Below are 54,682 nucleotides of genomic sequence, written 5' to 3'. Positions count from 1 at the left end.
AGGGATCCCCTCATCTCTTTTTGAGACGTCGTGAGAAAGCGCAACGCCGCGTAAATAAATTAGAAACCATAATTCGTCATCCTTGCGAAACAGTCGGATGTCGCGGGTGGTCTAAATTCGGCCCATTTGCGCCATTACCGGCCCCGGCGAAGTGTAGTCAGTCAGTGCCGCCGGCCTGCGTAGCGAGTTTGAAAGACGAGTGTAGTATGGCGTTTGCGGTCGGGACGTTCGATGACGTCACCCCTCTTGGCGGATTTGCTGTTCGTTTGCGCAGATCTCGCGGTTTCCTTTACGGCGTTGTCGGCGCCGGATTTCTAACCTCCACATGGCTGATCGCCACCTTGGCGACGATGCATTCCATCGGCGCACCGGTTTCTCGGCCCGAAAAATTCACGCAGGTCGTATCCGCGCCGAAGCCCAAGCCGGCGGCGCACGAACGACTGATCCATGTCGGCAAAGCCGATCGGCTGGCGGCCTTCGATGCCAAACCGGTCATCGCCCTTACCGCCGACCTCGTCCAATCGCATGCGCAGAAGACCAATGCAGCCGCAATGGCATTGGCGGCGCTGACAAAACACAATCGGCTTGTCATGGCTGCCGAGCAGCCTGCGGTTGCCGCGATTTCCGACAGCGCCAAATTCCGCAAGGATGATGTGGTCACAGCGCCACCCGTCGAGGTCGCCTCGGCAGAGACTGTAGAAGACGACGGCGACCGGATCATCGTTCCTTCAAAGGAGGCCGTCGCCGCTGCCGAACTCCCGGCCCTGCTGGCGCTTGCCGATGCGGGGTCCCGGCAGATCGCGCCGCCGCCGGTCGAGCCACCCGCAACTCCTGTCAGAACGGCGTCAATTCCCGCCTCGCAACCCGCACCGGTGGTCGTTGCCGCGGCCGATGACGCGCCGCCTTTCGATCTCGTGCTGACGCCGGAAGAAGATTCCGTGCCGCTGCCGATGGCGCGTCCCGACGGCCTTATCGGCAAACCGGCGCCGACCGCCAAGGGTTCGCAGCGCGCCGAGCCTGCCCTTGCCTACGCCCAGCCGAACTCGCCGATTCAGGACGACGAGGACGATGCGGTGCCACGCTACGACAAGCCGGTCTTCTCGCCGAAGCTGCGCGCCGGCGTGGCGATCTACGACATCGAGAACAGCACGGTCTATCTGCCGAACGGCGAGAGGCTGGAAGCCCATTCCGGTCTCGGCAAGATGCGCGACAATCCGCGTTTCGCGAACAAGAAGATGCGCGGACCGACGCCGCCGCACACCTACGCGCTGACCATGCGGGAAAGCCTCTTCCATGGCGTCGAAGCGCTGCGGCTGACGCCGCTCGAAGGCTCGGATGCCATCTATGACCGCGTCGGCCTGCTTGCCCACACCTACATGCTCGGCAAGAACGGCGATTCCAACGGCTGCGTTTCCTTCAAGGATTACAAACGCTTCCTCGCCGCCTACAAGCGCGGCGATATCAAGCAGCTCGTGGTCGTGCCGCGGCTGAACAACAAGCCGTCCTCGACGCTCGCCTCGCTGTTTTCGTCGCGCAGCTAAGCGATAGGAGAGCGAGCGCCGCCGGCGCGTTATTTCAACCAGGCTGCGATTCGCTCCACCGCCTCGCCGATCTCGGCTTGCGAGCCCGCATAGGACAGACGCAGGGTTCGATGTCCCTCCAGCGGATCGAAATCGAGACCGGGTGTTGCCGCGACATCGATTTCCGCGAGCATGCGTTTGGCAAAATCCATGCTGTCATTGGTGAAGCGGGTGACGTCGAGATAGGCATAGAAGGCGCCGTCCATCGGCGAGGCGATCGAAAGGCCGATTTGCGGCAGGCGCTTCATCAGCAAATCGCGGTTGGCGGCATAACTCGCCTTGTAGCGATCGAGCTCTTCGCCGGCGCCGAGCGCGGCCGTGGCGGCGATCTGGGAGAGTTCGGGCGGGGAGATATAGAGGCTCTGCGCCACCCGCTCGATCGGCCGCACCAGGCGTTCGGGCAGCACCATCCAGCCGATTCGCCAGCCGGTCATGCAATAATATTTGGAGAAGGAGTTGATAACGATCGCCTCGTCAGTCAGCTCGAGCGCGCTCGCCTCCTCGCCGGCGAAGGTCAGCCCGTGATAGATTTCATCGGAAATGAAGGCGATGGAATGGGCCGCGCAGTAATCTGCAAGCGCCTTCAGCCCGTCGCGGCCGGTCACCGTGCCGGTCGGGTTGGCGGGGCTTGCCAGCAGCACACCCTTCAGCGTCACGCCGCTTTCCTTCTGCACCGCCTCGAGGCTTTCAGGGGTGAGCGTGAAGTGCGTCTCCGCTGTTACCGGCACTTCGACAACCCTCAGGCCCAGCGCGCCGAGAATATTGCGATAGGCCGGATAACCGGGTCTTGCGATTGCCACCGCATCGCCGGCATCGAAGAGCGACAGGAAGGCGAGATTGAAGCCGGCCGAGGAACCGGTGGTGACGGCGATCCGTCTGGGATCGATCTCCAGGCCGTGGCGATCCCTGTAGTGCCCGGCAAGTGCCGATTTCAGCCGCGCCGTGCCCAGCGCATCGGTATAACCGATCCGGCCTTCGGCGAGGGCTTGGCGCGCCGCATCGAGGGCCGCCTGAGGGGCTGGATGCGAGGGCTGGCCGACCGCCATCGAGATGACCGGATGGCCGGCCGCGCGCCGCTTCGTCGCCTCCGCCAGGACGTCCATGGCATGAAATGGCTCGACTTCGCTGCGTTTCGATATGGAAAACAAGATCGCTTCTCGCTCGGCTTCTTCGATGATGGCCAGACAATTGCCGCATTAATCGGCTCATCACAATCCCGCGAGGGCGGCGCAAGGGTGAAAATTCCTGTTTGAACAGAACTCGGCGCACCGTACCTTGACGCGACGCATTCAAGTCCATAACCCGGCGACGGTCTTCCCGACCAAGACCACATCGCCGATGACGAGGATATCATGGCCTTCTTCTCGAAAAGCTTCACCGCACTGGCGCTTGCCGCATCGATCGCCCTTCCGTTTCCCGCGGCAGCGCTCGACGACCAGCAGAAGAAGGAGTTCGGCGAATTCATCAAGCAATATCTGATCGAGAATCCCGAGATCATGCTCGACGTCCAGGATGCACTGCAGAAGAAGCAGGAAGCCCAGCGGCTGGTGAAGGCCAATATGGCGATCGATGAAAATACCGCCGACATCTTCGATTCGAAGAACGACGTCACGCTCGGCAACCCCAAGGGCGATGTCACTGTCGTCGAATTCTTCGATTATAATTGCAGCTACTGCCGTCACGCGCTTCCCGACATGCAGGCAATGCTGAAGAAGGACAAGAACGTCCGCTTCGTGCTCAAGGAATTTCCGATCCTCGGGCCGGATTCGGTCGCCGCCCACAAGGTAGCCGACGCCTTCCGCAAGCTGGCGCCGGAGAAATACGCCGAATTCCACGTCGCCCTGCTCGGCACCGAAGGCCGCGCCTCGGACGAAACGGCGATCGCGGTTGCCGCTTCGCTCGGCGTCAGCGAGGACAAGATCCGCGCCGAAATGGCCAAGAGTCCGAATGACGGCATCGTCCAGGCGACCTACCAGCTTGCTTCCAGCCTCGGCATCAGCGGCACGCCGTCCTATGTAATCGGCAACGAACTGGTGCCGGGCGCCGTCGGTCTCGACGATCTCGAAGCCAAGGTCAAGAATATGCGCAGTTGCGGCAAGACCGCCTGCTGAGCAGGTCAGCCGCCCGGCGGCCGCCCATCAAATCGCCAAAATCGAAGCGTTTCAACCATGTGGACAAATGTGGCGCGATTCCTGTCGGCCAATCCGTAAGGGCTTTCATTCAGCCTTCGCGGAGTCTATAGGTTGCCGTCGTACATTTTACGGAACATTCGATGACGCAAACGATTTTTGTCCTGAACGGCCCCAACCTGAACATGCTGGGCAAACGAGAGCCCGGCATTTATGGCGGCAAGACGCTGAAGGACATCGAGGCGGACTGCAAAGCTGCCGGCCGCGAACTGGGCTTCGACGTCGATTTCCGCCAGAGCAACCACGAAGGTACGCTCGTCGACTGGTTCCATGAGGCCGACGACAAAGCCGCCGGTGTCGCCATCAATGCGGGCGCCTATACGCATACGTCGGTTGCGCTGCATGATGCGATCCGCGCTATTTCCATTCCCGTCATCGAGCTCCACATATCGAACGTCCATGCGCGGGAAGAATTCCGCCACAAATCGATGATCGCGCCGGCATGCAAGGGTGTGATCTGCGGTTTCGGGCCCCACAGCTACATCCTGGCGCTCCACGCGCTGAAGAACATCACGGCATAAGAAGAAGACAGGGCAACACCATGGTTGAAAAGAAATCGGGTATCGATCAGGCACTGATCCGCGATCTCGCCAATATCCTCAACGAGACCGATCTGACCGAAATCGAGGTTGAGCAGGACGACCTGCGCATCCGCGTCTCGCGCGCCGGCACCCAGCAATATGTCCAGGCGCCGATCGCAGCACCGGCCTATGCAGCGCCGGCCGCCGCACCGGCAGCAGCGGGTGCAGCCCCCGCCGCAGCCCCCGCCCGCAACCCCGCCAATACAGTCAATGCACCGATGGTCGGCACCGTCTACATGGCGCCGGCTCCGGGCGCCCGTCCGTTCATCGAAATCGGCGCGACCGTCAAGGAAGGCCAGACGCTGATCATCATCGAAGCGATGAAGACGATGAACCAGATCCCTTCGCCGAAATCGGGCAAGGTGACCGAAATCCTCGTCGATGACGGACATCCCGTCGAATACGGCCAAGCCCTCGTCGTCATCGAATAGGCCCATGCCCATGATTTCGAAAATCCTCATCGCCAATCGCGGGGAAATCGCCCTTCGCGTGCTTCGGGCCTGCAAGGAGCTCGGCATTGCCTGCGTCGTGGTTCATTCCACCGCCGACGCCGATGCCATGCATGTGCGCCTTGCCGACGAAAGTGTCTGCATCGGCCCGCCATCTTCGCGCGAGAGCTATCTCAATATCCATCAGATCGTCGCCGCCTGCGAGATCACCGGCGCCGATGCCGTGCATCCGGGCTACGGCTTTCTGTCTGAGAATGCCAAATTTGCCGATATTCTCGAAGCTCACGGCATCACCTTCATCGGGCCGACGGCGGACCATATCCGCATCATGGGTGACAAGATCACCGCCAAGACGACGGCGCTGGAACTCGGCATCCCGGTTGTTCCGGGTTCGGACGGCGAAGTAAAGACCGAAGAGGACGCGCTGAAGACAGCCGCCGAAATCGGCTATCCCGTGCTGATCAAGGCAACCGCCGGCGGTGGCGGACGCGGCATGAAGGTCGCCAAGAGCGAGGCCGACCTGATCGAGGCCTGGTCGACGGCGCGCACCGAAGCAGCAGCCGCCTTCGGCAACGATGCCGTCTATATGGAAAAATATCTCGGCAAGCCGCGGCACATCGAAATCCAGGTATTCGGCGACGGCGAAGGCAATGCCATCCATCTCGGCGAGCGCGACTGCTCGCTGCAGCGCCGCCACCAGAAGGTCTGGGAAGAGGCGAATTCGCCGGCGCTCAACGTCGAGCAGCGCATGAAGATCGGCCAGGTCTGTGCCGACGCCATGAAGAAGCTGAAATATCGCGGCGCCGGCACGATCGAATTCCTCTACGAGAATGGCGAGTTCTATTTCATCGAAATGAACACCCGCCTGCAGGTGGAGCACCCGATCACGGAAGCGATCACCGGCATCGACCTGGTGCACGAGCAGATCCGCGTTGCCTCCGGCGGCGGTCTCTCGGTGACGCAGGACGAGGTGCATTTTTCCGGCCACGCCATCGAATGCCGCATCAATGCCGAGCACCCGCGCACCTTCGTGCCGTCGCCCGGCACGATCACGCATTTCCACGCCCCGGGCGGCCTCGGCGTGCGCATCGATTCCGGCGCCTATCAGGGCTACAAGATCCCGCCCTATTACGACAGCCTGATCGGCAAGCTGATCGTGCACGGCCGGACCCGCGTCGAATGCATGATGCGGCTGCGCCGGGCGCTCGATGAATTCGTCGTCGACGGCATCAATACGACGCTGCCGCTGTTCCAGGATCTCGTCTCCAACCAGGATATCGCCAACGGCGATTACGACATCCACTGGCTGGAACACTACCTCGCCAACACACCGGCGGCATAGGGCGGGAATGGCAGGATCGCGCAGGAAGTCACCAGGCATTACCCCTGAAATTCTCCTGCGCGCCTATTCCATCGGCCTCTTCCCGATGGCCGAATCCGCGGACGACCCGGAGATTTTCTGGGTCGAGCCGGAGCTGCGCGGCGTACTGCCGTTCGACCATTTCCATGTGTCGAAGAGCCTTGCCAAGACGGTTCGCAGGAACCCTTTCGAGATCCGTTTCGATCACGCTTTCGATCAAGTGATCGCGGCTTGCGCGGAAGAAACATCCGGGCGCCCGAGCACCTGGATCAACCGGACGATCCGATCGCTCTATTCGACGCTCTTCGACATGGGCCATGCCCATACCGTCGAAGCCTGGGACGGCGATGAACTGGTCGGCGGCCTCTACGGAGTCTCGCTGGGCTCGGCGTTCTTCGGCGAAAGCATGTTTTCGCGCCGGACGGATGCCTCGAAGATCTGCCTCGTGCATCTGGTCGGGCGGCTCAGGGAAAAGGGCTTCACCCTGCTCGACACCCAGTTTACCACCGAGCACTTGAAGACGTTCGGAGCGATCGACGTTCCCAAGGCCGATTATGCCGGGATGCTTGCCGCGGCGATGGAGTCGCCACACCTTAAGTTTTAAGCGGGATCATTTCACCCAGGCGTTGATTTTCGAACCGATTTCATTAGGTTCGCGAACGCAACGGGGGATAGAATTTTGAAACGATATATTGCAGCCGCGATCCTTTTCACCTTGTTTACAGCTCAGGGCAGCGCACGTCCCTACCAGGACATGTTCGCCAACAGGTCCGATTTCACCGACGCAGAAAAGCCATTGCTGGAGAAGCTCGATTTTCAGCAGGGTGTCATTAAGCTGCCTGAAGCCAAGGCAACGCTGAACGTGCCTGCCGACTTCTATTACCTCAGCCCCGCCGACGCGAAGATAGTACTGGTCGATATTTGGGGAAACCCTCCGGCAGCGGCCGAGGGAACGATGGGCATGATCTTCCCGGCGAAATACGCGCCGACTGATATCGAGGCCTGGGGTTCGACCGTGGAATACAGCGACGACGGCTATGTCTCTGACGCCGATGCCGCCACGACGAATTACGACGAATTGCTGCAAAACATCAAAGATTCCATCCGGGAAAATAATGTCGAGCGCGAAAAGCAGGGTTTTCCGAAGATCACGCTCGTCGGCTGGGCTTCCGCGCCACACTACGACACATTGGCGCATGCGCTGCACTGGGCGCGCGATCTCATGTTCGGCGATGACAAGCAACCCCAGCACACGCTGAACTATTCCGTGCGTGTGCTCGGCCGCGAGGGCGTGTTTCAATTCAACTTCATCGCCGGTCTCGATCAATTGAAGGAGATCGAGGGCGTCATTCCGACCGTCACCAAGCTCGTGCAGTTCGACAAGGGAAAGGCCTACACCGACTATGTGGAAGGCGACAAGATCGCTGCCTATGGAATGGCAGGAATGATCGCTGCGGGTGCGGGCGCCAAGATTGCCGCAAAGGTGGGATTGCTGGCACTCGCTCTCGCCTTCTTCAAAAAGGCCGGCATTCTCGTCGTCGTCCTGCTTGGCGGCGCGCTTCGCTTCGCCAAGGGCCTTTTCAACCGGAACAAAACACCGGCCGCATAGGCGCACAATTCGTAAACTCAAAGAGTATGACCTGCTTCGCGCGTCTGAAGAGACTCGCGGCGTCGACCAGGCGCCAGGCCCGCGCTTCAAATCGCTGTTGTTGAATACGTCGCTGACACCGCGACGTTGGCCGAAACGTGTTAGCGCGCTGTCGCCTTGGCGCCGTCCGGGGCGGGCACGTCCGAGCTGGTCTTGCAGTCCTTCAGCCAGACGTCGTAGATCGGGTGCTCGACGGCGTTGAGGCCGGGGCTGGCGGCAAACATCCAGCCGGTGAAGATGCGGCGGATCTTGCGGTCGAGGGTGATTTCGTCGACTTCGACGAAACCGTCGATCTTCTGCGCTTCGGCCTGGTCGCGCGAATAACAGGCCTTCGGCGTCACCTGCAGCGCGCCGAACTGCACCGTCTCGTTGACATAAACGTCGAAGGTGGTGATGCGGCCGGTGATCTTGTCGAGGCCGGAGAAGACGGCAACCGGATTTTCGATGCGTGCGGCATTTGCCGCAACCGGCGGAAGCAGGGCCGAAAGCGTCAGCAGCGACCCGGCGGCACGCAGCGCCATGTTCCGCGTGAAGAGCTTCATGTGTACCCGTCTCCAGACATTTTCAGTTCAAGACCGCGGTCAAGCGCGGCCAACCTGCGGGTAAAGGTCAATTGTGGCCAAAAGCCGGGTTTTGGATTACCCCGGTCGAGCCGCCTCAGTTGCCCGGCGTCCAGGCGTCGTAATCGCCGGTGACGCGCGGACGCTCGCCCGGAACGGCGATGGAGCCCGGCGGACGATAGGCCTGCGCAGACCCGGTGAAGTTCGGGCGGTGCGCCTTCTGCCATTCCTTGGCGATGTAGTTTTCCTTGGACGGCGGAACATCGGTGCGATGATGCATCCAGCCATGCCAGCCCGGCGGGATAGCGGAGGCATCGGCATAGCCCTTGTAGATCACCCAGCGCTTGGGCAGACCGTAGGACGACATGCCGCCTTCATAATAGACGTTGCCGAATTCATCCTCGCCGACGCGCTTGCCGAAACGCCAGGTCGCAAAACGCGTGCCCATCGTCTGACTGTTCCACCAGGTAAAGGTCTGAACCAGAAGATTCCACATGTCTTTTCCTTGTGCCCGCCAGATGCGAGCCAAACCAGAACTCATTTCCTCGCTTATGCCGTCGCCAAGCCGAATTGTCCAGCGATTCCGCGAGAGCCACGGGTCATTTCAAGGTCATCTTGAAGCCCATATGCGAGGGCTTGAACCCCAGTCTCTCACAGAACCGATGGGCATCTGTGCGGATCGCATTCGAGGTCAACGCGACCCGCTTGATCCCGCGGCCTTTTGCCTCTGATATGGCGAACTCGATCATCCCGGCGCCGATCCCCCAAGATTGACTCGAGGGCGGGAAGATCCTCCCGGCGGGCCTGGCGAATGCGAATGTCGGGTAGATCGGCCGCCATGCCTCAATGCCCTTCGAGAGGTTTTTCGAAGATGAGCGAGGGGATGCCGGATTGACCGGGTGCACTATTCTCGTTGCGGCCAACTTCGGTGAAGCCGTGGGCCTGATAAAAGGCGAGTGCCGCCGCATTCTGCGGCTCGACTTCGAGGCGCATGATTTCCGCATCCGGAAAGCAGGTTTCGAGCTCGGCGAAGAGATCGCGGCCGATGCCCTGGCGCTGTAGCGCCGGGCTGACATAGAGGAGATGCAGCATAACCGTCTTCGTCAGTTCCTGCGACATCGCCGCATACCCCATGCCGCCGATCTTGCGGCCGTCGTCGGCAACGAGGAATTCCGCATCCTTTCGCGTCAGCCGCGCCTTCAGCGCTGCCGGCGTAAAGAGATGGCCGATCAGCTCGTCCACCTTGGCTTTGCCATGCAGGCCGTCATAGGTGGCGTGAAAGCTCTCCACCAGCAGGGCGCGGACCTTCTCCAGATCACGCTCACCGGCGGTGCGGACGAAATACACCGCTTATTCCTCGATGCCGAGCTTCGCCTTGACGAGCGCCTGGACGGCCTGCGGATTGGCTTTCCCGCCGGTCGCCTTCATCACTTGGCCAACGAACCATGCCGCCAAGGTCGGCTTCGCCTTGACCTTTTCCACCTGATCGGGATTGGCGGCAATGATCTCGTCCACGGCCTTCTCGATCGCGCCGGTATCCGTCACCTGCTTCATGCCACGCGCTTCGACGATTTCGGCGGGATCGCCGCCTTCGGTCAGCACGATCTCGAAGAGATCCTTGGCGATCTTGCCGGAAATGGTTCCAGCCTTGATGAGATCGATGATGACGCCGAGCTGGGCCGGCGAGACCGGCGTCTGCTCGATGTCCTTGCCGGTGCGGTTCAGCGCGCCGAGCAGGTCGTTGATCACCCAGTTTGCCGCCATCTTGCCGTCACGGCCGGCAGCTACCGCCTCGAAATAATCGGCGATCGCCTTTTCGGAGACGAGCACTGAGGCGTCGTAGATCGACAGGCCGAGTTCGCGCACGAAGCGCTCCTTCTTGTCGTCAGGCAGTTCCGGCAGATCGGCTGCGAGCGCCGTGACGAAGGCATCATCGAATTCGAGCGGCAATAGATCCGGATCGGGGAAATAACGATAGTCGTGCGCGTCCTCCTTGGAGCGCATCGAACGCGTCTCGCCCTTGTTCGGGTCGAAGAGGCGCGTCTCCTGCTCGATCGCGCCGCCATCCTCCAGAATGCCGATCTGACGGCGGGCTTCGTATTCGATCGCCTGGCCGATGAAGCGGATGGAGTTGACATTCTTGATCTCGCAGCGCGTGCCGAAACCTTCGCCCGGGCGGCGGACGGAGACGTTGACGTCGGCGCGCATCGAGCCTTCGTCCATGTTGCCGTCGCAGGTGCCGAGATAACGCACGATCGAACGCAGCTTGGTCATATAGGCCTTGGCCTCATCGGACGAGCGCATGTCGGGCTTGGAGACGATCTCCATCAGCGCCACGCCCGAACGGTTGAGGTCGACATAGGACATGGTGGCGTGCTGGTCGTGCAGCGACTTGCCGGCATCCTGCTCCAGGTGCAGGCGCTCGATGCCGATCTCGATATCCTCGAACTGGCCTTGGCGGTCGGGCCCGAGCGAAATGACGATCTTGCCCTCGCCAACGATCGGATCCTTGAACTGCGAGATCTGATAGCCCTGCGGCAGGTCGGGATAGAAATAGTTCTTGCGGTCGAAGAGCGAGCGCTTGTTGATCCGGGCCTTGAGGCCGAGACCGGTGCGCACGGCCTGCCTGACACATTCCTCGTTGATGACGGGCAGCATTCCGGGCATGGCCGCATCGACCAGCGAGACATTCGAATTCTGCGGCTTGCCGAATTCCGTCGATGCGCCGGAGAAGAGCTTCGAATTGGACAGCACCTGGGCATGGACTTCCATGCCGACGATGACTTCCCAGTCGCCGGTGGCGCCGGGGATGAAGCGTTTCGGATCAGGCGTGCGGACGTCGACAAGGGTCATCTGATACTCTTTGCAGGCTGTTCTTTTCCATTGGTGAGGTAAAGGAAATGGCGTGCCGGTGCAAGGCTTTCGCCACAGCGCGCAGCGTGGTTTGACCCCGGCGGCGACATTTGCCGCGGGTTAACCGAGGCACGATAGAGTTGCCGCATGACGATGATCTATATCACCCAATTGGCCGCATTGTTTCTGGCGCTGAACCTCCTCGTCTTCTTTATTTATTTTCTCGACAAGAAGGCGGCGCGCAATGGCGGGTGGCGCATCAGCGAGCGTACTCTGCTTACCCTCGCGCTGATCGGCGGCAGCCTCGGCGCGGTGGCGGCGCAGCAGCTGCTGCGGCACAAGACGAGAAAAGAGCCATTCCGGTCAATCCTGGCAGCGATCCTGATCCTGCACGGCACATTGGCGGGTGCGCTGGCCTTTGCGCCGCTATGGGCCCCTCGCCTTCTTCAGAATTTTTGAAACGTCAAAATTCCTGCCCGTATCCCTGGCCGTCCGAGGCGAGCTGCTTCGTCAGCCCAACCGAGGGCACGTCGCGGTCGAGCTTCGGGTTATAGGCAACCGAGAGCCAGTGGATGCTGTAGCCATGCTTGCGGAAGAAACCGATCGCTTCGTTGTTGCCGGAATGGGTCTGCATCGCCGCCGTCTCGAAGCCTCGGTCGGCGATCTCCTTTTCGATGCGCTCGAGAAGGGCGGAGCCCAGACCCTGGCGGGTGAAGGCGGGATCGATCCAGAAATCCGAGATGGTTTCGTCCAATCCCTCACGCGCCGCCCAGCCTGCGACCTGGCCGTTCTGCTCGACGACGGTGATGGTCAGCCAGTCGTTTTCCACGAAGTTGCGAAAGGCGTTGCGGGCTGCATCGATCATCGCGTCCGATTCGCCGATCGACGCCATCGCCTTTTGCCAGGCCCTCAGCCCGATTTCGCTCAACAGCTCCGCTTCGCCGTCGCGGGCATTGCGAATGTGGATCAACGACACCTCCGCGTTATCCCGCAACTAGACCATTGAGTCGCGGAATTTACCAGTGCCCGCGGCGGGATGATGGCTGGCAACTGCGGTTTTCGACCGGTTTGATCGGCAAGCACGACTTGACCGCCTTTTGCGCGCTGAATACAAAAACGTATCGAGGTGTTTTATGTTGAGCCTGTCACAGACCCGGTAAAGGCCCTGCCCGCAAGTCCGCTTGCGCGCATGGGCCCGAAAAACGAAGCCCTGACGTTCGAAAGAGCGCCGGATCGTTTTTGCGCGCGCCTCTGGGCGCGATACCGGATCTTAACATGGACATTTCCCGCACGGAGCAGCGCATCCTGCATCTGATGGCCCAAGGCGGCCGCATCGAAATTTCTCGCGACGACAACAGGAAGATCGAGAACGTGAGTTGCTTCACTCGCGACGGCTGGCTCTATCCCGGCGTCGACCTCGATCTCTTCCGCAAGCTGAAGCGGCTGAGAGCAATCAAGTCCTCCAGCGGCCAGCCCTACCGGATCACCGAAAGAGGGCTGAAACTGGTCAGGTCGCAGTTGAACAACAGGTAACTATCATCCGTCCTGACCGCGCCTCGAACCGGCGCGGTCAGGGTGCCGCCTCAAATCTTTGCAGAGAGTTCCATGCGCATCGCCGACCATTCTTCGGCCATCGTGCCCGTGCCGCGTCTCTTACCGGCGCGGCGATACCAGTAATCGGCATTCCAGTCGTCGCCCTCGATGCGGTGGCAGAGCGCATGGCCCCAGTCGAAGGGCTGTTCGCCTTCGTGGCGCTGGCAGATGTCGTGCATTGCCTGCCAATCCGCGTCCATGGTGAAGCCGCCGGCAGCAAGGCGATCAGCGGCCTCGATCAATCGCGCAAGATCCTGTTTCGACATGATACCCTCCCCACCGGCAAAGCCTTCGACAGCAATATCATCGTCGCCGATCTCGGCGTAGGCAGAATTAGATAAGAATCAGCGGTCCGCGTGGAACGTAACGACCGAGGCGAAGTTCACCCGTTATGAGGACGCCAATGCAAGATCATGATCGACCCGGTTTTACGGACGCGGAACTGCTTGATAACATGCCTGCTCTCCGATGTTTCGCCAGGCGCTTCCACAGCTCGACCAGCGATATCGACGACCTTGTTCAGGAAACGATTGCCAAAGCCATCGCGCACTCCGGGAATTTTCGGCCTGGCACGCGGCTGCGCTCCTGGCTGTTCACAATCATGCGCAATACGTTCTGCACGAAATTCAAAATGTCCAAACGAGAATATGTCGGTGAGATCGAAGATTCCGCCGATTGGGCTTCCTCGCCGCCATCGCAAATCTGGGAGGTGCGCGGACACGAGCTGGAGGTGGCGATTTCAGCCTTGCCGGACAATTATCGAACGGCCGTTGACCTGGTATTTCTTCAAGGCGTCAGCTACGAGGCCGCGGCGGACCGGTGCGGCGTTCCGATCGGGACAATCAAAAGCCGGGTTAACCGAGCCCGCCATCAGCTGACAAAGGCGCTCGACACCGAGTGACAAAGCGTGGCGCAAAAAGTGCGCTGCAGATGTGCGACAACGACATGCGCGGAATGGAAAACCTGGGCGCGACAGGTGAATCGCGACTCGGCTTAATGGTATTCCGCGGCCCTCCCGCCGAACAAAGCTTCCGCGATCTTTCCCAATTCGGTCGGCTTCTCGCATAGCGAGAAGCCTGTGAACTTCACCGGAATGATCGCCGGGTCGAACGCAGTTGCGAATACAAAAGGAATATTGCGCCGTTCAAGCTCCTCGGCGACCGGAAATACAAATTCGCCCTCCAGGTGTACATCGAGGATTGCTGCGTCGATCTTTTCATTCTCGACAAGTTCCAGCGCGGCGGTCACGCCGGCGACAGGGCCGACCACGGTAGCACCGGCTTTCTCAAGCTTCCGCCGGGTCTCATCCGCGAGGAAATATTCGTCCTCGACGATCAGTACGCGTTTTCCTGCAAAGAGCTCGATGGCGGAATTTTCCAAAGCCTCGCACCTCTGTTCTCGTTGTGACGGACCGTAGTGGATGATTTGCCGGGAGGCGAGCGCTGAAAGCGATCAGGTCAGAAACGTCTTCAGTACGTCGACAAGCCGTTTCAGGTCCGTCGGTTTTCCGATATTGGCGACACCGGCAAGCACCGGGTGGACGGCAAGTTCCGCGGGATGCACCGCGCTGGCAAGGACGAACGGAACACCCAACGCTTTCAACTGAAGCGCGACGGGCGTGACTTTTTCGCCAACGAGATTGAAATCCAAGACTGCGGCATGAGGGCATTCCTCGCTGACCAGATCAAGAGCGTGATCGACCGATGCTGCCGGCCCCAACACCCGGAACCCTCCAGCGATCAAGGCTTCCTTGAGCTCCATTGCAATCAATAGTTCGTCTTCAACCACGAGGACCGATCTCCTGCCTTCAACATCGATTTCCGCAGGGTCGTCCATCTGTCCTCACACCGGGATTTTAATCATGGCTGCCAAACCACCCGGATCGTATTTAAGTTCCACCTTTCCGCCGAGATGAGCGGAAGTGCCCTCGATCAACTCCGTTCCATAACCGCGGCGCTTTGGCGGTGTGACAGGCAGCCCGTTCTTCTCCCGCCAGTTGCAGACAAGATATGTCCGGTCCCTCGCACCGGCTTCGAGTGCCCAGGTCACATGGATTTCACCATCGGGAACGGACAAGGCGCCATACTTCGCCGCGTTGGTACCTAGTTCGTGGAATATCATGCTGATGGCAAGAACCTTGGAACTGGCAAGGGTCACCGTCGGACCGTCGCAATGAAGACGCTGGGCGCCGGGCTCGCTGACCGACTGCCGCAACAATACTTCAAAATCGGTGGCCTCGCCGGTAGCGGCGAGTTCCTGCGCGCGAAGCGTAACTTCGAGCCGCCCGAGCAGGATGTCGCGATATTCGGTGGCAGTGCGATCCTCAGTTTCCGTCTGCATGGCAATCGCGCGTATCACCGCCAACAGGTTCCTCAGACGATGCCGGGTTTCCGCAATGATGAAATCCCTCTCGGCGTCGTGGCGCCGGCGCTCCGTGACATCATCGAAGAGGATAAGGATATTGGTGCTGTTATTGTCGGGATGAATCAGACGGCGCGCATCGACAAGAAACGTTCGCTGCCCGATCGCTGGAAAATTATGCACCACTTCGAAGCCGATGACGGCGGCGGCTTTCGGGATAACCGACCCGATCAGATGCCGGAGCTCGGCTATGTCCCATTGACCGTTACCGAGATCAAAGAAGTTTTGCCCGAGGATATCATCCCGCTCGACCTCAAAGGTCCGGACGAAAGCGTTGTTGGCGGTCGTCACGCAGAGATTATGATCGAGGACGATAGTCGGCTGGGTCATCGTATCGACGATGCCCTGAGCCAGCACATGTCCGCTTTTCAGCAGACGGTAAAGGTCTTCCAAAATCATCTCTGCGCCGGCCCCTTCGGCAGAAAGGTTGCAGTCGAGTGTGCTCGCTTTCGCGGGTTTGACAACAGAAATTAGGGTGATAACCCTATTATAAAAGGGGGTAGTCACGCTCGTGGAGTGAGCCCTCCTGCACTCCTGTCATCCTCCCTCCAGCATCCCGTTATCGGTCAGCCAACCGCTTCTCCAGATGCACCTTCGCGTTCGATGCCCATGCTCTTGGAAAACTCACGGCCGCGCAAGACGCTGGTGAATCCGCAACGTTCGTAGAGCCTGATCCGCCGGTATTCCAGCATGCGTGTCGAGGCTGCCGTCGCCAGCCCTTCCGTTGTCATCAATTTGTTCAAATATAACAGGAGCGCCCGACCAACGCCCTTGCCCATGCGGCGAAGCCGACGGCGCCGACCGCTTCGTGGTCGGCGGGCGTTCTCTCTAGGATCGTAAGATCCGTTACCACCACTTGGCCGGCGTAAACCGGCCGGCCGCCTGCTCGATGACGTGAGCGGTCTTGAACAGCGTTTCCTCGTCGAAGGGCTTGCCGATCAGTTGCAGGCCGAGCGGCAGGCCCTTCTGGTCGAGACCGGCCGGCACGGCGATGCCCGGCAGGCCCGCCATGTTGACCGTCACCGTGAAGATGTCGTTCAGATACATCTTCACCGGATCGGAAGCGAGGTCCTCATCGGCGACGCCAAAGGCCGACGACGGCGTCGCCGGCGTCAGGATGGCGTCGACACCGGCATCGAAGGCAAGTTCGAAATCGCGCTTGATCAGCGTGCGGACCTTCTGGGCGCGAATATAATAGGCATCGTAATAACCGGCCGACAGCACATAGGTGCCGATCATGATGCGGCGCTTGACTTCCTGGCCGAAGCCGGCGGCGCGCGTCTTCTCGTACATGTCGACGATGTCCTTGCCGTCGACACGCAGGCCGTAGCGCACGCCGTCGTAACGGGCGAGGTTCGAGGATGCCTCGGCCGGAGCGACGATATAATAGGCCGGAAGTGCGTATTTCGTGTGCGGCAGCGAGATGTCGACGATTTCGGCACCGGCGTCCTTCAGCCAGGCGATGCCCTGGCGCCAAAGGGTCTCGATCTCCTCCGGCATGCCATCGACACGGTATTCGCTTGGAATGCCGATCTTCATGCCCTTCAGCGATTGGCCAAGGGCGGCCTCATAATCCGGCACGGGCAGATCGACCGAAGTCGTGTCCTTGGCGTCGACACTTGCCATCGATTTCAAAAGGATCGCGGCATCGCGCACGTCGCGGGCGATGGGTCCTGCCTGGTCGAGCGAAGAGGCGAAGGCAACGGTGCCCCAGCGCGAGCAGCGGCCATAGGTCGGCTTGATGCCGACGGTGCCAGTGAAGGCCGCCGGCTGGCGGATCGAGCCGCCGGTATCGGTGGCAGTGGCCCCGGCGCAAAGATGCGCGGCGACGGCCGCCGCCGAGCCGCCGGAGGAGCCGCCTGGAACGAGTTGCTGGTTGGAGCCTGACGCACGCCAGGGATTGATCACCGGGCCGTAATAGGACGTCTCGTTGGAAGAGCCCATGGCGAACTCGTCCATATTAAGCTTGCCGAGCATGACGGCGCCGTCATCCCAGAGGTTCTGCGTCACGGTCGATTCATAACGCGGCTCGAAACCATCGAGAATGTGGCTGCAGGCCTGGGTATGCACGCCGACGGTGGCAAAGAGATCCTTGATGCCGAGCGGAATGCCTTCGAGTTCGCCGGCCTTGCCGGCGGCGATGCGCTCGTCGGAATTCTTGGCCATGAGGCGGGCGAGATCCGGCGTGACCTTGATATAGGCATTCAGCCGGCCATTGGCCGCATCGATCGCCGAGATATAGGCTTCGGTCAGTTCGAGTGCGGTGATTTCCTTGGCGCGCAGCTTCTGGCGGGCTTCGGCAATGGTCAGGCTGGTGAGTTCGCTCATGGTGTTTTCGCTTCAGGTCTTTAAATTGGCAACAGGGTCGGAAGGAGGCTACGAAGCCTTATTCGACGACTTTCGGCACCAGGAAGAAATTGTGATCGGTGACGGGCGCGTTGGCGACGATATCGGCGGCCTTGCTACCGTCGGTCACCTCATCCGTCCGCTTCTTCATCGCCATCGGCGTGACTGACGTCATCGCCTCGACGCCTTCGACATTGACTTCGGAGAGCTGCTCGACGAAGCCCAAGATGCCGTTCAGCTCGCCGACCATGCGATTTGCCTCGTCCTCGGAGACGGCAATACGGGCAAGGTGGGCGACGCGCTTTACGGTGGCAAGATCGACGGACATGGCATTCTCCGGATGGGATTTTTCCTACCCGCTATAAAGGCCATGTCCGCCCGGTGCAACGGGATTTCGTCAGATCGACAGGCTCTCCGCGGGCTTCAGCGCCTTCACTTCCGTCCTCGATCCCTCCATGCCCGCAACGAATTTATCGGCCGTCTGCTCGATGATCGGGAAGGTGCCGTAATGGCAGGGGATCGCGGTCTTGAAGTTGAAATAGCGCCGGCAGGCAAGGGCTGCCACGGCGCCGCCCATGGTGAAGCGGTCGCCGATCGGCACGAGGCCTATATCGGGCTGGTGCAATTCATTGATCAGCGCCATGTCGGCGAAGATGTCGGTGTCGCCCATGGCGAGGATCGAGGCTTCATCATCGAAATGCAGCATCAGGCCGTTGGCATTGCCGAGCGCATGCGAAACACCGTCTTCGGTGATCTGGGCAGAGGAGTGCAGCGCATTGGTGAAGGTCGCCGAGAAACTGCCGAGCGCGATCGTGCCGCCGGTATTGCCCATCTCGATCTTGCCGACGCCCTTGGAGCCGAGCCAGGCGGCGAGATCGGCATTGGCGAGAACGACGGCGCCGGTTTCCTTGGCAAGCGCCACGGTATCGCCGACATGGTCGCCATGGCCATGAGTCAGCAGGATATGGGTAACGCCTGAAGAGACATCCTTGATATCCTGGCCGGAAAAGGAAGCGTTATGGCTGAGGAACGGATCGAGCAGGATCGTCGCCTTTCCGGTCTCGATGCGGAAGGCGGAATGGCCGAGCCAGGTGATCTTCATGAAATCTCTCCTTTATTATGTGATGCAAAAACCAGTTTGGGGAGATCCGGATGACTTCAGGCAGGATCTGCCCCAAATTCTGAATCCGCATCTCAATCAAAGAATTGGAGCATGATGTCGACCGAAAACCGCTCACACTTTTCGGCATCATGCTCTATGGACATATCTCATGCGGCCGCAAAGAAAAGCGGCGGCGACTTCAATTTCTTTTGACGGGATGAAATGGCGATGACGGTGCTCACGATCGAGGAAATGGCCGAGACGCTTGCCCCGCGGCAGGCAATTGCCGGCCTCGATCTCGGCACCAAGACGATAGGGCTTTCGATGTCGGATCTCGGGCGGCGCTTCGCCACACCCCGCCCGGTAATCCGGCGCATCAAATTCACCATCGATGCGCAGGCGCTCATGGATTTTGCGATAGCGGAAAAGGTCGCAGGCTTCGTGATCGGCTTGCCGATGAATATGGATGGATCGGCGGGTCCCCGGGTACAGGCGACGCGCGCCTTCGTGCGCAACATGGAGCAGAAGACCGCGCTGCCCTTCGTCTATTGGGACGAACGGCTTTCGACGGTGGCCGCCGAACGGACGCTGCTCGAGATGGACGTCTCGCGCGCCAAGCGCGCCGAACGGATCGATTCGGCCGCGGCAAGCTTCATCCTTCAGGGCGCGCTCGACAGGCTTTCCTTGCTGGCAAGATCGGCAGGAGACGAATTCAGCGCCTGACGCGCCGTCCACCAGGCGATGATCGACTTGCGCTTTCTGAAGCCGAGGATGGCGAAGACGATGAGGCTATCCACCGCGATCGCACGGGCAACCAGCGGCGGAATGGTCTCCGGCGGAATACCGAGCGCCTCGCCGTACAGCTGGAACGTCAAGTCATGAACCTGCCGCGACAGCATGAAGATGCCGAAATTCATGTCGTAATAGGAGAGCCAGTACCATCCGCCGAGAAAGACGATGGGGCCGGCCCAGAAGATCAGAAACCACTTCATGCGGCTTCTCCTCCTTGCTTGCGCGTTACGGGCAGATCGAGGGAGACCAACCAGGTCGACAATGCCATGATGCAAAGCACCAGGGTGGGAATTGCGATATCCAGCGCCAGAACTGCGAAAAACATCATCGCCGTTACGAAAAACGTGGCTCTGCCGATCTTGGGTCCCATGGATGTCAACTCGGAGACTCTCACTCATTCCATCTCTGCTGACCGCCACACTGTCGGGTTAACTGCGGCCAGGCAACGTAAACCATTCATTAAGGTTAATGCAGCAGCCGCTCCCTGTGGATGAGTGAGGTATCAGCCGTAGACGCCGCGCACGATGCGCTTCAGCGCCGTCGCCGTCTTCTCCCAGTCCTTTGATGTCTTCAGCGACAGACCGGCGCACTGCCCGCCGCTTGCTGCGGCAAGCACGAGATGCTGGATCGCGGCGATGATGACGGCATTGACGGCCGCCGCATCCACACCCTTCGGCGGCGCCAGCGAGCCGCGCATGCGCTCCAGCCAGAGCGCGAGCGCCTTCGAACGCGCTTCGGAGAGCCGCCTCACCTGCTCGGTGTTCTCAGATATCTCCCAGGCGAGGATGCGGCGCATCAGCGGATCGTTCCTCAAGGCGTCGAGGAGGAGAAGCGACAGCCGCTCCATCAGGTCGCCATAGGTGAGCAGGAACATGCCGCCGGTGTCCTCAGGAATGCGATCCTTCACCCATGTGCCGAGATCGGCGCCGATCGCCTCGACCAGACCGTCGAGACCGCCATAATAACGGTAGATCAGCTGCTTGTCGCAACCGGCACGGCGGGCAACCGCATTGATGCCGAAATTCTGGAAACCTTCCTCGGCCAGCAATCCCTTGGCGGCGGCAAGGATGGCGCGCTCGGTGGCGCCGCGATCGCGCACGCGCCGTTCCGGCTCGCCGCCGGCCTCAGGCAAACTTTCAAGTTTTACCGCTTCATCAAGCACGAACGCCCCTTTCCCGCTGTCACCAATCGGTGAGTAGCGGGGAGGTTTCCTGCAATCAATCCTATCCTCTTGGGAAGATTGTGGATATTTCATCCGTTACAGATGATTGGACCCCGCAGGGGTGTGGAGGACTGCATGCCGGGCCGATCGGATCGGCTCAGAAATCTCGTCCGGGCGGTTGATCGCGATGGACGAACCCGGCATAGCTGCATTATGAACAATTCTAATATTCTCCACTAAGGCCCTGCAATGGTGAACTATATCGAAGCCTCTTCCGCGCCCTCGAAGAATACGGGCGCCATTCGGCTTTATGACGCACAAGCATTCGAGGGCATGCGCAGGGCGTGCCAGCTGACGGCGCGCTGCCTCGATGCGCTGGCCGATATTGTCAAGCCGGGGCTGGTAACCGATGACATTGACCGGTTCGTCTTCGATTTCGGCATGGATCACGGCGCCCACCCTGCGACGCTGAACTATCGCGGCTACACCAAATCGACCTGCACCTCGATCAACCACGTCGTCTGCCACGGCATTCCAAACGACAAGCCGCTGCGCGAAGGCGATATCGTCAATATCGACGTCACTTTCGTGCTCGACGGCTGGCACGGCGATTCCAGCCGGATGTATCCGGTGGGAACGATCAAGCGCGCCGCCGAGCGACTGCTCGAGGTTACCTATGAATCGCTGATGCGCGGCATTTCCGCCGTCAGGCCCGGCGCCCGCACCGGCGCGATCGGCGAGGCGATCCAGACCTTTGCCGAGGCCGAACGCTGCTCGGTGGTGCGCGATTTCTGCGGCCACGGCGTCGGCCGGCTGTTCCACGATTCGCCGAACATTCTGCATTACGGCCGCGCCAACGAGGGGCCGGAGCTGCGCGAAGGCATGATCTTCACCATCGAGCCGATGATCAATCTCGGCCGGCCGCATGTGAAGGTATTGGCCGACGGCTGGACGGCGGTGACCCGCGACCGGTCGCTCTCGGCGCAGTACGAACACACCGTTGGCGTCACCTCCGACGGCTGCGAGATCTTCACCCTGTCGCCAGGCGGACTCGACCGCCCCGGTCTGCCGTCGCATAACGGCTGACAATCCGATGGCGAAGGGCCCTGTTTCGACATCTTCCGACGACGAGCTGCCTTTCGCAACGCAGGAGCCCATTGCCGCCGACGAACGCTCGTTCTTCGGCGGACAGCCGCAAAAACCGGCCGGGCCGAATGCCAAGAGCGCCCTGCCCGCCTCGCTCGCCGCTCAGGAGCATTATCATGGCCATCGCGAGCGACTGCGTGACCGCTTCCGCGAACAGGGCGACATCGCCCTTGCCGACTATGAAATCCTCGAACTCCTGCTTTTTCGTCTGATCCCGCGGCGCGATACCAAGCCGATCGCCAAAGCGCTGATCGAACGCTTCGGCTCGCTCTCCGGCGTCTTCGGCGCGCCGGCGGCGCTGCTGACGGAGGTAAAAGGTGTCGGTGAGGCCGTGGCGCTCGACCTGAAGCTGATCTCGACCGTCGCCCACAGGACCCTCAAAAGCGAACTCAGAGCCAAGCAGGTGCTCTCCTCATGGTCGTCGGTCATCCAGTATTGTCATGCCGCCATGGCGCATGAGACCCGCGAACAATTCCGCATCCTCTTCCTCGACAAGCGCAACGTACTGATCGCCGACGAGGTGCAGGGCCGCGGCACGGTCGACCATACGCCGGTCTATCCGCGTGAGGTGGTCAAACGTGCGCTCGAGCTTTCGGCAACGGCGATGATCCTGGTGCACAACCACCCCTCCGGCGACCCAACGCCGTCGCGCGCAGACATCGATATGACGAAGGTGATCATCGATGCGGCCAAGGCGCTTGATATTACTGTCCACGACCATGTGATTATCGGCAAGGACGGCCATGTCAGCCTGAAGGGGCTGAAGCTGATCTGAAAAGCACAGGCAGGCTCGAATCGGCGGTCGTAAAACAATCTGTAACATTGACCGGCTACCGATAGACGGGCGACATTTTTGCGTCGCAAATGATTCCATTTCCAATCCGGGGCCAGATAATGCTTCAGTACGATCTCGTTGTGGTGGGCAGCGGTCCCGCAGGGCGCCGCGGAGCGATCCAGGCTGCCAAACTCGGCAAGAAAGTACTTGTCATCGAGCAGGGAAAACGCGTCGGCGGCGTCTCCGTGCATACCGGCACCATCCCCTCCAAAACGCTGCGCGAGACCGCGCTCAATCTTTCTGGCTGGCGTGAACGCGGCTTTTACGGCCGGTCTTACCGCGTCAAGGAAGAGATCAGTGCCGACGACCTGCGCCGCCGCCTGCTGATCACCCTCAACCACGAAGTCGAGGTGCTCGAGCACCAGTTCGCCCGCAACCGCGTGCAGCATATTCGCGGCAAGGCGAGCTTCATCGATGCCTCGACGCTGCAGGTGATCAAGGATGACGGCGAGATCACCCAGGTTACCGGCGCCAGCGTGCTGCTTGCCGTCGGCACAAAGCCGTTCCGCCCCGATTACATACCCTTCGACGGCAAGACTGTTCTCGACAGCGACGAATTGCTCGATATCCAGGAGTTGCCGCGTTCGATGGTCGTCATCGGCGCCGGCGTCATCGGCATCGAATATGCGACGATCTTCAGCGCGCTCGACACGGCCGTCACCGTCATCGACCCGAAGACGACGATGCTCGACTTCATCGACAAAGAAATCGTCGAGGATTTCACCTACCAGCTGCGCGACCGCAACATGAAGCTGCTGCTCGGCCAGAAGGCTGACAAGGTGGAGACGCTCGACGGCGGCAAGGTCGAGCTGACGCTCGACAGCGGCAGGCGCCTGACCACCGACATGGTGCTTTTCGCCGCCGGTCGCATGGGGGCGACCGACGCGCTGAACCTTCCGGCCATCGGCCTCGAAGCCGACAGCCGCGGCCGCCTCAAGGTCAATCCGGAAACCTTCCAGACATCGGTTGCCAACGTCTATGCCGCCGGCGACGTCGTCGGCTTTCCAAGCCTTGCCTCGACCTCGATGGAACAGGGCCGCATCGCCGCCCGCGTCGCGATCGGCGCGGTTGCCAAGGAGCCGCCGAAATATTTCCCGTACGGCATTTATGCCGTGCCGGAAATTTCCACCTGCGGCCTGACCGAAGAGGAGATGAAGGAGCGCGGTATTCCCTATGAATGCGGCATCGCCCGTTTCCGCGAGACCTCGCGCGGTCATATCATGGGCCTCGACACCGGGCTTTTGAAGCTGATCTTCTCGCTGAAGACACGCCGCCTGCTCGGCGTGCATATCGTCGGCGAAGGCGCCACCGAGCTGGTTCATATCGGCCAAGCGGTGCTCAATCTCAAAGGCACAGTCGAATATTTTGTCGAAAACACCTTCAACTATCCGACGCTTGCCGAAGCCTACAAGATCGCCGGCCTCGACGCCTGGAACCGGATGGGCGACATCAAGTCTGAACTCTAAGGGCGAATCACAGACGGCAGAACCGTCGTCTCAATCCGGCCGCCCAAAACGGAGCCGAACGACATTGCGCATCATTTCGCTGAACGCCTGGGGCGGCAGGCTGCATGAGGTCCTGATCGATTATGTCAGGCAGGCCGATGCGGATGTTTTGTGCCTGCAGGAAGTGCTGCGGGCGCCGGGTGCGGATGGGGGATGGTCGATCTATCGGGATGCGGGCTTGGAGCTGCCGCAGCGCGCCAATCTGTTTGCCGAGATCAGCGCCGCCCTGCCCGGCTACGACGGCTTCTTCTGCCCGACATCGAGAGGCGAGCTGTTTAACGGCGATAGCGCCATTGCCGCCGAATTCGGGCTGGCGACCTTCGTGCGCAAATCGCATTCGGTCATCGCCCAGGGGCTGGACTTCGTGCATGGCGGTTTTTCGGCCGATGGCTGGGGTGAACACCCGCGGCCGCGCAACGCCCATTGCATCCGCGTCTTCAGCCATGAACAGGCTTCTGCCGTTACCATCGCCCATATGCATGGCCTGCGCGATCCCGCCGGCAAGGACGACACGGCGGCCCGCCAAGAGCAGGCCGCGGCACTGGTCAGGCTTGTCGAGCGCATCTGGCCCGGCAATGAAGGCCTCGTTGTTTGCGGTGATTTCAACGTTTTGCCTGACAGCGCCACCTTTGCGATTCTCGCCCGACTCGGGCTTTCCGAACTCGTCACCGGCAATGGCCTTGTAGACACGCGAACCTCCTACTATCTGAAGCCGGGGCGCTTTGCCGACTACATGCTGGTCACACCAGGGGTCAGCGTTGCCAAATTCGAGGTGGTCGAGACGCCGGAGGTGTCCGACCACCGCGCATTGCTGCTCGATATCGGGTAGTATATTGAGGAATGATACGCTGCGCGAAACGTTTTGCGCGCAGTGCCGTGTTTTACGCCTTGGTTTGAACCCTCAGAAGTCGCATTGTTACGCCATGCATGATATGTGCTTTCAACTCCATTTTGCCTCCGGCAAAAGCTTCTGAAGAAAGATAGATACTCTTGTCCCATGTCTTGGAAGCTGCGCGCCGACGTTTTCAGCTGATCCTGATCAAGCCGTCGCATTATGACGACGACGGCTATGTCATCCGCTGGTGGCGGGCGATGATTCCTTCCAATTCGCTCGCGGCTCTCTATGGCATCGCCGCCGAATGCGCCGAGCGCAAAGTGCTCGGCCCCGATACCGCGATCGACATCACCGTGATCGACGAGACCAATACGCGGATCGACTTCGCCGGATTGCTCGCCCAGTTCAAGCGCCACGACAATTTCGGCATGATCGCGCTTGTCGGTGTCCAAACCAACCAGTATCCGCGTGCCCTCGATATCGCCCGGCCGTTTCGCGATGCCGGCCTGCCGGTTTCGATCGGCGGCTTCCATGTTTCCGGCTGCCTGTCGATGCTGGACGGCAAGGCGGTCGGGCTCGACGCCTGCCGCGACATGGGCATCTCGATGTTTGCCGGCGAGGCCGAGGGCCGGCTCGAGATGGTGCTGCGCGACGCAGCGAGCGGAGAGCTGAAGCCGCTCTACAATTTCATGAACGACCTTCCGGGCATCGGCGGCACGCCGGTCCCCTTCCTGCCGAAGGACAATATCCAGCGCACGCTCGGGCTCAGCACCAGCTTCGATGCCGGACGCGGCTGTCCCTACCAGTGCTCGTTCTGCACCATCATCAACGTCCAGGGGCGCAAGTCGCGCTTCCGCTCGGCCGACGACGTCGAAAAGCTGGTGCGGATGAACTGGGCGCAGGGCATCCACAAATTCTTCATCACCGACGACAATTTTGCCCGCAACAAGGATTGGGAAGCGATCTTCGACCGGCTGATCGAGCTGAAGGAGCGGGACGGCATTCCGCTCGGCCTGATGATCCAGGTCGACACGCTCTGCCACAAGATCCCGAATTTCATCGAGAAATCCCGGCGCGCCGGCGTCACCCGTGTCTTCATCGGCCTCGAAAACGTCAATCCGGACAATCTGACCGCCGCCAAGAAGAACCAGAACAAGATCACCGAATACCGCAAGATGCTACTCGCCTGGAAGGCGCAGGGGATCATGACGCTCGCCGGTTATATCCTGGGCTTCCCGGCCGACACGCCGGAATCGATCCGCCGCGACATCGCGATCATCCAGGAAGAGCTGCCGCTCGACGTCATCGAATTCTTCATCCTGACGCCGCTGCCCGGCTCCGAGGACCATCAGGTGCTGTGGAAGAAGGGTGTCGAGATGGATGGCGATCTCAACATCTACGATGTCGAGCACGTCTGCACCGCGCATCCGAAGATGAGCAAGCAGGAATGGGAAGACATCTACCACGAGGCCTGGGCGCTCTATTATTCGCCTGATCACATGAAGACGCTGTTGCGCCGCGCTGTGGCGACCGGAGTACCGCTCGCAAGGCTCGTCAAGGTTCTCGTCTCCTTCGCGACCACCGTGCCGCTGGAAAACGTGCATCCGCTGCAAAGCGGCCTGCTGCGCCTGAAGACGCCGTCGGAGCGGCGCCCGGAACTGCCGCGGGAAAATCCGCTGGTCTTCTGGCCGCGCTTTGCCTGGGAAACCTTCAGAAAACACGCTTCGCTTGCCGGCACGATCATCGGCCTGACGATTTCGGCATTCCTGATTTCAAGGGAAGCGAAGTCGAAGACCTATATGGATCAGGCCTTAACGCCGGTCGCCGATGATGAGGAAGAGACACTCAGCCTCTTCACCAAGACATCAGGCGGAACCGCAGCCGTGAGCCACGTCAGGAAAGTCGCTGAACTCACACGGCATTGAGTTGCAATTCGCGCTGAAGCGCGTCGCAGGAATCACGTTCGATGCGACGCGCTTTGGCGGCTCCGATTTCGGTTGCCGCTTACGCGAATTGGATCATCCGGCTCGTCTCCGCCACTTGCAGCGTGTCGACGAATTCGACGATCTTGACCGGTTTGCCATCCTGAAAATGGATCTTGTCGACGAATTCCGTATTGAAGCTCACGCCCGATGGAACGTGCCTGACCTCCCCTTCACGATGGGCGAAGACCATCTGCTCATCCTCGTCCACATAGATTCCGGTCGTCCTGATCTTGGATAGATCCCATGCTGCGATAAGCTGCGTTATCGTTTGGCGAAAGTCATGCCCGCTCGTTTCAGTCGTCAGAGGCGCCAGCCGTGCATTGCCGACCATGCGAAAGGTGCAACCGTCGCCGATCAGCGCAAGCGTACCCTCGATATCGCCACGGTCGCGCACAGAATAGATTTCCTCGACCAGCGTCTTCATGTCTTTCTTTGCAGTCATTTTCAGGTCCTCCCACTGCCCAAAGCTCGTTGTTTTATGCATGTCGTCATCCCCGGGCGACATGCACCAGCAAGATCTGCATCGGTTTATACTTATTTCAACTATCTGTTGCTGCTGGCGAAGATAACACCATGATGAAGAGGGCGTCGAGTAGCCCGTCCGGATGAGCCGAAAAACAAAAAGGCCCCGCACGATGGCGGGGCCTTCCAAACTTCAGAACTGAAAAGCGATTATTCGGCGCTTTCGTCAGCTGCCTTCTTCTTAGGAGCAGCCTTCTTCTTCGGAGCGGCTTCTTCGCCTTCGCCGGCGTCGGCAGCTTCGGCCTTGGCGGCAGCCTTCTTCTTCGGGGCGGCCTTCTTGGTTTCAGCCTTCGCCTCGCCTTCTTCCTCGGCGAGCAGCTCTTCCTTGGTCACCTTCTTGTCGGTGACGTCGATTTCGGTCAGCAGGTGATCGATGACCTTCTCTTCGAAGATCGGCGCGCGGATCGAAGCGGCGGCGCCCGGCTGGCTGCGGAAGAATTCGAGGATCTGCTTTTCCTGGCCCGGATACTGGCGCAGCTGATCGTAGATGGCGCGCTGCATTTCGTCTTCGCTGACTTCGATGCCGGCCTTTTCGCCGATTTCGGAGAGAACGAGGCCGAGGCGGACACGACGCTCGGCGAGCGTCTTGTATTCCTCACGTGCCTTGTCTTCGGTCGTGTCTTCGTCCTCGAAGGTCTTGCCGGACTGGGCGAGGTCGTTGTTCACCTGGCTCCAGATGCCGTTATATTCGGCATCGACCAGCGAGTTCGGGGTCTCGAACTTGTACATCTCGTCGAGCTGGTCGAGGATCTGGCGCTTCAGCTTCTGGCGGGTCAGCGAGCCGTACTGCGATTCGATCTGGCCGCGAACGATTTCCTTCAGGCGGTCGGCAGATTCGATGCCGAGCTTGGAGGCGAGTTCGTCGTTGATCTCGACGGCGCCGGGGGCTGCAACCTCCTTGACGGACACGTCGAAGGTGGCTTCCTTGCCGGCAAGGTTCTTGGCCGGATAGTCGGCCGGGAAGGTCACGGTGATGGTCTTTTCATCGCCGGCCTTGACGCCGACGAGCTGGTCTTCGAAGCCAGGAATGAAGCGGCCGGAGCCGAGCACCAGTTCGGCGCCCTGGTCGGTGCCGCCTTCGAAGGCTTCGCCGTCGACCTTGCCGACGTAATCCATGGTGATGCGGTCGCCGTTGGCGGACTTGCCGGTCTTGGTCTCATATGCGCGGGCGCTTTCGGCGACCTTGAGAACCTGCTCGTTGACTTCGTCGTCCGAAATATCGATGACTTCGCGCGTGACCTTGATGCCCTTGACCGACTTCAGTTCGATCGGCGGCAGCACTTCATAAGAGAGCGTGAATTCAAAATCCTGCTCGGCGGCGAGGATCTTGTCGGCTTCGTCCTTGTCCTCGGTCATGGCGATTTCCGGCTGCGTGGCCGACTTTTCGCCGCGGCTGGACAGGATGGCGGCCGGCTGCTCGCGGACGATCTCGTTGACGAGTTCGGCCATGATCGACTTGCCGTAGACCTTCTTCAGGTGAGCAGGGGGTACCTTGCCCGGGCGGAAGCCGTTGATGCGGACCTTGTCCTTCACATCGGCAAGACGCTCATTCATCTTGTCCTGCATGTCCTTGGCCGGGATAACGACCTTGATTTCGCGCTTCAGCCCTTCAGCGAGCGTTTCGATAACCTGCATGTCTTCCTACCTTCATGTCCTGGCGGCCGTGCCCAGACGCCGTTCGTTTCGATGAGCACGACGCCGGCAGCGTGCCGCGCGTGGCTTTTCCCAATTCCTGCCATTCCGCCCAAAGGGGAACGGCGCTCGCTTCCGGGTATTCGGGACCACTATCTCCGTCTCCCGCTGCAAACAGCTTGGTGCGGGTAGAGAGACTTGAACTCCCACGCCTTGCGGCACCAGAACCTAAATCTGGCGTGTCTACCAATTTCACCATACCCGCGTTCACAAAACCGCATGCCTATGCCTGCGCATGAGGCCTTCCGGAGCGCGGCGTCTCTATATCACCCGATTTGGTCGAGGCAAAGGAAAAATGAACGGCAAATGACAGGGATTTGCGGCCCGCAAACCGCCCTCTCCCGAAGTGCCGCCGGATCAATAGAGCGGCTCGTCGTAAACCGGCTTGTTGTCGACGAGAAGACCGCGAATCTGCGCGCTTCCATCAGGCGAGACGCGTACTGATATGGCGACATTGCCGCCGTTTCGGGCCTCCTCGATCGGCTTTCCCTCGCCTTCGGGAACGTAATAGCGCTCGATGCCGTATTCGACGCGGATGCTGTCGCCGGCGGCAAGTCCGCCACTATAGAATGGCTGGCTGCGCAGGATCACGGTCTCCGGCAGCGGCGGCAGCCCGTGAAAGGACGATTCGATCACCGTCCAGAAACCGTCCTCCTGCTTCTTCAACCGAACCCATAACGTGCGCTTGCCGGGCTCCGCCGGAATGCCGCCTGAGACCGTCTGCACCGGCACCGAGGAAATGTCGTAGTTCAAGACGACATAATCGCCGCGAAGGAAATCACGCGGATCGACGGGCGCCGTCTTCAGCAGCACCTCGGCACCGCTATTGAGGATCGACGCGCGGCTCTGGATGATCGTGCCGAGGATCACGGTCTGAAGGCCGGCGACGATGATTGCCGAAAGCACATAGCCTCTGCCGGATTGCAGCCTTGCCAGGAGCGAGTTCATGCGCGCTCCCCCTGTGCATTCGCCGAAAACCGCCGTTCGAGACGGATGACGAGCCAGGCAACCAGCGCCACCACCAGACCGGAGAACAGGAACAGGCTCGACGTGCCGAGAATCGAGCCGACCGTGACGGAGGCGAGATAAAGCATTTCGGCGGCAAAACTCATGTAGGCGAGATAACGCACCGCACCGTTGTCCCTGCCATGCAGGGCGATCGCCAGCACGGACGCGGCAAGCGTCGCCACTCCAAGCACCACCAGCCGCCAACCGCCCTCGATTTCGATATGCAGCAGCAGGAAACCGATTGCCGCGACGAGGAAGCTGTAGAAGGCCGGGGCAGCACCGGCGGTCCTGACCAGGGAAGCGATGCGCGGGAGCGGCAACGCCGCCAGGACGACGGCCGCCATGCCGCCGACGGCGAAGGCGAGCGCAACGGCGATCTCCTCATATAGAGTATAGAGCCAGGCGAGCCAGCCGATCAAAAGCAGATAGGCGAGATGGCGGGCCCGCTCGGCGTCGGTATAGCGCACCAGGGCGATTGTGATCGCCGCCATGACGGGCGCCATCCAGGGATCGAGGCCGACCCAGTGCGTGTCGTAATTCTGGAGGTAGACGGCAAAGGACGCCCAGGAGAGGAAGCCGGCGACGACGGTCACTGCGCCCGAACGGAACAGGATTGCCGAGATGGTCGCGATGGCGAACCAAAGATACATCACCGTCTGCTCGTCGCCGGAGAGATGATACATCTGCCCAACCAGCGATATGGCGCCGCCGAAACTCATGGCGCCGATGACCAGCAAGCCGCCTGCGGCCGCTGTCGCACCGCGGGCAAGCATCCGGGCGGCGGCGATATGTACCACCCAGATCAGCGCCAGAACGACGCCTACGCGGACAAGGCGCGGGATGGCCTCCCAGTTGGAGGCGACGACCAGCAGGATGGCTGATGCAAGCAGCACCGCTGCCAGTGCCATCAGCACCCGGCCGAGGCTGAAGCTTGCCGGGCGACCGTCATATTCGGCGAGAAGCGTGGTCGCCGTTTCCTGGCCTAACAGGCCTTTGCCCACCCAGAGCGAGAGATCCCGCTCCAATCTGCCGCGATACATGCTCCCACCCCTTATTTTCGCGACGCTCATTCCAGCGCTGCGCTTCCGTCGTTATAAACGTCCTCACGACAAATATACAAATTCCTCATTGGTCTAAATTGGGGCGAGTATTAACCGGCCGCTAACGTCATTAGTGCTATTGTAAGCGTATGCTGGAGAGGTATGCGCTAAGCGCACATCCCTCATGAATTTATTGCACTGCAAAAATCCAATTAGTCATACTATTAAAAAGTCATCGAAGCACGGGGATGGCGCCCCGGCCCGGCTCTGCCGGATGCCCGCGGATGGATTGTCCGCGACGAGATTCGCAGCCGCGCGCTCCTCCTCCCAAGCGCACTGCGATAAGGCTGGCAACACTCCTCCTCCCAGTTGCCAGTCACCATAATGCGCCCGCCGGATCCTCCCCCGGCGGGCGTTTTATTGAGCAAAAATGCAATCAAAACATTTAGCGCTCTCAGGATTTCGGGGGTTTGGCCCCGTCGTGCGAGCCTGCCGCCTCACCGGCCCCACCGAGGCTGCCCATAAATGGGCGGCTTTCGATCCGACGCGAAACGCCTCTTTACGGTGGACGCAGGCGGCACCACGGAGGGAGCAGCGTCTTGGAGCACGGGCACCTGTGCAGGGCGCCAAACCAGATTGCCTTCCTGAGAACCATTCTGCCTAATCGTTGACCAAAAAGCGGCGAGTCTTAGTCAAACACCCTGTGAGCGTTGCACAATCCGCATAGGTGATCTGAAAACTTGGCTGTTTTCCTCTTTCGCGCCGCAACATATATTCCGGTCATCAAATAGAGGTCAGCGCCGATCAGTGGCTGCTGGCAGATCAAACCCTCAGAAAGGGGCTTAACATGAACTTCTCTCGCTCTTTCAATAACTGGCGCAAGTACCGTCAGACCATCACTGAACTCGGCCGCATGAGCAACCGCGAATTGCACGACCTCGGCATCGACCGTTCGGACATCCATCGCGTTGCCCGTGAGGCTTCCTCCCGCTAATTCAAGGCGATCGCTGCTTCCTCCCAAGCCGATCGTCCTCGATCGAAACGCCCGCTGTACCCACAGCGGGCGTTTTCTTTGTCGCTAGGCACTGCCGCGTCGGTTGCACGGCTTTGCCCGCTTCCTTAGCCCGCTCAAAAAATATCCATCGCTTAATTGGCATGCATCACATTGCACAATTGCATAGCAGACGCCTTTTATTTGCACTGCACAAAAGCACTGATATCGCCTAGATAAACATCAACCGCAGAGAGATAGGCGATCCCGCCATCCAGCGGACATTTGTTTGAGGAAAAAGACAATGAACCCGATCCGCATTGCAAAAAGCTGGCTCAGCTACCGCCGTACGCTCAACGAACTGGGCGGCCTTTCGAACCAGACCCTGTCCGATATCGGCGTCAGCCGCTACGACATCCGCAATATCGCATCCCGCTCGTTCCGCTAATAGCGGGCCGCTAGCGCGATGCTTCCAAGACGGCGCCCTCAGGCGCCGTTTTTGATTCCGAGGTGTTGGATCGCACCTGCCGACATGATATCAGCCCGGAATGAACACGATCTCCTCCTATTCCCCTATCCATGTCGTCGGCGGCGGGCTCGCCGGTTCAGAAGCCGCCTGGCAAATCGCCAGTTCCGGCGTTCCCGTCATCCTGCATGAAATGCGCGGGGTGCGCGGTACGGATGCCCATAAGACCGACGGTCTTGCCGAACTGGTCTGCTCCAATTCCTTCCGTTCCGACGACGCGACCAGCAATGCCGTCGGCGTCATCCATGCCGAGATGCGCATGGCCGGGTCGCTGATCATGGCCACGGCGGATCGGCACCAAGTGCCGGCCGGCGGCGCACTCGCCGTCGATCGCGATGGCTTCTCCGAGGCGGTGACCCGGGCGATCGATGACCACCCGCTGATCACCGTCCTGCGCGAAGAGATCACCGGCCTGCCGCCGAACGACTGGGATCTTGCCATCGTCGCCACCGGACCACTGACGGCGCCGTCGCTTGCCAGTGCCATCCAGGCGGAGACGGGAGAGGATTCGCTTGCCTTCTTCGACGCCATCGCGCCGATCGTCTACCGCGAGAGCATCGACATGGATATCTGCTGGTATCAGTCGCGTTACGACAAGGTGGGCCCCGGCGGCACAGGCAAGGATTACATCAATTGCCCGATGGACGAAGCGCAGTACAATGCCTTCGTCGACGCGCTGATATCAGGCGACACGGTGGGTTTCAAGGAATGGGAAGGCACGCCTTATTTCGACGGCTGCCTGCCGATCGAGGTGATGGCCGAACGCGGCCGCGAGACGCTGCGCCACGGTCCGATGAAGCCGATGGGGCTGACGAACGCGCATAATCCGACGGTCAAGGCCTATGCCGTCGTACAGCTGCGCCAGGACAATGCGCTCGGCACGCTCTACAATATGGTCGGCTTCCAGACCAAGCTGAAATATGGGGCGCAGGCGGAAATCTTCCGGATGATCCCAGGCCTGGAAAATGCGGAGTTCGCCCGCCTCGGTGGCCTACACCGCAACACCTATATCAATTCCCCCACCCTGCTTACCCCGTCGCTGACTTTGAAATCGCGGCCCGGCCTGCGTTTCGCCGGCCAGATCACCGGCTGCGAGGGTTATGTCGAAAGCGCCAGCGTCGGGCTGATGGCCGGCCGCTTCGCCGCCGCCGAACGCAAGGGCGAGGCGATCTCGCTGCCGCCGGCAACGACGGCGCTCGGCTCGCTGCTCGGCCATATCACCGGCGGGCATATCGTCACCGACGAGGAGCCGGGCAAACGCTCGTTCCAGCCGATGAACATCAATTTTGGGCTGTTTCCGGAGCTTCAGCCCGGTTCGATCGTCAAGCCCGAGGGCGTCAAGCGCTTCCGCGGCAAGGATAAGACGATCATGAAGCGGCAATTGATCGCGCGCCGCGCGCTTGCCGACTGCGCCGCCTGGCTCGGCCAGAATTCCCCGCTTGCCGACAGCGCCTGATTGGCGGTTTAGTGCTTGTTCGCCGCCGAAATATGGTTGGACGGCAGATCCTTATCCGGCTCGGCGATATAATTGCCGAGCAGCCAGAGCGCGACTTCCGAGGACTCCTTGGCGGAAGCGAATTCGAAATCGCCGTTTTGGTGAGGCGCATCGAGGAAATCGATCACCAGGCCCCTGCCCGTTTGCGAGCTGACCACGCGCACGCGGCCCGGCTCGATCAGATGGCAGGCGAAGTGGCGCGACATGTTGCGCATGAAGCCCGCCTTATTGTCATGCAGGCGCACGAAGATCGCCTGGCCGTTCTCCGTCGCCTGCAACTGGCGGATCGCCTCGTTCGGAAAAGCGCGGCCGAATTCAATGATGGCGAGGCCCGTGTCATGCAGGCCGTCTTCGTTGTTCTGCGCGGCCAAACGCGTTGCCACGAAGGCAAAGAAAATGACGATGGCGAAAAGAACGCACCAGACGATAATGCCCACGCCGAGTCTCCGTTCGAAAGGGTAGCGGTTCAAGCCTTGTAACGCGCGAGACTTGCGCGAGTTTGACCCGCGTCAGATTTTTTTCCGGCTCGCCGAGAGCGCCATGCTGAGCTGGCGGCGCCATTGCGGCGGCTGCAGCGTCCGGTCGAACAGGACGGCGCCGAGCTTCTGCGCCCTGAGAAGCACCGGTTCGGCAAGCGTCGCCGGCAGGAAGGCCGGAAAGACCCTGGGCGTGATCGGCCCTGCCGCCCTCGCCTTTGCCAGATGTTCGCGGCCGAGGCCGGCAAAGGCCTCGATGGCGGCGGAGATGCGCGGCCTGTCTTCGCCGGCAAGGAAGGCATCACGGTTAAGACCGGTGGCGGACAGGATCTGCAGCGGAATATAGACCTGGCCGCGGCGGCGATGCAGCGGCATTAGCAGCAACAGGCCGGCGACCGCCTGGGCCACACCGGCATGGCCGGCGGCATCGGCGGATCGTGCGGCTTCCTCGGGCGACAGCACGAGGCTTGCGAGCTGAATGAGGGCCGATGCCGTCTCCCCGGCATAACCTTCGAGCGACAGACGCGTTTCCATCGGATCGTCGTAGAGGTCGAAGGTCCGGGCCTCGATCATGTCGATCAGCGTCTTGCGCGGCAGGCGGTGCGTTTCGACCGCCGTTAGAAGTGCGGCGGCGACGGGATTGGCAGCCGTTGAACCATGGGCGCTGCCTTCCAGCAGATCGCGCCAATATTGCAGGCGCACTTCGCCGGGCAACGGCTCATGAACGAGATCACGAATGCGGGCAAGCTCGGCATTGAAGGCGTATAGGGCGGCAAGCGCGCCGCGCTTGTCATCCGGCGACAGCAGGCAGGCAAGGTAGCGATCGCGATCGCTGTCGCGCAGCATCGCCAGGCAGATCTCCTGGTTCGTCGCAGTTTTCGCTTCAGCCATTGGTCAGACCGCGATCAGTGCCGCGGCGACGGCGCGCTGCTCGGCCAGCATGACATTGAAAGTGCGTACCGCTGCGCCCGTGCTCATCGGATCGGAGGCGATGCCGCGCGATTTCAGCGCCTGCTTCAATTCTTCCGGCAGGCGGCGAAGCTCGGTTCCGGTCCCGACGAGCAGAACCTCGATATCATCTGCCTCATCAAGCACCCGCCGGAAATTTTCCGGTGACAGCGGTTTCGACATGTCCATGTCCCAGCCGTGAATGCCGGAGGGCAGGCAAAGGATCGAGCCGCGATGCGACATGTCGGCAAAACGGAAACCGCCATTGCCGTAAGTATCGATCGGCGCGCGCCCGGGAAAATGCGCGGCGCGGATTTCTATGCCTTTTGCCATGTTTTCAAACCACCGTGCCGGATTTTATACCAGCATCCGTCTTGTTGCTCTCTTCCTCGTCGGGGCTCGCCGGCCGCAGCCGGAAGACGATCAGGACAGGAGCGGCGATATAGATCGAAGAGAAGGTGCCGAGAGCGACGCCGAAGAGCATCGTAAAGGTGAAGGAGCGGATAACCTCCCCTCCGAAAAGATAGAGCGCGAGCAAGGCGAGCAGCGTCGTCGCCGCGGTCAGTATGGTGCGCGACAGCGTCTGGTTGATCGACGCATCGATCAGGATCGGCAGCGGCATCTTCTTGTATCGCTTCAGATTCTCGCGCATTCGGTCATAGACCACGACCGTGTCATTCAGGGAATAACCGACAACGGTCAGCAAGGCGGCGACGCTCGTCAGGTTGAATTCCATGCCGGTCAGCACGAAGAGACCGAGCATGATGATGACGTCGTGCAGCGTGGCAATGATGGCGCCGACCGCAAACTGCCATTCGAAGCGGATCCAGATGTAGATCAGGATCGCCGCCAACGCTGCCAGCACGCCGAGTGTCGCCATCATCGTCAATTCGCCGGAGATCGCGGGGCCGACGACCTCGACGCGGCGAAAATCATAATCCTCCTGGAGTTCGCCGCGCACCAGCGTCGCCGCCGACTGCTCGGCATTCTCGCCGCCGCCCTGGGAGGCGATGCGGATCCGCGCATTCGACGGGCCGCCGGTACGCTGGACGCTGATCTCACCGAGATTGAGATCGTTGAGGCGTGATTGAAGATCGGCGAGGTCGGCATTGCCTTGCTTCGCCGTCACCTCGATGAGCGAGCCGCCGGTGAAATCAATGCCGAGACGCAGGCCGGCGGTGGCAAAGGCGGCCATGGCGATCAACGAGATGATCGCCGAGGCGGTAAAGACGTAACGCCGGATCCCCATGAAACGGATATTGGCGTGTTCGAAAAGATGGGTCAGAACGCTCTTCGGCAGATGCCGGGGATGGCGCCCTTTCAGCCAGACGGCAACGATCGAACGCGTCAGCGTGAAAGCCGTGAAGACGGTCGCCAGAATGCCGACCGCCAGCGTCACCGCGAAACCGCGGATGGATTCGCTGCCGAGGAAAAAGAGGATGATGGCGGCGATGAAAATCGTGACATTGGCATCGATGATGGTTGCAAAGGCGCGCTGAAAACCGCGGCTGACGGCGTCTGCAAAGGAGTGGGCGGTTCTCTCCTCTTCACGGATACGCTCGTAGATCAGAACGTTGGAATCGACCGCCATGCCGACGATGAGCACGATGCCGGCAATGCCGGGCAAGGTGAGGGTCGCGCCGGCAAGGCTGAGCACTGCGATAATGAGGATCAGGTTGAAGACGAGCGAGACGACGGCGATGACGCCGAGAATGCGGTAGAGCGCGATCATCAGTGCTGCGACCAGCACGACGGCGACGAGGCCGGCAACGAGGCCGGAGAAGATGGAGTCGGCGCCGAATCTCGGGCTGACGCTGCGCTCCTCGACGCTCGTCAGGGTCGCCGGCAAGGCGCCGGCGCGCAGCATCACCGCAAGGTCGCGGACGCCATCCTCGGAGAAATTCGCTGAAATCGCGCCCTCGCCGCCGGTGATCGCCGCATCGATGCTTGGCGCTGACATCACCTGGTCGTCGAAGACGATGGCAAGGTGCTTGCCGATATTCTGCCCCGTCACCTCAGCCAGCCGCCGCGTGCCTTCGGCATCGAGGCGGTAGGCAATCGATGTATCCTCCGTCTGCGGATCGACGACCGGCTCGATCTCGACCATGTTGCTAGCGTTGGCGAAAGCCGTGCGGTCGACAAGATAGGGGACCGGCGGATCGTCAAGCGAATAGAGCACCTGCGATGTCGCCGGCCAGCGGCCGTTCAGCGCCTCCTGCCCCGACATGCTTGCGTCGATCAGATGAAAGGAAAGCTTGGCCGTCTGGTTCAAGAGGTTCTTCAGCCGCTCCGCATCAACCGATCCCAGCACCTGCACGACGATCCGATCGGCATCATCGGGGCGAACGAGGAAATTTTCATAGCCGAAGCCAGCGATTCGGCGGCTGACGATATCGAGTGACCGCGTTCGGGCGGAGGCGACGTCGGAGGTGATGCCGGCGTCGGAAATCTTCAGCGACAGTTGTCCCTCTTCGCCCTGCTGCAGCGCGACGTCAGGCCGGGAACGTCCGCCGGCCGTCGTCAAAGGCTTCAGTAGATCGACCGCCTTCTGCGTCTCAGCCGGATCGGTGATCCGGACGGTGACGGTCTGGTCGTTGCCAGTCAGCCCGGTATAGCGGATGCCGGCGCCGCGCAGCACGTTGCGCACATTGGCGACCACTTCTTCCAAGCGGTCCTTGACGATATCGGAACGCTCGACCTTCAGAACGATATGCGAACCGCCCTGCAGATCGAGACCGAGCGTCACGCGGTCGTGCCGCAGCCAGCCCGGCAGAGAAGAACGCTGCGCCTCGCTCAGCAAATTGGGCGCAGCGATGATGATGGCCGCAAACGCGGCCAACCAGATCAGAAGTGTTTTCCAGCGGGAAAAATGCAACATTCTCTCGACGATCTTCCGATCCGGCGGTGCTGCCGTTATCGCTTGTTACGCTGCGTCGGCCTTGACGGGTTCACCCTTGACGCGCACATCCGAAATACCGCTGCGGACGATGCGCACACGAACGCCATCGGCGATCTCGACTTCGACTTCCTTGTCGTCGATGACCTTGGTGACCTTGCCGACGAGGCCGCCGCCGGTGACGACCTGGTCGCCCCGACGGATCGCCTTCAGGGTTTCCTCACGCTTCTTGGCCTGTGCGCGCTGCGGGCGGATCAGCAGGAAGTACCAGACGACCATCAGCGGCACGAACAGGATGATCATTTCGAAACCGGAACCGCCGAAACCGGTTGCGGTGTCGGTCGCGCTCTGGGCGAATGCCGGGGTGATGAACATGCTAAACTCCTCAGGCTTGGCGGCGGAACTCCGCCTTATTTTTCAGGTTGCCGGACTATAATTACCGCTTCGATGAATGCAACAGAAACAGCCCGAAACAGTACCGATTCCGCTGCCTCATAACCTTTCCGCCGGCAAAACGCCATGCTACCCCGCATCGAAAGATAAAGCGGATTGCCGCAGCAAGAAATCAGGAGCTTGCGATGACCGAGGAAATCAACACCGCCCTGCTTGCCGAACTGAAACGGCTCGCCGATGCCGTCCAGCGCCTCGCCGGGCCGCCGCCTGCCGTCAACGATTGGGATGCGGCCAACTGTTTCGTCTGGGCGCCGTCTCGCCAGCACCTGCAGCCTGTGAACAAGCCGAACCGGGTGACGCTGAAGCTCATCCGCGGCGTCGATCATGTGCGCGATATCCTGCATGAGAATACCGTGCGGTTCGCCGACGGGTATGCCGCCAACAACGTGCTGCTCTGGGGCGCACGCGGCATGGGCAAATCCTCGCTTGTTAAGGCCGTGCATGAGGATGTCAGGCGCGAAAGCGGCGTCGCGCTGAAGCTGGTCGAAGTCCATCGCGAGGATATCGCCAGCCTCCCCACCCTGCTCGATCTCTTGAAGGACACACCCTACCGCGTCATCGTCTTCTGCGACGATCTCTCCTTCGATCACGACGACACCGCCTACAAGTCGCTGAAGGCGGCACTCGACGGCGGCGTCGAAGGGCGACCGGACAATGTGCTCTTCTATGCGACGTCAAATCGGCGCCATCTGCTGCCGCGCCACATGATGGAAAACGAGCAGTCGACGGCGATCAATCCGTCGGAAGCCGTCGAGGAGAAGGTTTCGCTTTCCGATCGCTTCGGTCTCTGGCTCGGCTTCCACAAATGCAGCCAGGAAGATTATCTCGGCATGATCGACGGCTATGCCGATTACTTCAAACTCGCCCTCGAGCGCGACAAGATGCATGCAGAGGCGCTGGAATGGGCAACGACGCGTGGCGCGCGGTCCGGCCGCGTCGCCTGGCAGTATATTCAGGATCTGGCCGGACGCATGCGCGTCCATATTGACAGAGGCTAAAAATACAAAAGCCCGGCGGGTGGCCGGGCTTTTGCGCTTCCTGGGACGCTATACCTATTCTAGGAAAGTCATCGGGTTGACCGGGGATGCATCCTTGCGCACCTCGAAATGGACCTGCGGCTGCTTAACGTCGCCGCTCATGCCGGAGACGGCGACCGTCTGGCCACGCTGGATCTTCTGACCGCGGGCGACGCTCAGCGTATCGGCATTGCCGTAGACGGTGACGGTGCCGTCGTCGTGACGGACGAGAACCGTGTTGCCGAGTTCCTTCAGGCCGTTGCCGGCATAGATGACGACGCCGTTTTCGGCGGCCTTGATCGGGGTTCCCTGCGGCACCGAGATGTCGATGCCGTCATTGCGGTTGCCGTTGACGTTGGCGCCATATGAAGCAATGACCTGACCGCGGACCGGCCAGCGATACTTGCCGATGCCGGTCGATTCCGGTGCGGCGGAGCTGACGTCGGACTTCTTCTCGACATCGTCGACCGTCTGGGTGGCGGCCGGCGCCTTGTAGGGTGCGGGCTCGACGGAGGCCGTTTGCTGGGCGGGCGCTGCCTGAGCCGGCTTCGGATCGACCTTCGCGGCCGGGATCGAGGCCGTCTTGATGTTGTCGGCTGTGCCGTTCGGGATCTTCAGCGCCTGACCGATCTTGACCGAGCTGGCCGACAGATTGTTGGCGGCCTTGAGATCGTCGATGTTGGTGCCGGTCGCCTTGGCGATCTTTGCCAGCGAATCGCCTTGCTTGACGACATAGGTGCCAGCAGGCGCCTTCGGGTCCTTGCCGGCGCCGGCCGGAAGCTTGCCGGTAGAATCGGCGCTCGCCATGGTCTTGTCGCGGGCGGAATTGGCGCCGGGAACGACAGCGACGTTCTGCTCAGGCGCCTTCACCGGTTCCGGCATCTTGCCGGGCTTGGAGAGGTCGGCCGCCTGCGATGCCGACTTGGCGGCATTGCCGCCGTTGAACGTCGGGATCAGGATCGCCTGGCCGGGCTTGGCCGCAGATGCGGTCTTCAGGCTGTTGACGCGCAGGATTTCCTTTTCCGGGACGCCGAAGCGCCTGGACAGCGTGGCGATGCTTTCACCCGGACGCAGCGTCACGGAAGGCGCGTTGGTCGCGGACCAGCCGGAGACCTTCGGCGTCGTGCCCGTAGCCAGAGGATCGGGCGTCAGCTTCGGCGCGGCCGGGGCCACCAAACGAGGCTTTTCAGCCTGAGGCGCCGAAGGGAAAGGCTGGGCGAGCGCGACTTCCCTTTCCCGCTGCCGGGGCGGCGCAACGGCCGTCGGAGCTGCAAGATCGGAACGCTGCACCGCGACCGGCGCGGAGGCCATACGGGCGCTCGACGTGCGGACCGGATCATAAGTCTGGTTCGATGGATAAGGCTGGTTCAGTGCACCATTGCCGCCACCATATCCCGACTGGCTTGCAACGGCGGAGCCGCCGAGATCGGCGCGCGGCACCGGATCACCCTGGGCGCCGCCCCTGCGCGGAATGGAGCTGGTGGTGATCTGATCCTGCCCTGAGGAGGAAAACAAGCCGCCAAACCGTGTCACATCGGAACTGCAGCCTGTTGCGGCACTCGCCAGCAGACCCACAACCAGAAGATTACCGGCCGACTTCCCGAACTTCGGCGAAAGACTGAAACGCATTGACTCGACCCACTGAGAACGCAACCATTTGTGAGTCTATTAAAACGCGTTAGTATTACCACGCAGTTAAGATGCTGGAATCAGTGCGATATTTTTGAGAAGTTGATAACCATAGCTTACGGGCGAAAAATCGCAGTCGCTACAGCAGCGAGGCAAGCCGCGGAACGATCGGCAAATAAGGGGCTTCGAACAGTTCCTCGCGCTCGAACCGGCTGCCGGTTTTCGTCAGCCGAACCATGCGGCATTCATTCTCGGAGATCATCAGCGGGGCGATCATCGAACCGCCGGAAACAAGCTGATCGGTATAAAAGCGCGGCATCGCGTTGAAGGCCGCCGTCACCAGGATGCGGTCGAAGGTGCCCTCTCCCTGCATGCCGGCACTGCCATCGGCGTGGCGGATGATAACGTTGCGCAGACCCAGCGATTCCATGCGCCGCTGTGCAGCCGATGTCAGCGTCTTGTAGCGGTCGATGGATAGGACACGCTCAGCCATGCGGCCCATGACGGCGGCGGTAAAGCCACTGCCGGTGCCGATTTCCAGAACGCGTTGTCCCGGCTTGAGCTTCAGGTGATGCAGAATGCGGACGACAAAATCGATGCCTTCCAGGAAGGAGCCGCATTCGATCGGGATCGTCCGGCTCGAATAGGCGTCATCGGAAAATTGCGGCGGCACGAAGAGCGAGCGCTGCGTCTGTTCGACCGCCGTCAGCAAATCGAGGTCGGAGATGCCTTCAGCGCGCAATCTGAGGACAAGCGCCGCAAAGCCCTCTTTCTCGGCCAGTCTTGCCGTCAAACCTGTGCTCCGTATCCCAGGGCCCGCGCCACGCGGTCCGTCACGGAATAATCGGTCAGATCCAGTTTCAAAGGCGTTACCGAAATTTTGTTATGCTTCAGGGCGTGAATATCGGTGCCTTCGATGAAGGCGCCGGCGCGTTCGCCGAACTTCAGCCAATAATAGGGAAACCCCCGGCCATCGGAGCGGGCATCGACCTGCAGATTGAAGGCGAGTTTGCCCTGCATGGTCACCTCGGCGCCGTCGACCTCGCCCGGACGGCAGTTCGGGAAATTGAGATTGAGGAACGTGCCCTCCGGCAGGTCCAGAACCATCAGCTTTTCCAGAAGAGCCGGCGCATGCGTCTCGCAGACCTCCCATGGCACGATGCGCGCGCCGTCCTCATAGAGATAGGCTTGGCTGAGCGCGAAGGAACGCACGCCCTGCATGGTGCCTTCGATGGCGCCGGCGATGGTGCCGGAATAGGTGACGTCATCCGCGACGTTCGAGCCTGAATTGACGCCCGACAGGACGAGATCGGGCTTGATGTCCATCACCTGCTTGATGCCCATGATGACGCAATCGGTCGGCGTGCCGCGCAAGGCGAAATGCTTGTCGGAAATCTTGCGCAGCCGCAAAGGTTCAGACAGGCTCAGCGAATGGGCCAGGCCGCTCTGGTCGGTCTCCGGCGCCACGATCCAGACGTCGTCGGACAGGGTCCGCGCAATCCGCTCCAGCGCGGCCAAGCCCTCTGCGTGAATGCCGTCGTCATTCGTCAGCAGGATGCGCATCGCCTCAGGCCGCCCGTTCGATCTTGGTCAATCCGCCCATATAAGGCAGCAAAACGTCCGGAATCGTGACGGAGCCGTCATCGTTCAGATAATTTTCGAGCACGGCGATCAGGCAGCGGCCGACGGCCGTGCCGGAGCCGTTCAGCGTGTGCACGAACCTGTTGCTCTTGTCGTCCTTGCCGCGGTAGCGCGCATTCATCCGCCGGCCCTGAAAATCGCCGCAGACCGAGCAGGAGGAAATTTCACGGAACGCGTTCTGCCCCGGCAGCCAGACTTCGAGATCGTAGGTCTTGCGCGAGCCGAAGCCCATGTCGCCGGTGCAAAGCGTCATCGTGCGGAAATGCAGGCCGAGGCGCTTCAGCACTTCTTCGGCGCAGGCCGTCATGCGTTCATGCTCGGCGATGGCGCTCTCGGCATCGGTGATCGAAACGAGCTCGCATTTCCAGAACTGATGCTGACGCAGCATGCCGCGCGTGTCGCGGCCGGCCGAGCCGGCTTCCGAACGGAAGGACGGCGTCAAAGCCGTGAAGCGCAGCGGCAGTTTTTCCTGGTCGAGGATCTCCTCGCGCACCAGATTGGTCAACGTCACCTCGGCCGTCGGAATGAGATAGCGGCCATCCGTCGTCTTGAAGAGATCCTCTTCGAACTTCGGCAGATTGCCGGTGCCGAACAGCGCTTCAGCACGCACCATCAGCGGCGAGCTAACTTCGGTATAGCCGTGCTCGCGGGTGTGGAGATCGATCATGAACTGGCCGAGCGCGCGCTCGAGCCTGGCGAGCGGCCCAGTCAGAACCGTGAAGCGCGAACCGGAGAGTTTGGCCGCGCGCTCGAAATCCATATAGCCGAGCGCCTCGCCGATTTCGAAGTGCTCCTTCGGCGTATGGTTCCAGCGCGGCTTTTCGCCGACGGTGCGGGTGACGACATTGTCATGCTCGTCCTTGCCGACCGGGACGTCGTCGAAAGGGATGTTGGGGATGCGCGAGATCGCGTCGTGGAGTTCGGCCGTCAGTTGCCGGTCCTCTTCCTCGATCGCCGGCAGCAGCGTCTTCAGTTCGGCGACCTCGGCCTTCAGCTTCTCGGCAAGCTCGGCGTTCTTCTGGGCCATCGCCGCGCCGATCTCCTTGGAAGCGAGATTGCGGCGAGACAGCAGGTCCTGCACCTTCTGCACGGCGGAACGGCGCTTTTCATCGAGGGCAACGAGACTTTGGGCCAAAGGCTCCGCGCCCCGCTTGGCAAGGGCGGCATCGAGCGCTTCGGGATTCTCACGGATCCATTTGATATCGAGCATCGTCGTTCCAGGTCGTTGCAACAGAAATGACCCGGCCAAAGCCTGACCGGGCTTCGACCGGATGAGACGGCGTTCATGGAAGGATTTCCGGATTGCCGCTCAGACGCTGTCCGTCTTGGCAACGTCCGCGGATTCGGTGTCCTTTTCGACCGCCTGCCGGGCACGCTGGCGCTCCACGAGTCGCGCCGCATGGATGGAAATCTCGTAGAGAAGGATCGTCGGTATCGCAAGGCCGATCTGGGACATCGGATCGGGCGGCGTCAACACGGCGGCGACGATGAAGGCGAGCACGATGGCGAATTTGCGCTTTTCGGCGAGCCATTGCGACGTCAGCAAACCGACACGGGCAAGCAGCGTGGTGATGACGGGCAGCTGGAAGACGAGGCCGAAGGAGAAGACCAGCGTCATGATCAGGCTCAGATATTCCGAAACCTTCGGCATCAGCGAGATCGCCACCTCGTCATGACCCGGCGCCTGCTGCATCGACAGGAAGAACCACATGACCATCGGCGTGAAGAAGAAATAGACGAGCGCGGCGCCCATCAGGAACAGGACCGGCGAGGCGATCAGGAACGGCAGGAAGGCCTGGCGCTCGTTCTTGTAGAGACCGGGCGCCACGAATTTGTAGACCTGGGCGGCAATGATCGGGAAGGCCACCACAAGGCCGCCGAACATCGCCACTTTGACCTGGGTGAAGAAGAATTCCTGCGGCGCGGTGTAGATGAGCTGAGCCTTCTCTACATCGAGATGGGCCCATTCGACGGCTGTCTTGTAGGGAATGACCAGATAGTTGAAGAGATGCTTGGCAAAAAAGAAGCATGCGATGAAGGCGACGAAAAACGCGCCGATCGACCAGATCAGCCGCGTGCGCAGCTCCATCAGGTGCTCGATCAGCGGCTGCGGCTTGTCTTCGATATCACCGCTCATGCCTCGTCCTTCTTCGTCTGCACCGGTGTCTTCAGCGCTGCGGGCTTCCTGGCTGTCGTCGTGCGCTTGGGCTTTTCGACAGGCACGGCGATGGCGGCCGCGGCATCGACCGCGTCGGCAGCCTTGACGCGCGGCTTGCGCACGGCCTTCGGCTTGGCGGCAACCTCATCGGCCTGGACAACCCCTGCTGCGACGGGTTCAGGCGGCGCAGGTACCGGCACCAACGGCGGAGTCTCCGGCAGGCTCATCGACGGTGTCGGCGCCGAAACGGCAGCCGGCGGCACTTCGGTCTTGTTTTCCGGAGCGGCGGACGCCTTCTGCAGGTCTGCTTTGATCTCGTTGCCCATCTGGCGAAGCGGGTTCATCGCCTCGCGCAGGCTATTGACCGGGTTGAGCTTCTGCGCGTCACTAAGCGTCTGGCGGACATCGTCAAGCTCGGCCTCACGCAGCGCTTCGTCGAACTGCGCACGGAATTCACCCGCCACCTTGCGGGCGCGCTGCGTCATCTTGCCGAAAGCGCGCAGCATCGGCGGCAAATCCTTGGGACCGACGACCACGATCAGCACGACCGCGATGACCAAAAGCTCGGTCCAGCCAATATCGAACATGCAAGGCTCCTGGACGGGTAGCGCGGGGGCGGCGCTTTTCCCGGACTTGGTTACTTCGTTTCGTCGGCCTTGTGATCGACGGTCTTCGCCGTATCCGGCGCGTCTTCGTCCGTCATGCCCTTCTTGAAGCTTTTGATGCCCTTGGCGACATCGCCCATCAGTTCCGGGATCTTGCCGCGACCGAACAACAACAGCACGATGACCAGAACGATCAACCAGTGCCACATGCTAAAAGAACCCATTACCCTAACTCCCTGTTTCGATGTTCCCTCGATGTAAGGATTTCCGACATCGTTTCCAACATCAAGCCAATTGAACTGCGCTTAATGTCACGGTATCGCCCTTTGTGACAAGCCATCGCCCGATGGAAAAGTGATGGCCGGCATTGTTTTCGCCATGCATGGCAAAAGCAAGACGCGGCTCTTCAATCTTCGGAGGTGCCGCGCGGTGCCAGCAACCCAAGTTCCTCCAGATCCATCTGGGTGATCGGGTCCTCGTCCTCGGTCAACTCGTCGTTCATCAATGGCGAGGGAATATTGAAGTTTGCCGGAATTCGGCCCGACAGCAAGCCTGCGCCCTTCAATTCTTCGAGACCGGGCAGATCACGCAGCTCTTCGAGACCGAAATGGTCGAGGAAATCGCGTGTCGTGCCCAATGTCACCGGCCGGCCCGGCGTGCGCCGGCGGCCGCGGAACCGCACCCAGCCGGCTTCCATCAGCACGTCGAGCGTGCCGCGCGAGGTCTGGACGCCGCGGATATCCTCGATCTCGGCGCGCGTCACCGGCTGGTGATAGGCGATGATCGCCAGCACTTCCAATGCGGCGCGCGAGAGCTTCTTCACCTCATTGTCGTCGCGGCGGATGACGAAGGAGAGATCGGCGGCGGTGCGGAAGGCCCAGGCGCCCTCGATCTGCACGAGGTTGACGCCCCGCGGCGCATATTGCGCCTTCAGGCGCAGCATGGTGGCGCGCACATCGGTCATCTCGGGCAGGCGCTCGGCAAGGAAGCCTTCGGAGACGGGTTGCGAGGAGGCAAAGACCAGCGCCTCGGCGATACGCTCAGCCTCGATCTCCGCCTGCAGGTCGCGGCTCCTGTCTTCGAAATCGTTCTTGAAATCCTCTTCGCTCTTCGGATCGATCAAGCCGGCTGCTCCTGCTCCACCACCTGCAGCGTGGCGTGTTTGGGCCCACGGCGCATGTATATCGGCTGAAAGGCGCCGTCCTGGCGGATTTCCAGCTTGCCTTCGCGCACCAGCTCCAGCGAGGCGGCAAAGGCGCTGGCAATCGCCGTGACTCGTTCCTCAGGCGCTGCGAGATAACGCAGCAGATAATGCTCCATCGCCGTCCAGTCGCCGACCTCGCCGATCATCTGGGTCAGCAGCTCGCGGGCATCGGTCAGCGACCAGACATTGCGCCTCTCGATCGTCACCTGAGTAACGGCATTGCGCTGGCGCAGCGCCGCATAGGCGGTCAAAAGATCGTAGAGGCTCGCCGCATAGGCGGATTGCTGCCGGTCGGGAATATGCTCAGGCGCACCGCGTACGAAGATGTCGCGGCCGAGGCGGTTGCGGTTGACGAGGCCTTCTGCGGCGTGGCGCATGGCTTCCAGGCGTTTCAGCCGGAAGGCGAGCGTTGCCGCCATCTCCTCGCCCGAAGGACCGTCATCCTTGATCTGCTGGGGTATCAGCAGGCGCGACTTGAGATAGGCGAGCCAAGCCGCCATGACGAGATAATCGGCGGCAAGCTCGATGCGGATACGCCGGGCGCTTTCGACGAACTGCAGATATTGCTCGGCGAGCGCCAGAACCGAAATGCGCGACAGATCGACCTTCTGGTTGCGGGCGAGATAGAGCAACAGATCGAGCGGGCCTTCGAAGCCGGCGACGTCGATCACCAACGCCGGCTCGTGGCTGGCGCGCTCGGCGCCGTTCTCCTGCCACAACTTGTCCATCGGCGTTGCCGCCTGCGGACGTTCCGTGCCCTTGACCGTGCTCACCACCCTGCTCCTCTACGATCACATCCCCTGCGATCACATCCTCTGCGATCACCCGATCGCAAACATCGCCTCGAATTCCGCCCGCAATTCCGCCTCATCGGCGGCATCCGGCGCTGTGAAGCCTGCTTCCACTGCTTTCGCGCGGGCAAGCGACGCGCCGGCCAGCGGGGGAACATTTGCCACGACACCCAGCATCTCGTCCATATGGCCATTGCAATGCAGCACGATATCGCATCCGCCTGCAATGATATTCGCCGCGCGTTCGCCGATCGTGCCGGAAAGAGCATTCATCGAGCTGTCGTCGGAGAGCAGCAGACCGGTAAAACCGATATGCTCGCGGATGACGCCGTCAATCACCTTGCGCGAGGTCGTCGCCGGATTGTCCGGGTCGATCGAGGTGAAGACAACGTGGCAAGTCATGGCCATCAACTCTTCCTTCATTGCGACGAAGGGCGGGAAATCGTGAGCCTCCAGCTCGTCGCGCGAAACGGTGACGACAGGCAGCTCCAGATGAGAGTCCGCAAAGCCGCGGCCGTGGCCCGGCATGTGCTTCATGACGGGCAACAGGCCGCCGGCCTTCAGCCCTTCGGCAGCCGCCCGGCCCATGGCGATGACGGTTTGGGGATCGCCTCCATAGGCGCGGTCGCCGATGACGTTGCTGCTGCCCTCCACCGGCACGTCGAGCACCGGCAGACAATCGACATCGATGCCGAGGCTCGAAAGGTCGAAGGCGTGCAGCCGCGACATTACCCAGGCGGCGCGCAGCCCAAGCGCCGGGTCACGGCGATAGAGATCACCGAGCGCCTGGCCGGAGGGATAACGTGAGAAAACCGGCGGACGAATGCGCTGAACGCGGCCGCCCTCCTGGTCGATCAGCACCGGCGCATGCCAGCCGACACTGTCGCGCAATTCGGCGACAAGATCGGCAATCTGCCCTGCTTCGGAGATGTTGCGCCCGAAGAGGATGAAGCCCCAGGGCCGTTCGCCCCGGTATAACGCTCTCTCTTCGGATGTAAGGGCAAGGTCGCTGCAGCCAAGGATCATCGCTTTTGATTCGGTCATAGCAGAATCATAGACGGCGCCCGGCCAAATGCGAGCAAGCTCGGGGGCGATGCACAAAAAAGAGCGGCGGACCGATCCGGCCCGCCGCTCCTGTTATTTCATTGAAACCTTAATGTTACTTGGAGATCAGGCAGCTTCCGCCCGCCGCGCGATATTGTTCGCAGAGCGCAGCCGCCTCGTCCTTGGAACCGGCCGGAATACGGACACGGTAGAAAGTGCCCTTCCCGGCGATATCGGCCCTGCGGATCTCATGGGCGCGGCCACCAAGCACACCGGCGAATTTCTTCGACAGATTGGCATAGGATTGGTTCGCCTCGTCCTGCGACGGCAGCGAGGCGATCTGGATGCCATAGCCGCCGGCGGAGGCGCCCTGCTGCGGCTGGGCGGCGGCGGGTGCTGCAGCAGCGACCTCCGTCGTCTTCGGCTGCTGGGCGGGTTTCGGCTGCTGTGCGGGAGCGCGAACGTTGCCCTTTTCGGTCACCGTGCCGACGACGTTGACGGGCTGGTCGGCCGGGCGCGCGGTCGGAACCGGAGCGGTATCGCCGATCGCCGTGGTCTTGACCGGACGCACCGGCGCATCGACCGGAGCGGGATTTGCAGCTTGCGCATCAGCGGCGGCGGCAAGCGGCGGCTTTGCCGGCGCGGTTTCGGCCGGCGCTGCGGCGCGGGCATCGGCGGAGGCAACCTCGGCGCTCGTCGGGAAGCTTGCGGCCGTTCCGCCGACCGGCGGCACGGGCGAAGCAGATTGCGCCGACGGGGGCGTCAAGGCCGGCACCGGCTGAGCGGCTTGTGCAGACTGCGTTGCCGGGGCAGACGCTGTCGTCGGTGCAGCCGCCTGGTCGACGGGCGCCGGTTCCTCGCGGGCGACCAGCGTGCCGTCAGGCTTGACGATCATGGTGCGTACCTTGCGCGGCGAAACCGATGGCGTCTTGCCGGCATCGCTGGCGGCAGCGTTGTCGGCGCTGCTCTCGTTCGGCAGCAACCGCGGATCTTCCGTCTCACCGACTGCGGTCGGCGTGACCTGATCGCCGGCATTGGCGTTCTCGTCGTCCTCAGGCAGCGATTCCGGTGTCAGCGTGCGCTGGACAACATCGACCGGCGCCTCGTCGGAAGAAACCAGCGCCTTTTGCTTCGGCTCCTCGGCAGAGCCGGCAACACGATCGTAGACGGCCTTGTCCTGGTTCGGCACGGTCTTGCCGCCGGGATTTTCCGGAACGACCTTCACCGGCTCCTTGTCGGCAGTGATCACGCGCGGCTCGCCGGATGCGACGATGCCGAGCCCCTCGCCGTTCCAGACGGAGGAATAGACACCATAACCGACGCCGGCGAAGACCACGAGCACGACGGCTCCGGCCAGCAGCCGGCGCATCGACCGGGCACGGCTGAAATCGGCCGCCTGGCTTGCTGATTCGATGCGGACCTCGGAGGTCTCGCGACGCTCGACCGGCTCGCGCACGCTGCGGCGGAAATCCTCCTCCAGCGCCCGTTCGAAATCATCGAGGCCGTCGGCGATGGTCGGCTTGACCGGCTTTGCCGCGGCTGCGGCGGTATCGCGAACCGGGGCCGGCGTTTCCCGCGGCTTGGCCGGCTCGAAGAAGCTGGCGATCTCGGCGTCGAGATCGAAATCGAAATCCTGTGTTTTCGCGACCGGCGCGGGCTGCTCGACCGGCGGCAGCGCCGGCACGTGCATGTCCTCGACCGCCTCGGGACGATCCTCCGGATCGGAGATCATCGCTGGATCAAACGGCAGATCTTCGGTCGATTCGGCGGCAGTTCCCCAGTTGACGGCCGGAGCCGGAGCCTCGGGCTCAACGAAGGCAGGAGCAGGCCGCGGAGCGGCGGATGGCGCCTGCTGGAAAGTGGGATTTTGCGGCTCGGGCGAAAAACCGGCGGCGGGCCGAGGGGAGACGGCGGCGGCCGGCTGGGGGGCACGGACCGGCGGCTCCGGTTGCGGCGCGGGCTCAGCCGGCGCCAGCTCGGTTTCGGAGAAATCGAGATCGGCGAGTTCCAGCTCGATGCCGGCAAGATCCAGCTCGAAATCATGGCCAGCGAAGGGGTCGTCGGCTTCCGGCACAGGCTGCAGCGCCCGCGAATATGCCATTGCGGCCGGCTGGGGTGCGATGACCTCGGCAGGCTGCGGCGCGACCGGCCTTGCGGCTTCGGCGGTATAGACCGGCGCCGGCTCGACCGAAGCAGGCCGAACGGGGGCCGCGGTGGCCGGTGCTGGAGCGATCACCTGCGGCTGGGCAAATGCAGCGACCATAGGAGTGGCAGCAACGGCATCGGCCTCGATCGAGTCGGCCTGCTGTGAAACGGGCGCCGGATTAGAGCGTTGCGGCACCGGATAACGCGAGACGTCGGCAAGCAGATCGTCGAGATCGAAAGTGCCGGCAGTGCGCGGAACTTCAGGCACGACCTCGGTCAGCGCCGCATCCGCCTGGATCTCGCCCTCGACGGCGGCGGCGATCAGATCGAAACCGGCATCGGATCCGAAATCTTCGAGTTCGTCTTCGATTTCGACGAAGTCTTCGGCCTCGGCAATCTGTTCCGACGCGATTTCGTCATGGCGATCGAGCTCGGCGGGGAAGCCAAGCGACGGAGACGCGGATTCGAATTCCTCGGACGGCTCGACAGCGACGACCGGAGCCAATTGCTCGACGACCGGGGCGGGCTGCTCGACCACCGGCTGCGGCTCTGCCGCGGCGAGATCGGCGGATGGCGCTTCAGCCACCGGTGCTGCGGCGAGCGCTTCGGCCACAGGCTCCGGCGGAACCACCGTTTCCTCGCGTTTGGCAGCGTGGAAATTGGCAAGCGGCAGCCTGATGCTGGCCGCCGACCATTGCGGCGCCTTGGGGGGCTGCGGTAGCGAAGAGACAGGAGCAGAACCGATCGACAGCTCAAGCTCCTCGATCAGATCGCGCGCACCGCCGAAGGCCGATTGCACCGGCGCGCCGGAAGCCGGCTCGACGGAAAGCTGCTGCGGCCAAGCCGCCTCATCGTCGGCGGGCGCATCCCAGTTGCCTGCGGCCGGCGCAGCATCTTCTTCGACCTCAACGGAGGCGACGGAAACCGGTTCGGGCACATCAGCCCTCTCGATGGCGGGAGACGCATCGAGAACGGGCTCGATGTAATCTTCAGGCGTCTCGTCATCGGAGATCGGCTCGGCGGGGCGGTCGAGCTCGGCGAGCGGACGGGGAGAATCGTAACGGTCGAACTCACGCCCAAGCTCGTCCTCGAGATCGAGGGCGGGCTCGTGCCGTGTTTCGGTCACCGTATTTGCTGCAACGCGCGGCTCGAAACCGACGATACGGGCAAGTTCGGCCAACGGATCATCGTCGGCAAACAGATCGTCTTTTCCGCGCGTATCATACGCAAGTTGTTTATCAGCCATGCCTATCCCACTCGCAAACGCCAACTCTGAGATGCCAGCGCATTGTGGGTAAATGGTGACGTTATCGCATTTCGTCCGGTGCGGCAGTGCCTGTAATGGCAAGTCCCGACTTCAATACCGACGCGACGGCGTACACCAGCCCAAGTCTGGCAATAGTTGATTCTCGGTTTTTATCATTAACAAATCGTAATTCCGGCTGATCTTTACCTTTGTTCCAGTGCGCATGGAACGAACTTGCGAGGTCGTAGAGGTAAAAAGCGACGCGATGCGGCTCCTGCGACTGGGCCGCCGCCTCGACCATCCGCGGGAATTCAGCGAGCTTGGCGACGAGCTGCAATTCGGCCGGATCGCCAATGCCTGCAACGGTTTGCGCCAGTTCCTCGGGAGAAACATCGAGGTCGCCGAAAGCCTCCCTCGCCTGCCGAAAGACCGACATGCAGCGGGCATGCGCATACTGCACGTAAAAAACCGGATTATCTTTCGACTGTTCCGTCACTTTGGCGAAATCGAAGTCGAGCGGCTCGGAATTCTTGCGGTAAAGCATCATGAACCGGACCGAATCACGGCCGACTTCCTCGACGACCTCCCGAAGCGTGACGAAATCGCCCGAGCGTTTCGACATCTTCACCGGCTCGCCGTTGCGATAGAGCTTGACGAGCTGGCAGAGCAGCACCGTCAGCTTCGCCTTAGCATCCGACACGCCGCGTGCAACCGCCTCCAGGCGCTTGACGTAGCCGCCATGGTCGGCGCCGAGCACATAGATCATCTCGTCGAAACCGCGATCGAACTTGTTCTTGAAATAGGCGACGTCGGCGGCGAAATAGGTGTAGGAGCCGTCCGACTTGATCAGCGGCCGGTCCATATCATCGCCCACTTCGGTCGAGCGGAACAGCGTCTGTTCGCGATCTTCCCAATCCTCAGGCAGCTGGCCCTTCGGCGGCGGCAAGGTGCCCTTGTAGACAAAGCCTTTGAAGGTCAGGTCGTTGATCGCCGTGCGGATGGCGGCCGCGCCATTGGCATGCAGAGTCCGCTCGGAGAAGAAGATGTCGTGATGGACGTTCAGCGCCGCCAGATCTTCGCGGATCATCACCATCATCGCATCGATGGTGCGGTCCTTGACGATCGGCATCCATTGGTCTTCCGGCATATTGTGCAGCCGCACGCCATAGTCGGCAGCCAGCGACTGACCGACCGGCACGAGATAGTCGCCCGGATAGAGACCCGAGGGAATTTCGCCGATCCTTTCGCCGAGCGCTTCGCGATAGCGCAGGAAGACGGAACGGGCGAGCACGTCGATCTGCGAACCGGCATCGTTGATATAATATTCCTTCTCGACGCCGTAGCCGGCAAAGGCGAGCAGGTTGGCGAGCGCGTCGCCGACGACGGCGCCGCGGCAATGGCCGACATGCATCGGCCCCGTCGGATTGGCCGAGACATATTCGACGTTGACCTTCCGGCCCGCGCCGAGCGTCGAGCGGCCATAATCGGTACCGGCGCCGATCATCGACGCGAGCAACTGCTGCCAGTAACCGACGGCGAGACGAATGTTGATGAAACCGGGACCGGCGACCGAAACATCGGCAACATCGGCGTCTTCCCTGAGCTTGGCGATGATGACGTCGGCCAGCGCACGGGGATTGGTTCCGAGCGGCTTTGCCAGCACCATCGCGGCGTTGGTCGCAACGTCGCCGTGGCTCGCGTCACGCGGCGGCTCGACGGCGATGCGGCCGAAATCGAGCTCGGATCGCTTGTCCCTGACCAGATCGATCTGTTCAAGGGCGGTTTTGATCCTGGCTTCGAAGTCGGTAAAAAGGTTCATCGCACTCTTCCATGCATAGGCTGTGCCAAAGGCTCAAATCCGCCCTTGGCGGGGCGACCGCTGCCTATCGCAAATCCGGAGTGTGGTCAAACAATCGCCTGTGGGCGCTGATCGCATAGGTGTCGGTCATGCCGGCGAGGTAATCGCCGACATGGCGGGCCTTCGGTGCATCGGCGAGGCCGGCGATATGGTCGACCCAGTAATGGCTCTGCATCTCCTTGGGATTGGCCATATAGGCGGCAAAGAGATCGGTGACGATCTGGGCGGCACCGGCGCGGATGCGCATGATATCGGGATTGCGATAGATGCGCTTGAAAAGCATCGCCTTGATCTGCCGGTCGGTTTCGGCCATCGCCTCGGAGAAGGTGGCGATGACCCGGTCGACGGCGCGGATG

Annotated in this window: 61 protein-coding genes and 1 tRNA gene (1 of these 62 running past the window's edge); 21 read left to right on the top strand and 41 right to left on the bottom strand. The window is 61.4% G+C overall.

The window, feature by feature from the left end; genetic code table 11:
• The first annotated feature begins 206 nt into the window (after positions 1-206).
• A complete protein-coding gene (locus ATY29_RS03735; RefSeq protein WP_025416085.1) occupies positions 207-1,541 on the top strand; it encodes a DUF2778 domain-containing protein in 1,335 nt (444 codons plus the stop codon).
• Positions 1,542-1,570: 29 nt separating this feature from the next.
• On the opposite strand, the gene ATY29_RS03730 is transcribed toward ATY29_RS03735, so the two are convergent.
• On the bottom strand, positions 1,571-2,728 hold the full coding sequence (locus ATY29_RS03730) for a pyridoxal phosphate-dependent aminotransferase (RefSeq protein ID WP_097535205.1): 1,158 nt from the start codon (positions 2,726-2,728) through the stop codon (positions 1,571-1,573).
• On the opposite strand from ATY29_RS03730, the gene ATY29_RS36710 reads away from it, so the two are divergent.
• The 7 genes from ATY29_RS36710 to ATY29_RS03700 all read left to right on the top strand — a co-directional run bounded on the left by ATY29_RS36710 (position 2,687) and on the right by ATY29_RS03700 (position 7,768).
• Entirely contained in the window at positions 2,687-2,833 is a 147-nt protein-coding gene (locus ATY29_RS36710) for a hypothetical protein (protein WP_165779383.1), read from the top strand. The genes ATY29_RS03730 and ATY29_RS36710 overlap by 42 nt on opposite strands.
• A 99-nt stretch (positions 2,834-2,932) precedes the next feature.
• Positions 2,933-3,691 (top strand): DsbA family protein, encoded by a 759-nt coding sequence (locus ATY29_RS03725; RefSeq protein ID WP_025416083.1) that lies wholly within the window; start codon positions 2,933-2,935, stop codon positions 3,689-3,691.
• 161 nt (positions 3,692-3,852) lie between these two features.
• Positions 3,853-4,290 carry a type II 3-dehydroquinate dehydratase gene (aroQ, locus tag ATY29_RS03720; RefSeq protein WP_097535204.1) on the top strand — a complete coding sequence of 146 codons (438 nt, stop codon included), beginning with the start codon at positions 3,853-3,855 and terminating at the stop codon, positions 4,288-4,290.
• 20 nt (positions 4,291-4,310) lie between these two features.
• A complete protein-coding gene (gene accB / locus ATY29_RS03715; RefSeq protein ID WP_097535201.1) occupies positions 4,311-4,781 on the top strand; it encodes an acetyl-CoA carboxylase biotin carboxyl carrier protein in 471 nt (156 codons plus the stop codon).
• Positions 4,782-4,785: 4 nt separating this feature from the next.
• Complete coding sequence (gene accC / locus ATY29_RS03710) at positions 4,786-6,141, top strand: acetyl-CoA carboxylase biotin carboxylase subunit (protein WP_172601182.1); 1,356 nt, start codon at positions 4,786-4,788, stop codon at positions 6,139-6,141.
• Positions 6,142-6,148: 7 nt separating this feature from the next.
• Positions 6,149-6,763 carry a leucyl/phenylalanyl-tRNA--protein transferase gene (gene aat / locus ATY29_RS03705; RefSeq protein ID WP_003573463.1) on the top strand — a complete coding sequence of 205 codons (615 nt, stop codon included), beginning with the start codon at positions 6,149-6,151 and terminating at the stop codon, positions 6,761-6,763.
• A gap of 75 nt (positions 6,764-6,838) precedes the next feature.
• Positions 6,839-7,768 carry a DUF2167 domain-containing protein gene (locus ATY29_RS03700; RefSeq protein ID WP_097535199.1) on the top strand — a complete coding sequence of 310 codons (930 nt, stop codon included), beginning with the start codon at positions 6,839-6,841 and terminating at the stop codon, positions 7,766-7,768.
• A 140-nt stretch (positions 7,769-7,908) separates the two neighbouring features.
• Here the strand turns inward: ATY29_RS03700 and ATY29_RS03695 are convergent, their stop codons facing one another.
• The 5 genes from ATY29_RS03695 to gatB form a co-directional block, all read right to left on the bottom strand.
• Positions 7,909-8,349 carry a DUF2155 domain-containing protein gene (locus tag ATY29_RS03695; protein WP_003573466.1) on the bottom strand — a complete coding sequence of 147 codons (441 nt, stop codon included), beginning with the start codon at positions 8,347-8,349 and terminating at the stop codon, positions 7,909-7,911.
• A 115-nt stretch (positions 8,350-8,464) separates the two neighbouring features.
• Positions 8,465-8,863, bottom strand: coding sequence for an NADH:ubiquinone oxidoreductase subunit NDUFA12 (locus ATY29_RS03690; protein ID WP_003573469.1), 399 nt, complete (start codon positions 8,861-8,863; stop codon positions 8,465-8,467).
• A 103-nt stretch (positions 8,864-8,966) separates the two neighbouring features.
• Positions 8,967-9,272: a GNAT family N-acetyltransferase gene (locus ATY29_RS38290; protein ID WP_342210720.1), complete on the bottom strand. Its 306-nt coding sequence runs from the start codon at positions 9,270-9,272 to the stop codon at positions 8,967-8,969.
• Positions 9,211-9,714, bottom strand: coding sequence for a GNAT family N-acetyltransferase (locus ATY29_RS03680; protein WP_003573471.1), 504 nt, complete (start codon positions 9,712-9,714; stop codon positions 9,211-9,213). The genes ATY29_RS38290 and ATY29_RS03680 overlap by 62 nt, the downstream gene beginning before the upstream one ends.
• 3 nt (positions 9,715-9,717) lie before the next feature.
• The gene (gatB, locus tag ATY29_RS03675) at positions 9,718-11,220 is read right to left on the bottom strand and encodes an Asp-tRNA(Asn)/Glu-tRNA(Gln) amidotransferase subunit GatB (RefSeq protein WP_025416078.1); all 1,503 of its coding nucleotides are present in this window, start codon (positions 11,218-11,220) and stop codon (positions 9,718-9,720) included.
• 147 nt (positions 11,221-11,367) lie between these two features.
• Here gatB and ATY29_RS03670 point away from each other — a divergent pair, with 147 nt between their 5' ends.
• Positions 11,368-11,679 (top strand): DUF1294 domain-containing protein, encoded by a 312-nt coding sequence (locus tag ATY29_RS03670; RefSeq protein ID WP_003573474.1) that lies wholly within the window; start codon positions 11,368-11,370, stop codon positions 11,677-11,679.
• A gap of 4 nt (positions 11,680-11,683) precedes the next feature.
• Here the strand turns inward: ATY29_RS03670 and ATY29_RS03665 are convergent, their stop codons facing one another.
• The gene (locus ATY29_RS03665; RefSeq protein WP_003573476.1) at positions 11,684-12,190 is read right to left on the bottom strand and encodes a GNAT family N-acetyltransferase; all 507 of its coding nucleotides are present in this window, start codon (positions 12,188-12,190) and stop codon (positions 11,684-11,686) included.
• 305 nt (positions 12,191-12,495) lie between these two features.
• Between ATY29_RS03665 and ATY29_RS03660 the strand changes: the two genes are divergently transcribed.
• Positions 12,496-12,753, top strand: a complete 258-nt coding sequence (locus ATY29_RS03660; RefSeq protein WP_003573478.1) for a YjhX family toxin — start codon at positions 12,496-12,498, stop codon at positions 12,751-12,753.
• A gap of 50 nt (positions 12,754-12,803) precedes the next feature.
• On the opposite strand, the gene ATY29_RS03655 is transcribed toward ATY29_RS03660, so the two are convergent.
• Positions 12,804-13,079, bottom strand: coding sequence for a hypothetical protein (locus tag ATY29_RS03655; RefSeq protein ID WP_003573480.1), 276 nt, complete (start codon positions 13,077-13,079; stop codon positions 12,804-12,806).
• Between the two features lie 137 nt (positions 13,080-13,216).
• Here ATY29_RS03655 and ATY29_RS03650 point away from each other — a divergent pair, with 137 nt between their 5' ends.
• The gene (locus tag ATY29_RS03650; protein ID WP_003573482.1) at positions 13,217-13,714 is read left to right on the top strand and encodes a sigma-70 family RNA polymerase sigma factor; all 498 of its coding nucleotides are present in this window, start codon (positions 13,217-13,219) and stop codon (positions 13,712-13,714) included.
• A gap of 92 nt (positions 13,715-13,806) precedes the next feature.
• Here the strand turns inward: ATY29_RS03650 and ATY29_RS03645 are convergent, their stop codons facing one another.
• From ATY29_RS03645 to ATY29_RS03615, 7 genes are all read right to left on the bottom strand, one after another.
• Positions 13,807-14,193, bottom strand: a complete 387-nt coding sequence (locus ATY29_RS03645) for a response regulator (protein WP_003573484.1) — start codon at positions 14,191-14,193, stop codon at positions 13,807-13,809.
• Between the two features lie 72 nt (positions 14,194-14,265).
• On the bottom strand, positions 14,266-14,649 hold the full coding sequence (locus tag ATY29_RS03640; protein ID WP_025416077.1) for a response regulator: 384 nt from the start codon (positions 14,647-14,649) through the stop codon (positions 14,266-14,268).
• A gap of 6 nt (positions 14,650-14,655) precedes the next feature.
• On the bottom strand, positions 14,656-15,633 hold the full coding sequence (locus tag ATY29_RS03635; RefSeq protein ID WP_097535197.1) for a PAS domain-containing protein: 978 nt from the start codon (positions 15,631-15,633) through the stop codon (positions 14,656-14,658).
• Between the two features lie 167 nt (positions 15,634-15,800).
• Positions 15,801-15,965: a hypothetical protein gene (locus ATY29_RS37425; protein ID WP_244597341.1), complete on the bottom strand. Its 165-nt coding sequence runs from the start codon at positions 15,963-15,965 to the stop codon at positions 15,801-15,803.
• Between the two features lie 115 nt (positions 15,966-16,080).
• Positions 16,081-17,562 (bottom strand): Asp-tRNA(Asn)/Glu-tRNA(Gln) amidotransferase subunit GatA, encoded by a 1,482-nt coding sequence (gene gatA / locus ATY29_RS03625; RefSeq protein WP_003573490.1) that lies wholly within the window; start codon positions 17,560-17,562, stop codon positions 16,081-16,083.
• A 58-nt stretch (positions 17,563-17,620) separates the two neighbouring features.
• Positions 17,621-17,908, bottom strand: coding sequence for an Asp-tRNA(Asn)/Glu-tRNA(Gln) amidotransferase subunit GatC (gene gatC, locus ATY29_RS03620; RefSeq protein ID WP_003573492.1), 288 nt, complete (start codon positions 17,906-17,908; stop codon positions 17,621-17,623).
• Positions 17,909-17,977: 69 nt separating this feature from the next.
• Positions 17,978-18,682 (bottom strand): metal-dependent hydrolase, encoded by a 705-nt coding sequence (locus tag ATY29_RS03615; RefSeq protein ID WP_097535195.1) that lies wholly within the window; start codon positions 18,680-18,682, stop codon positions 17,978-17,980.
• Positions 18,683-18,910: 228 nt separating this feature from the next.
• Between ATY29_RS03615 and ruvX the strand changes: the two genes are divergently transcribed.
• Positions 18,911-19,405 carry a Holliday junction resolvase RuvX gene (gene ruvX, locus ATY29_RS03610; protein WP_038574203.1) on the top strand — a complete coding sequence of 165 codons (495 nt, stop codon included), beginning with the start codon at positions 18,911-18,913 and terminating at the stop codon, positions 19,403-19,405.
• Here the strand turns inward: ruvX and ATY29_RS03605 are convergent.
• The 3 genes from ATY29_RS03605 to ATY29_RS03600 all read right to left on the bottom strand — a co-directional run bounded on the left by ATY29_RS03605 (position 19,342) and on the right by ATY29_RS03600 (position 20,636).
• Positions 19,342-19,674, bottom strand: coding sequence for a DUF6105 family protein (locus tag ATY29_RS03605; RefSeq protein WP_003573498.1), 333 nt, complete (start codon positions 19,672-19,674; stop codon positions 19,342-19,344). The genes ruvX and ATY29_RS03605 overlap by 64 nt on opposite strands.
• Positions 19,671-19,844, bottom strand: coding sequence for a hypothetical protein (locus tag ATY29_RS36705; RefSeq protein WP_003573500.1), 174 nt, complete (start codon positions 19,842-19,844; stop codon positions 19,671-19,673). The genes ATY29_RS03605 and ATY29_RS36705 overlap by 4 nt, the downstream gene beginning before the upstream one ends.
• Before the next feature lie 132 nt (positions 19,845-19,976).
• Entirely contained in the window at positions 19,977-20,636 is a 660-nt protein-coding gene (locus ATY29_RS03600; protein ID WP_003573502.1) for a TetR/AcrR family transcriptional regulator, read from the bottom strand.
• A gap of 249 nt (positions 20,637-20,885) precedes the next feature.
• Here ATY29_RS03600 and map point away from each other — a divergent pair, with 249 nt between their 5' ends.
• The 5 genes from map (at position 20,886) to ATY29_RS03575 (ending at position 26,882) form a co-directional block, all read left to right on the top strand.
• Positions 20,886-21,722, top strand: a complete 837-nt coding sequence (gene map, locus ATY29_RS03595) for a type I methionyl aminopeptidase (RefSeq protein ID WP_003573504.1) — start codon at positions 20,886-20,888, stop codon at positions 21,720-21,722.
• 7 nt (positions 21,723-21,729) lie between these two features.
• Positions 21,730-22,557, top strand: coding sequence for a RadC family protein (gene radC, locus ATY29_RS03590; RefSeq protein WP_025416073.1), 828 nt, complete (start codon positions 21,730-21,732; stop codon positions 22,555-22,557).
• A gap of 119 nt (positions 22,558-22,676) precedes the next feature.
• Entirely contained in the window at positions 22,677-24,083 is a 1,407-nt protein-coding gene (gene sthA, locus ATY29_RS03585; RefSeq protein ID WP_003573508.1) for a Si-specific NAD(P)(+) transhydrogenase, read from the top strand.
• Between the two features lie 64 nt (positions 24,084-24,147).
• Positions 24,148-24,951: an endonuclease/exonuclease/phosphatase family protein gene (locus ATY29_RS03580; protein WP_003573510.1), complete on the top strand. Its 804-nt coding sequence runs from the start codon at positions 24,148-24,150 to the stop codon at positions 24,949-24,951.
• A 161-nt stretch (positions 24,952-25,112) separates the two neighbouring features.
• Positions 25,113-26,882, top strand: a complete 1,770-nt coding sequence (locus ATY29_RS03575) for a B12-binding domain-containing radical SAM protein (RefSeq protein WP_037092777.1) — start codon at positions 25,113-25,115, stop codon at positions 26,880-26,882.
• 79 nt (positions 26,883-26,961) lie between these two features.
• Here the strand turns inward: ATY29_RS03575 and ATY29_RS03570 are convergent, their stop codons facing one another.
• From ATY29_RS03570 to ATY29_RS03550, 5 genes are all read right to left on the bottom strand, one after another.
• Positions 26,962-27,384: a nuclear transport factor 2 family protein gene (locus ATY29_RS03570; protein ID WP_003573515.1), complete on the bottom strand. Its 423-nt coding sequence runs from the start codon at positions 27,382-27,384 to the stop codon at positions 26,962-26,964.
• 230 nt (positions 27,385-27,614) lie between these two features.
• Positions 27,615-29,099, bottom strand: a complete 1,485-nt coding sequence (tig, locus tag ATY29_RS03565; RefSeq protein ID WP_003573517.1) for a trigger factor — start codon at positions 29,097-29,099, stop codon at positions 27,615-27,617.
• Positions 29,100-29,276: 177 nt separating this feature from the next.
• A tRNA-Leu gene (locus ATY29_RS03560) sits at positions 29,277-29,361 on the bottom strand.
• 152 nt (positions 29,362-29,513) lie between these two features.
• Entirely contained in the window at positions 29,514-30,104 is a 591-nt protein-coding gene (locus tag ATY29_RS03555) for a GDYXXLXY domain-containing protein (protein WP_097535193.1), read from the bottom strand.
• Positions 30,101-31,204, bottom strand: a complete 1,104-nt coding sequence (locus tag ATY29_RS03550; RefSeq protein WP_097535191.1) for a DUF2157 domain-containing protein — start codon at positions 31,202-31,204, stop codon at positions 30,101-30,103. Before ATY29_RS03550 ends, ATY29_RS03555 begins: the two co-directional genes overlap by 4 nt.
• 847 nt (positions 31,205-32,051) lie before the next feature.
• Here ATY29_RS03550 and ATY29_RS03545 point away from each other — a divergent pair.
• From ATY29_RS03545 to trmFO, 3 genes are all read left to right on the top strand, one after another.
• Positions 32,052-32,198: a DUF1127 domain-containing protein gene (locus tag ATY29_RS03545; RefSeq protein WP_003573522.1), complete on the top strand. Its 147-nt coding sequence runs from the start codon at positions 32,052-32,054 to the stop codon at positions 32,196-32,198.
• A gap of 301 nt (positions 32,199-32,499) precedes the next feature.
• Positions 32,500-32,643: a DUF1127 domain-containing protein gene (locus ATY29_RS03540; protein ID WP_003573524.1), complete on the top strand. Its 144-nt coding sequence runs from the start codon at positions 32,500-32,502 to the stop codon at positions 32,641-32,643.
• 100 nt (positions 32,644-32,743) lie between these two features.
• Positions 32,744-34,177 carry a methylenetetrahydrofolate--tRNA-(uracil(54)-C(5))-methyltransferase (FADH(2)-oxidizing) TrmFO gene (trmFO, locus tag ATY29_RS03535; protein ID WP_097535189.1) on the top strand — a complete coding sequence of 478 codons (1,434 nt, stop codon included), beginning with the start codon at positions 32,744-32,746 and terminating at the stop codon, positions 34,175-34,177.
• Between the two features lie 8 nt (positions 34,178-34,185).
• Here the strand turns inward: trmFO and ATY29_RS03530 are convergent, their stop codons facing one another.
• The 5 genes from ATY29_RS03530 to yajC all read right to left on the bottom strand — a co-directional run bounded on the left by ATY29_RS03530 (position 34,186) and on the right by yajC (position 38,911).
• On the bottom strand, positions 34,186-34,653 hold the full coding sequence (locus ATY29_RS03530; RefSeq protein WP_097535187.1) for a hypothetical protein: 468 nt from the start codon (positions 34,651-34,653) through the stop codon (positions 34,186-34,188).
• 72 nt (positions 34,654-34,725) lie between these two features.
• Positions 34,726-35,583, bottom strand: a complete 858-nt coding sequence (locus ATY29_RS03525; protein WP_097535185.1) for a phytoene/squalene synthase family protein — start codon at positions 35,581-35,583, stop codon at positions 34,726-34,728.
• Between the two features lie 3 nt (positions 35,584-35,586).
• Positions 35,587-35,973 (bottom strand): Mth938-like domain-containing protein, encoded by a 387-nt coding sequence (locus ATY29_RS03520; protein WP_097535183.1) that lies wholly within the window; start codon positions 35,971-35,973, stop codon positions 35,587-35,589.
• Between the two features lie 4 nt (positions 35,974-35,977).
• On the bottom strand, positions 35,978-38,518 hold the full coding sequence (gene secDF, locus ATY29_RS03515; RefSeq protein ID WP_097535181.1) for a protein translocase subunit SecDF: 2,541 nt from the start codon (positions 38,516-38,518) through the stop codon (positions 35,978-35,980).
• Between the two features lie 45 nt (positions 38,519-38,563).
• On the bottom strand, positions 38,564-38,911 hold the full coding sequence (gene yajC / locus ATY29_RS03510; protein WP_003573534.1) for a preprotein translocase subunit YajC: 348 nt from the start codon (positions 38,909-38,911) through the stop codon (positions 38,564-38,566).
• A gap of 203 nt (positions 38,912-39,114) precedes the next feature.
• Between yajC and ATY29_RS03505 the strand changes: the two genes are divergently transcribed.
• Positions 39,115-39,987: an ATP-binding protein gene (locus ATY29_RS03505; protein WP_097535179.1), complete on the top strand. Its 873-nt coding sequence runs from the start codon at positions 39,115-39,117 to the stop codon at positions 39,985-39,987.
• A gap of 54 nt (positions 39,988-40,041) precedes the next feature.
• Here ATY29_RS03505 and ATY29_RS03500 read toward each other — a convergent pair whose 3' ends face one another.
• From ATY29_RS03500 to ATY29_RS03440, 13 genes are all read right to left on the bottom strand, one after another.
• The gene (locus ATY29_RS03500; protein WP_003573538.1) at positions 40,042-41,634 is read right to left on the bottom strand and encodes a peptidoglycan DD-metalloendopeptidase family protein; all 1,593 of its coding nucleotides are present in this window, start codon (positions 41,632-41,634) and stop codon (positions 40,042-40,044) included.
• A 139-nt stretch (positions 41,635-41,773) separates the two neighbouring features.
• The gene (locus ATY29_RS03495) at positions 41,774-42,427 is read right to left on the bottom strand and encodes a protein-L-isoaspartate(D-aspartate) O-methyltransferase (RefSeq protein WP_003573541.1); all 654 of its coding nucleotides are present in this window, start codon (positions 42,425-42,427) and stop codon (positions 41,774-41,776) included.
• Positions 42,424-43,197: a 5'/3'-nucleotidase SurE gene (gene surE, locus ATY29_RS03490; RefSeq protein WP_003573544.1), complete on the bottom strand. Its 774-nt coding sequence runs from the start codon at positions 43,195-43,197 to the stop codon at positions 42,424-42,426. Before surE ends, ATY29_RS03495 begins: the two co-directional genes overlap by 4 nt.
• Before the next feature lie 4 nt (positions 43,198-43,201).
• The gene (gene serS / locus ATY29_RS03485) at positions 43,202-44,485 is read right to left on the bottom strand and encodes a serine--tRNA ligase (protein ID WP_025416062.1); all 1,284 of its coding nucleotides are present in this window, start codon (positions 44,483-44,485) and stop codon (positions 43,202-43,204) included.
• A gap of 99 nt (positions 44,486-44,584) precedes the next feature.
• Positions 44,585-45,412, bottom strand: a complete 828-nt coding sequence (tatC, locus tag ATY29_RS03480; protein WP_003573547.1) for a twin-arginine translocase subunit TatC — start codon at positions 45,410-45,412, stop codon at positions 44,585-44,587.
• Positions 45,409-46,020 carry a Sec-independent protein translocase protein TatB gene (gene tatB / locus ATY29_RS03475; RefSeq protein WP_003573549.1) on the bottom strand — a complete coding sequence of 204 codons (612 nt, stop codon included), beginning with the start codon at positions 46,018-46,020 and terminating at the stop codon, positions 45,409-45,411. Before tatB ends, tatC begins: the two co-directional genes overlap by 4 nt.
• A gap of 50 nt (positions 46,021-46,070) precedes the next feature.
• Positions 46,071-46,262 (bottom strand): twin-arginine translocase TatA/TatE family subunit, encoded by a 192-nt coding sequence (locus ATY29_RS03470; protein WP_003538990.1) that lies wholly within the window; start codon positions 46,260-46,262, stop codon positions 46,071-46,073.
• Between the two features lie 182 nt (positions 46,263-46,444).
• Positions 46,445-47,161: an SMC-Scp complex subunit ScpB gene (scpB, locus tag ATY29_RS03465; protein WP_003573552.1), complete on the bottom strand. Its 717-nt coding sequence runs from the start codon at positions 47,159-47,161 to the stop codon at positions 46,445-46,447.
• Positions 47,158-48,015: a segregation and condensation protein A gene (locus ATY29_RS03460; RefSeq protein WP_097535177.1), complete on the bottom strand. Its 858-nt coding sequence runs from the start codon at positions 48,013-48,015 to the stop codon at positions 47,158-47,160. Before ATY29_RS03460 ends, scpB begins: the two co-directional genes overlap by 4 nt.
• Positions 48,016-48,063: 48 nt before the next feature.
• The gene (gene nagZ / locus ATY29_RS03455) at positions 48,064-49,077 is read right to left on the bottom strand and encodes a beta-N-acetylhexosaminidase (protein ID WP_097535229.1); all 1,014 of its coding nucleotides are present in this window, start codon (positions 49,075-49,077) and stop codon (positions 48,064-48,066) included.
• 115 nt (positions 49,078-49,192) lie between these two features.
• Entirely contained in the window at positions 49,193-52,468 is a 3,276-nt protein-coding gene (locus ATY29_RS03450) for an SPOR domain-containing protein (protein WP_097535175.1), read from the bottom strand.
• 61 nt (positions 52,469-52,529) lie between these two features.
• Entirely contained in the window at positions 52,530-54,287 is a 1,758-nt protein-coding gene (gene argS, locus ATY29_RS03445) for an arginine--tRNA ligase (protein ID WP_097535173.1), read from the bottom strand.
• Positions 54,288-54,351: 64 nt separating this feature from the next.
• Positions 54,352-54,682: the 3' end of a deoxyguanosinetriphosphate triphosphohydrolase gene (locus tag ATY29_RS03440; RefSeq protein WP_003573563.1), read on the bottom strand. It continues 887 nt past the right edge of the window; 331 of the gene's 1,218 nt are visible here — the last part of the coding sequence; its start codon lies off the right edge, out of view; it ends in the stop codon at positions 54,352-54,354.

Origin of the sequence: Rhizobium hidalgonense, from assembly GCF_002914525.1 — a bacterium.
GTDB classification, from domain to species: Bacteria; Pseudomonadota; Alphaproteobacteria; order Rhizobiales; family Rhizobiaceae; genus Rhizobium; species Rhizobium hidalgonense.
The sequence above is the reverse complement of the archived record's forward strand: the minus strand, read 5'-3'. Positions and strand labels throughout refer to the sequence as shown.

Bases quoted from the DNA above. Each gene is read 5' to 3' on its own strand.
- ATY29_RS03735 (WP_025416085.1), top strand. From the start codon at position 207: ATGGCGTTTGCGGTCGGGACGTTCGATGACGTCACCCCTCTTGGCGGA.
- ATY29_RS36710 (WP_165779383.1), top strand. From the start codon at position 2,687: ATGAAATGGCTCGACTTCGCTGCGTTTCGATATGGAAAACAAGATCGC.
- ATY29_RS03725 (WP_025416083.1), top strand. From the start codon at position 2,933: ATGGCCTTCTTCTCGAAAAGCTTCACCGCACTGGCGCTTGCCGCATCG.
- aroQ (WP_097535204.1), top strand. From the start codon at position 3,853: ATGACGCAAACGATTTTTGTCCTGAACGGCCCCAACCTGAACATGCTG.
- accB (WP_097535201.1), top strand. From the start codon at position 4,311: ATGGTTGAAAAGAAATCGGGTATCGATCAGGCACTGATCCGCGATCTC.
- accC (WP_172601182.1), top strand. From the start codon at position 4,786: ATGCCCATGATTTCGAAAATCCTCATCGCCAATCGCGGGGAAATCGCC.
- aat (WP_003573463.1), top strand. From the start codon at position 6,149: ATGGCAGGATCGCGCAGGAAGTCACCAGGCATTACCCCTGAAATTCTC.
- ATY29_RS03695 (WP_003573466.1), bottom strand. From the start codon at position 8,349: ATGAAGCTCTTCACGCGGAACATGGCGCTGCGTGCCGCCGGGTCGCTG.
- ATY29_RS03690 (WP_003573469.1), bottom strand. From the start codon at position 8,863: ATGTGGAATCTTCTGGTTCAGACCTTTACCTGGTGGAACAGTCAGACG.
- gatB (WP_025416078.1), bottom strand. From the start codon at position 11,220: ATGACCCTTGTCGACGTCCGCACGCCTGATCCGAAACGCTTCATCCCC.
- ATY29_RS03670 (WP_003573474.1), top strand. From the start codon at position 11,368: ATGACGATGATCTATATCACCCAATTGGCCGCATTGTTTCTGGCGCTG.
- ATY29_RS03660 (WP_003573478.1), top strand. From the start codon at position 12,496: ATGGACATTTCCCGCACGGAGCAGCGCATCCTGCATCTGATGGCCCAA.
- ATY29_RS03655 (WP_003573480.1), bottom strand. From the start codon at position 13,079: ATGTCGAAACAGGATCTTGCGCGATTGATCGAGGCCGCTGATCGCCTT.
- ATY29_RS03650 (WP_003573482.1), top strand. From the start codon at position 13,217: ATGCAAGATCATGATCGACCCGGTTTTACGGACGCGGAACTGCTTGAT.
- ATY29_RS03640 (WP_025416077.1), bottom strand. From the start codon at position 14,649: ATGGACGACCCTGCGGAAATCGATGTTGAAGGCAGGAGATCGGTCCTC.
- ATY29_RS03635 (WP_097535197.1), bottom strand. From the start codon at position 15,633: ATGATTTTGGAAGACCTTTACCGTCTGCTGAAAAGCGGACATGTGCTG.
- ATY29_RS37425 (WP_244597341.1), bottom strand. From the start codon at position 15,965: ATGACAACGGAAGGGCTGGCGACGGCAGCCTCGACACGCATGCTGGAA.
- gatA (WP_003573490.1), bottom strand. From the start codon at position 17,562: ATGAGCGAACTCACCAGCCTGACCATTGCCGAAGCCCGCCAGAAGCTG.
- gatC (WP_003573492.1), bottom strand. From the start codon at position 17,908: ATGTCCGTCGATCTTGCCACCGTAAAGCGCGTCGCCCACCTTGCCCGT.
- ATY29_RS03615 (WP_097535195.1), bottom strand. From the start codon at position 18,682: ATGAAGATCACCTGGCTCGGCCATTCCGCCTTCCGCATCGAGACCGGA.
- ruvX (WP_038574203.1), top strand. From the start codon at position 18,911: ATGACGGTGCTCACGATCGAGGAAATGGCCGAGACGCTTGCCCCGCGG.
- ATY29_RS03605 (WP_003573498.1), bottom strand. From the start codon at position 19,674: ATGAAGTGGTTTCTGATCTTCTGGGCCGGCCCCATCGTCTTTCTCGGC.
- ATY29_RS36705 (WP_003573500.1), bottom strand. From the start codon at position 19,844: ATGGGACCCAAGATCGGCAGAGCCACGTTTTTCGTAACGGCGATGATG.
- map (WP_003573504.1), top strand. From the start codon at position 20,886: ATGGTGAACTATATCGAAGCCTCTTCCGCGCCCTCGAAGAATACGGGC.
- radC (WP_025416073.1), top strand. From the start codon at position 21,730: ATGGCGAAGGGCCCTGTTTCGACATCTTCCGACGACGAGCTGCCTTTC.
- sthA (WP_003573508.1), top strand. From the start codon at position 22,677: ATGCTTCAGTACGATCTCGTTGTGGTGGGCAGCGGTCCCGCAGGGCGC.
- ATY29_RS03570 (WP_003573515.1), bottom strand. From the start codon at position 27,384: ATGACTGCAAAGAAAGACATGAAGACGCTGGTCGAGGAAATCTATTCT.
- tig (WP_003573517.1), bottom strand. From the start codon at position 29,099: ATGCAGGTTATCGAAACGCTCGCTGAAGGGCTGAAGCGCGAAATCAAG.
- ATY29_RS03555 (WP_097535193.1), bottom strand. From the start codon at position 30,104: ATGAACTCGCTCCTGGCAAGGCTGCAATCCGGCAGAGGCTATGTGCTT.
- ATY29_RS03550 (WP_097535191.1), bottom strand. From the start codon at position 31,204: ATGTATCGCGGCAGATTGGAGCGGGATCTCTCGCTCTGGGTGGGCAAA.
- ATY29_RS03545 (WP_003573522.1), top strand. From the start codon at position 32,052: ATGAACTTCTCTCGCTCTTTCAATAACTGGCGCAAGTACCGTCAGACC.
- ATY29_RS03540 (WP_003573524.1), top strand. From the start codon at position 32,500: ATGAACCCGATCCGCATTGCAAAAAGCTGGCTCAGCTACCGCCGTACG.
- trmFO (WP_097535189.1), top strand. From the start codon at position 32,744: ATGAACACGATCTCCTCCTATTCCCCTATCCATGTCGTCGGCGGCGGG.
- ATY29_RS03525 (WP_097535185.1), bottom strand. From the start codon at position 35,583: ATGGCTGAAGCGAAAACTGCGACGAACCAGGAGATCTGCCTGGCGATG.
- ATY29_RS03520 (WP_097535183.1), bottom strand. From the start codon at position 35,973: ATGGCAAAAGGCATAGAAATCCGCGCCGCGCATTTTCCCGGGCGCGCG.
- secDF (WP_097535181.1), bottom strand. From the start codon at position 38,518: ATGTTGCATTTTTCCCGCTGGAAAACACTTCTGATCTGGTTGGCCGCG.
- yajC (WP_003573534.1), bottom strand. From the start codon at position 38,911: ATGTTCATCACCCCGGCATTCGCCCAGAGCGCGACCGACACCGCAACC.
- ATY29_RS03505 (WP_097535179.1), top strand. From the start codon at position 39,115: ATGACCGAGGAAATCAACACCGCCCTGCTTGCCGAACTGAAACGGCTC.
- ATY29_RS03500 (WP_003573538.1), bottom strand. From the start codon at position 41,634: ATGCGTTTCAGTCTTTCGCCGAAGTTCGGGAAGTCGGCCGGTAATCTT.
- surE (WP_003573544.1), bottom strand. From the start codon at position 43,197: ATGCGCATCCTGCTGACGAATGACGACGGCATTCACGCAGAGGGCTTG.
- serS (WP_025416062.1), bottom strand. From the start codon at position 44,485: ATGCTCGATATCAAATGGATCCGTGAGAATCCCGAAGCGCTCGATGCC.
- tatC (WP_003573547.1), bottom strand. From the start codon at position 45,412: ATGAGCGGTGATATCGAAGACAAGCCGCAGCCGCTGATCGAGCACCTG.
- tatB (WP_003573549.1), bottom strand. From the start codon at position 46,020: ATGTTCGATATTGGCTGGACCGAGCTTTTGGTCATCGCGGTCGTGCTG.
- ATY29_RS03470 (WP_003538990.1), bottom strand. From the start codon at position 46,262: ATGGGTTCTTTTAGCATGTGGCACTGGTTGATCGTTCTGGTCATCGTG.
- nagZ (WP_097535229.1), bottom strand. From the start codon at position 49,077: ATGACCGAATCAAAAGCGATGATCCTTGGCTGCAGCGACCTTGCCCTT.
- ATY29_RS03450 (WP_097535175.1), bottom strand. From the start codon at position 52,468: ATGGCTGATAAACAACTTGCGTATGATACGCGCGGAAAAGACGATCTG.
- argS (WP_097535173.1), bottom strand. From the start codon at position 54,287: ATGAACCTTTTTACCGACTTCGAAGCCAGGATCAAAACCGCCCTTGAA.